The sequence below is a fragment of the Psychrobacter sp. TB15 genome (assembly GCF_000511655.1).
Lineage (GTDB): Bacteria > Pseudomonadota > Gammaproteobacteria > Pseudomonadales > Moraxellaceae > Psychrobacter > Psychrobacter submarinus.
This window is the reverse complement of sequence record NZ_AYXN01000008.1, coordinates 1-57671: the sequence shown is the minus strand read 5'-3', so window position 1 is coordinate 57671 and position 57671 is coordinate 1. Positions and strand designations below refer to the sequence as shown.

At 44.8% G+C, this 57671-nt stretch carries 51 protein-coding genes; 25 read left to right on the top strand and 26 right to left on the bottom strand.

Annotation, left to right across the window (positions count from 1 at the left end; genetic code table 11):
- Nucleotides 1–37 precede the first annotated feature (37 nt).
- Nucleotides 38–892 (bottom strand): hypothetical protein, encoded by an 855-nt coding sequence (locus W234_RS0101400; protein WP_025644033.1) that lies wholly within the window; start codon nucleotides 890–892, stop codon nucleotides 38–40.
- A gap of 517 nt (nucleotides 893–1409) precedes the next feature.
- Between W234_RS0101400 and W234_RS0101395 the strand changes: the two genes are divergently transcribed.
- The 3 genes from W234_RS0101395 to W234_RS0101385 are packed head-to-tail and all read left to right on the top strand — an operon-like array spanning nucleotide 1410 to nucleotide 3771.
- Nucleotides 1410–2243 carry an amino acid ABC transporter substrate-binding protein gene (locus tag W234_RS0101395; RefSeq protein ID WP_025644031.1) on the top strand — a complete coding sequence of 278 codons (834 nt, stop codon included), beginning with the start codon at nucleotides 1410–1412 and terminating at the stop codon, nucleotides 2241–2243.
- Nucleotides 2243–2980, top strand: coding sequence for an amino acid ABC transporter permease (locus tag W234_RS0101390; RefSeq protein ID WP_025644029.1), 738 nt, complete (start codon nucleotides 2243–2245; stop codon nucleotides 2978–2980). The genes W234_RS0101395 and W234_RS0101390 overlap by 1 nt, the downstream gene beginning before the upstream one ends.
- Before the next feature lie 47 nt (nucleotides 2981–3027).
- Nucleotides 3028–3771: an amino acid ABC transporter ATP-binding protein gene (locus W234_RS0101385; RefSeq protein ID WP_025644028.1), complete on the top strand. Its 744-nt coding sequence runs from the start codon at nucleotides 3028–3030 to the stop codon at nucleotides 3769–3771.
- A 426-nt stretch (nucleotides 3772–4197) separates the two neighbouring features.
- Here the strand turns inward: W234_RS0101385 and W234_RS0101380 are convergent, their stop codons facing one another.
- The 8 genes from W234_RS0101380 to uraD all read right to left on the bottom strand — a co-directional run bounded on the left by W234_RS0101380 (nucleotide 4198) and on the right by uraD (nucleotide 10645).
- Nucleotides 4198–5016 carry an EamA family transporter gene (locus W234_RS0101380; protein WP_025644026.1) on the bottom strand — a complete coding sequence of 273 codons (819 nt, stop codon included), beginning with the start codon at nucleotides 5014–5016 and terminating at the stop codon, nucleotides 4198–4200.
- Between the two features lie 188 nt (nucleotides 5017–5204).
- Nucleotides 5205–5771, bottom strand: coding sequence for an ureidoglycolate lyase (locus tag W234_RS0101375; protein WP_025644024.1), 567 nt, complete (start codon nucleotides 5769–5771; stop codon nucleotides 5205–5207).
- A gap of 137 nt (nucleotides 5772–5908) precedes the next feature.
- Nucleotides 5909–6742 (bottom strand): bifunctional allantoicase/(S)-ureidoglycine aminohydrolase, encoded by an 834-nt coding sequence (locus W234_RS0101365; protein WP_025644022.1) that lies wholly within the window; start codon nucleotides 6740–6742, stop codon nucleotides 5909–5911.
- Nucleotides 6743–6827: 85 nt separating this feature from the next.
- A complete protein-coding gene (gene puuE, locus W234_RS0101360; RefSeq protein WP_025644020.1) occupies nucleotides 6828–7820 on the bottom strand; it encodes an allantoinase PuuE in 993 nt (330 codons plus the stop codon).
- Between the two features lie 73 nt (nucleotides 7821–7893).
- Nucleotides 7894–8277 (bottom strand): cytosine permease, encoded by a 384-nt coding sequence (locus tag W234_RS0101355; protein ID WP_025644019.1) that lies wholly within the window; start codon nucleotides 8275–8277, stop codon nucleotides 7894–7896.
- A gap of 64 nt (nucleotides 8278–8341) precedes the next feature.
- Complete coding sequence (locus W234_RS0101350) at nucleotides 8342–9637, bottom strand: urate hydroxylase PuuD (protein WP_025644017.1); 1296 nt, start codon at nucleotides 9635–9637, stop codon at nucleotides 8342–8344.
- Nucleotides 9638–9694: 57 nt separating this feature from the next.
- Nucleotides 9695–10063 (bottom strand): hydroxyisourate hydrolase, encoded by a 369-nt coding sequence (gene uraH / locus W234_RS0101345; protein ID WP_025644015.1) that lies wholly within the window; start codon nucleotides 10061–10063, stop codon nucleotides 9695–9697.
- 66 nt (nucleotides 10064–10129) lie between these two features.
- A complete protein-coding gene (uraD, locus tag W234_RS0101340; RefSeq protein WP_025644013.1) occupies nucleotides 10130–10645 on the bottom strand; it encodes a 2-oxo-4-hydroxy-4-carboxy-5-ureidoimidazoline decarboxylase in 516 nt (171 codons plus the stop codon).
- 309 nt (nucleotides 10646–10954) lie between these two features.
- On the opposite strand from uraD, the gene W234_RS0101335 reads away from it, so the two are divergent.
- Nucleotides 10955–11614 (top strand): TetR/AcrR family transcriptional regulator, encoded by a 660-nt coding sequence (locus W234_RS0101335; protein ID WP_025644012.1) that lies wholly within the window; start codon nucleotides 10955–10957, stop codon nucleotides 11612–11614.
- A gap of 207 nt (nucleotides 11615–11821) precedes the next feature.
- On the opposite strand, the gene W234_RS0101330 is transcribed toward W234_RS0101335, so the two are convergent.
- Complete coding sequence (locus W234_RS0101330) at nucleotides 11822–13237, bottom strand: uracil-xanthine permease family protein (RefSeq protein WP_025644009.1); 1416 nt, start codon at nucleotides 13235–13237, stop codon at nucleotides 11822–11824.
- Between the two features lie 485 nt (nucleotides 13238–13722).
- Between W234_RS0101330 and W234_RS0101325 the strand changes: the two genes are divergently transcribed.
- Complete coding sequence (locus W234_RS0101325) at nucleotides 13723–15780, top strand: TonB-dependent receptor domain-containing protein (protein ID WP_025644007.1); 2058 nt, start codon at nucleotides 13723–13725, stop codon at nucleotides 15778–15780.
- Nucleotides 15781–16037: 257 nt separating this feature from the next.
- Nucleotides 16038–16793, top strand: a complete 756-nt coding sequence (locus W234_RS0101320; protein ID WP_025644005.1) for a siderophore-interacting protein — start codon at nucleotides 16038–16040, stop codon at nucleotides 16791–16793.
- A gap of 26 nt (nucleotides 16794–16819) precedes the next feature.
- On the opposite strand, the gene W234_RS0101315 is transcribed toward W234_RS0101320, so the two are convergent.
- From W234_RS0101315 to W234_RS0101300, 4 genes are all read right to left on the bottom strand, one after another.
- Nucleotides 16820–17587: an ABC transporter ATP-binding protein gene (locus W234_RS0101315; RefSeq protein WP_025644003.1), complete on the bottom strand. Its 768-nt coding sequence runs from the start codon at nucleotides 17585–17587 to the stop codon at nucleotides 16820–16822.
- Between the two features lie 40 nt (nucleotides 17588–17627).
- Nucleotides 17628–18524, bottom strand: a complete 897-nt coding sequence (locus W234_RS0101310; RefSeq protein WP_051397506.1) for an iron chelate uptake ABC transporter family permease subunit — start codon at nucleotides 18522–18524, stop codon at nucleotides 17628–17630.
- 333 nt (nucleotides 18525–18857) lie between these two features.
- A complete protein-coding gene (locus tag W234_RS0101305; protein WP_025644000.1) occupies nucleotides 18858–19967 on the bottom strand; it encodes an ABC transporter permease in 1110 nt (369 codons plus the stop codon).
- Between the two features lie 95 nt (nucleotides 19968–20062).
- Nucleotides 20063–21100: a siderophore ABC transporter substrate-binding protein gene (locus W234_RS0101300; protein WP_025643998.1), complete on the bottom strand. Its 1038-nt coding sequence runs from the start codon at nucleotides 21098–21100 to the stop codon at nucleotides 20063–20065.
- 552 nt (nucleotides 21101–21652) lie between these two features.
- Here W234_RS0101300 and W234_RS14715 point away from each other — a divergent pair.
- Nucleotides 21653–22003 carry an IS630 transposase-related protein gene (locus W234_RS14715; RefSeq protein WP_025643996.1) on the top strand — a complete coding sequence of 117 codons (351 nt, stop codon included), beginning with the start codon at nucleotides 21653–21655 and terminating at the stop codon, nucleotides 22001–22003.
- Complete coding sequence (locus tag W234_RS14710; RefSeq protein WP_227501958.1) at nucleotides 21978–22496, top strand: IS630 family transposase; 519 nt, start codon at nucleotides 21978–21980, stop codon at nucleotides 22494–22496. The genes W234_RS14715 and W234_RS14710 overlap by 26 nt, the downstream gene beginning before the upstream one ends.
- Nucleotides 22497–22592: 96 nt before the next feature.
- On the opposite strand, the gene W234_RS0101285 is transcribed toward W234_RS14710, so the two are convergent.
- Nucleotides 22593–23135, bottom strand: a complete 543-nt coding sequence (locus W234_RS0101285) for a DUF2799 domain-containing protein (RefSeq protein ID WP_227501957.1) — start codon at nucleotides 23133–23135, stop codon at nucleotides 22593–22595.
- 296 nt (nucleotides 23136–23431) lie between these two features.
- On the opposite strand from W234_RS0101285, the gene W234_RS0101280 reads away from it, so the two are divergent.
- Together W234_RS0101280 and topA are read left to right on the top strand one after the other, a co-directional pair.
- Nucleotides 23432–24085, top strand: a complete 654-nt coding sequence (locus tag W234_RS0101280; protein WP_025643989.1) for a hypothetical protein — start codon at nucleotides 23432–23434, stop codon at nucleotides 24083–24085.
- 290 nt (nucleotides 24086–24375) lie between these two features.
- Nucleotides 24376–27150 carry a type I DNA topoisomerase gene (gene topA / locus W234_RS0101275; protein WP_025643987.1) on the top strand — a complete coding sequence of 925 codons (2775 nt, stop codon included), beginning with the start codon at nucleotides 24376–24378 and terminating at the stop codon, nucleotides 27148–27150.
- A 223-nt stretch (nucleotides 27151–27373) separates the two neighbouring features.
- On the opposite strand, the gene W234_RS0101270 is transcribed toward topA, so the two are convergent.
- The 5 genes from W234_RS0101270 to lon all read right to left on the bottom strand — a co-directional run bounded on the left by W234_RS0101270 (nucleotide 27374) and on the right by lon (nucleotide 32751).
- Nucleotides 27374–28213 carry an IS3 family transposase gene (locus W234_RS0101270; protein ID WP_037058602.1) on the bottom strand — a complete coding sequence of 280 codons (840 nt, stop codon included), beginning with the start codon at nucleotides 28211–28213 and terminating at the stop codon, nucleotides 27374–27376.
- Nucleotides 28201–28719, bottom strand: coding sequence for a helix-turn-helix domain-containing protein (locus W234_RS0101265; RefSeq protein ID WP_025643983.1), 519 nt, complete (start codon nucleotides 28717–28719; stop codon nucleotides 28201–28203). Before W234_RS0101265 ends, W234_RS0101270 begins: the two co-directional genes overlap by 13 nt.
- Before the next feature lie 101 nt (nucleotides 28720–28820).
- Entirely contained in the window at nucleotides 28821–29378 is a 558-nt protein-coding gene (locus tag W234_RS0101260) for a superoxide dismutase family protein (RefSeq protein WP_025643981.1), read from the bottom strand.
- Nucleotides 29379–29551: 173 nt separating this feature from the next.
- A complete protein-coding gene (locus tag W234_RS0101255; protein ID WP_025643979.1) occupies nucleotides 29552–30133 on the bottom strand; it encodes an META domain-containing protein in 582 nt (193 codons plus the stop codon).
- A gap of 242 nt (nucleotides 30134–30375) precedes the next feature.
- Nucleotides 30376–32751 (bottom strand): endopeptidase La, encoded by a 2376-nt coding sequence (gene lon, locus W234_RS0101250; RefSeq protein WP_413771567.1) that lies wholly within the window; start codon nucleotides 32749–32751, stop codon nucleotides 30376–30378.
- 477 nt (nucleotides 32752–33228) lie between these two features.
- On the opposite strand from lon, the gene W234_RS0101245 reads away from it, so the two are divergent.
- Entirely contained in the window at nucleotides 33229–34602 is a 1374-nt protein-coding gene (locus W234_RS0101245) for a Na+/H+ antiporter family protein (protein ID WP_025643975.1), read from the top strand.
- 119 nt (nucleotides 34603–34721) lie between these two features.
- Here the strand turns inward: W234_RS0101245 and W234_RS13575 are convergent, their stop codons facing one another.
- On the bottom strand, nucleotides 34722–35591 hold the full coding sequence (locus W234_RS13575) for a 5-formyltetrahydrofolate cyclo-ligase (RefSeq protein ID WP_025643973.1): 870 nt from the start codon (nucleotides 35589–35591) through the stop codon (nucleotides 34722–34724).
- A gap of 227 nt (nucleotides 35592–35818) precedes the next feature.
- On the opposite strand from W234_RS13575, the gene fumC reads away from it, so the two are divergent.
- The 3 genes from fumC (at nucleotide 35819) to W234_RS0101225 (ending at nucleotide 38612) form a co-directional block, all read left to right on the top strand.
- On the top strand, nucleotides 35819–37219 hold the full coding sequence (gene fumC / locus W234_RS0101235) for a class II fumarate hydratase (RefSeq protein ID WP_025643971.1): 1401 nt from the start codon (nucleotides 35819–35821) through the stop codon (nucleotides 37217–37219).
- Between the two features lie 307 nt (nucleotides 37220–37526).
- The gene (locus W234_RS0101230) at nucleotides 37527–38126 is read left to right on the top strand and encodes a hypothetical protein (RefSeq protein ID WP_025643969.1); all 600 of its coding nucleotides are present in this window, start codon (nucleotides 37527–37529) and stop codon (nucleotides 38124–38126) included.
- A 138-nt stretch (nucleotides 38127–38264) separates the two neighbouring features.
- Nucleotides 38265–38612, top strand: coding sequence for a hypothetical protein (locus W234_RS0101225; protein WP_025643967.1), 348 nt, complete (start codon nucleotides 38265–38267; stop codon nucleotides 38610–38612).
- Nucleotides 38613–38841: 229 nt separating this feature from the next.
- Here W234_RS0101225 and W234_RS0101220 read toward each other — a convergent pair whose 3' ends face one another.
- From W234_RS0101220 to W234_RS0101200, 4 genes are all read right to left on the bottom strand, one after another.
- A complete protein-coding gene (locus W234_RS0101220; protein WP_025643966.1) occupies nucleotides 38842–39657 on the bottom strand; it encodes a MipA/OmpV family protein in 816 nt (271 codons plus the stop codon).
- A gap of 134 nt (nucleotides 39658–39791) precedes the next feature.
- A complete protein-coding gene (locus W234_RS13570) occupies nucleotides 39792–40814 on the bottom strand; it encodes a rhomboid family intramembrane serine protease (protein WP_037058600.1) in 1023 nt (340 codons plus the stop codon).
- Nucleotides 40815–41260: 446 nt separating this feature from the next.
- The gene (locus W234_RS0101205) at nucleotides 41261–42469 is read right to left on the bottom strand and encodes an alpha-hydroxy acid oxidase (protein WP_025643964.1); all 1209 of its coding nucleotides are present in this window, start codon (nucleotides 42467–42469) and stop codon (nucleotides 41261–41263) included.
- 47 nt (nucleotides 42470–42516) lie between these two features.
- Nucleotides 42517–42879 (bottom strand): glutaredoxin family protein, encoded by a 363-nt coding sequence (locus W234_RS0101200; protein ID WP_227501956.1) that lies wholly within the window; start codon nucleotides 42877–42879, stop codon nucleotides 42517–42519.
- A gap of 296 nt (nucleotides 42880–43175) precedes the next feature.
- Here W234_RS0101200 and mtgA point away from each other — a divergent pair, with 296 nt between their 5' ends.
- The 6 genes from mtgA (at nucleotide 43176) to W234_RS0101170 (ending at nucleotide 47830) form a co-directional block, all read left to right on the top strand.
- Nucleotides 43176–43862, top strand: coding sequence for a monofunctional biosynthetic peptidoglycan transglycosylase (mtgA, locus tag W234_RS0101195; RefSeq protein WP_025643960.1), 687 nt, complete (start codon nucleotides 43176–43178; stop codon nucleotides 43860–43862).
- A 123-nt stretch (nucleotides 43863–43985) separates the two neighbouring features.
- Nucleotides 43986–46229, top strand: coding sequence for a polyphosphate kinase 1 (gene ppk1 / locus W234_RS0101190; protein WP_025643953.1), 2244 nt, complete (start codon nucleotides 43986–43988; stop codon nucleotides 46227–46229).
- 178 nt (nucleotides 46230–46407) lie between these two features.
- Nucleotides 46408–46578, top strand: coding sequence for a hypothetical protein (locus W234_RS14620; protein WP_198013370.1), 171 nt, complete (start codon nucleotides 46408–46410; stop codon nucleotides 46576–46578).
- A 53-nt stretch (nucleotides 46579–46631) separates the two neighbouring features.
- Nucleotides 46632–46928, top strand: coding sequence for a hypothetical protein (locus W234_RS0101180; RefSeq protein ID WP_025643951.1), 297 nt, complete (start codon nucleotides 46632–46634; stop codon nucleotides 46926–46928).
- Between the two features lie 99 nt (nucleotides 46929–47027).
- Nucleotides 47028–47516: a hypothetical protein gene (locus W234_RS0101175; protein ID WP_025643949.1), complete on the top strand. Its 489-nt coding sequence runs from the start codon at nucleotides 47028–47030 to the stop codon at nucleotides 47514–47516.
- 128 nt (nucleotides 47517–47644) lie between these two features.
- Nucleotides 47645–47830, top strand: a complete 186-nt coding sequence (locus W234_RS0101170) for a hypothetical protein (protein ID WP_025643947.1) — start codon at nucleotides 47645–47647, stop codon at nucleotides 47828–47830.
- A 322-nt stretch (nucleotides 47831–48152) separates the two neighbouring features.
- On the opposite strand, the gene W234_RS0101165 is transcribed toward W234_RS0101170, so the two are convergent.
- Entirely contained in the window at nucleotides 48153–48851 is a 699-nt protein-coding gene (locus tag W234_RS0101165; RefSeq protein WP_025643945.1) for a tRNA-(ms[2]io[6]A)-hydroxylase, read from the bottom strand.
- A gap of 403 nt (nucleotides 48852–49254) precedes the next feature.
- On the opposite strand from W234_RS0101165, the gene W234_RS0101160 reads away from it, so the two are divergent.
- The 5 genes from W234_RS0101160 to W234_RS0101140 all read left to right on the top strand — a co-directional run bounded on the left by W234_RS0101160 (nucleotide 49255) and on the right by W234_RS0101140 (nucleotide 57654).
- A complete protein-coding gene (locus tag W234_RS0101160; RefSeq protein ID WP_025643943.1) occupies nucleotides 49255–51459 on the top strand; it encodes a malate synthase G in 2205 nt (734 codons plus the stop codon).
- A gap of 601 nt (nucleotides 51460–52060) precedes the next feature.
- Nucleotides 52061–53173, top strand: a complete 1113-nt coding sequence (locus W234_RS0101155) for a porin (protein WP_025643941.1) — start codon at nucleotides 52061–52063, stop codon at nucleotides 53171–53173.
- 301 nt (nucleotides 53174–53474) lie between these two features.
- Nucleotides 53475–54512 (top strand): porin, encoded by a 1038-nt coding sequence (locus tag W234_RS0101150; RefSeq protein ID WP_025643939.1) that lies wholly within the window; start codon nucleotides 53475–53477, stop codon nucleotides 54510–54512.
- 230 nt (nucleotides 54513–54742) lie between these two features.
- Complete coding sequence (locus W234_RS0101145; RefSeq protein ID WP_025643937.1) at nucleotides 54743–56377, top strand: CTP synthase; 1635 nt, start codon at nucleotides 54743–54745, stop codon at nucleotides 56375–56377.
- A gap of 182 nt (nucleotides 56378–56559) precedes the next feature.
- A complete protein-coding gene (locus W234_RS0101140) occupies nucleotides 56560–57654 on the top strand; it encodes an RNA-guided endonuclease InsQ/TnpB family protein (RefSeq protein ID WP_025643888.1) in 1095 nt (364 codons plus the stop codon).
- Nucleotides 57655–57671 lie beyond the last annotated feature (17 nt).

Here is a 57671-nt window from a genome sequence, read left to right as displayed (position 1 = left end):
GAGTTTGGGTTTATTGAATTTATCATTTAAATAAACGCTAATACTGACGGATAATTTTCACCCCAACAGGCGGCGTAGCGAGCTCTTGACGCTCAAAAGCCCAATTATGACCTTCCCAAAAGTGCGCCGTCTTGTCGTCGTCATTAAAGCCAAGCAGCAGTATCTCTAAAGGCGCGATTGTTTTTTGTAGATGATTTATACTCTGCAGGCGCGGCACTGCCTTGCGAGCCGCTAATAGCAATCGATACAACAAAAACCCAGAGGTCGGCGCTGAAGAATGGATGTCAGCAAAGCTCGGATAGTCAGCGACCACCGGATGCTGCTCGGATAGTACGCGGCAATACTCCGTGCTATCAAAGATAGCCTTTAAGTCGTTCGTCATACTCAAGACTCGCTTGTCGCTGATAGGATCATCGTTCGGTTTAGGGTCATCAGCAGGGGTAGGGAACTGATAACTGATATTACTAAGAAAAATACCCAAAGTGGCCTGCTGCGCTATCTGCTCGATTGCGATTAAGTTATTGCTTCTCGGCGGCAAGCCAAAATGCAATTGACTATCGCCAATCTGCCTAAAAAATAATAGCTTAGGTAAGGTTTTGGCAAGTGCATGAGTGGCAAAGAAGTCAGCATGAATGAAGTCATTGAACAGGACTAAGATATCGGTAGGCTTCAGAGTTTGCTCTAACGTTTCGATAGTGATTGAGGGGTTGTTAGCCATAATGACCAAGCGTTTTTGGCTTAAAAGTGCTTTTTGTATCGTTGCAGGTAAGCTTTCATACGCAAGCGCCGAGATGTCCGTATTATTGCTATTATTCAAAAGCAGCTCAGAGTTGTTGTTAGCGTTATAGCTGCTAGGACTAGCATAAGATAAATCTGATAAGGCAGTTTTCATAGCGGGCTTAATTCTTAGAAGGTTAAGGAAAGATATAGAGGGAAAGAAAGTGAGTATTTTGAGTAAAGTTATGCAAGTATTTTTATCCGACTACTTATGGAAACATCAATAATAACAGTCCTAAAATGGGCGCGTTATTATAGCATTTACAAGTAGCAAGCAGCAGCCAGCTACATGTTACATCACTGTTGAGACGTGATAAATTCTATGAGCCTAATAACGATGACACGGTAGCAGCGTTTTTTTTATCAGCCCCAAATCTAGGAAGCCTCAATCACTGATTGGGGCTTTTTATATATGGCAAACTCAAAAATATAAAACTTTCTTGCCCCATCCTCACTAGCTACTCTTGCAATTTTGCTGTGCAACCTCAACCTTCTGACCTCTGCTCACTATTTTTGTACGTTTTTTTTTGCCCTATGATTACCGAGTCAAGTTAAACTAGTGGTAAATAACCGCACTGATAATAATAACTTTTAATTTGTAACTTATTTAATCTGTAACTTAAGGATATCCTATGAAACGCCGTGCCCTATTAACTTTAGCAGCTAGCACTGTATTGCTAGCGGCCTGTAGCCAATCTACAACTGATGAGACAGCTAGCAATGCTGATAGTACTACTGAGGGTGGCTCAGAACTGCTACAGCGTATCAATAATGGCGGCACGATCAATGTCGGCACTGAAGGTACTTATCCGCCGTTTACCTACCATGACCAAAGCGGTGAACTGACCGGCTACGACGTGGAAGTCACCCGTGCGGTCGCTGATAAGCTCGGCGTCGATGTTGAGTTTAAAGAAACCCAGTGGGATGCAATGCTAGCAGGTCTCGACTCGAAGCGTTTTGATATGGTGGCCAACCAAGTTAGTCTCACTACCCCTGAGCGCCAAGCAAAGTATGACCTCGCGCAGCCTTATAGCTGGTCTGGCGCTGTGGTACTAGCGCCCACCGATGACAATCGTTATGGCTCGTGGGATAACCTAAAAGGTCTACGTAGCGCCCAGTCGTTAAGCAGTAACTATGGTGAGTTGGCCGAACGCTATCAAGCCGAAATCGTCCCTGTCGATGGTATGGCGCAAGCGATTCAGTTGGTCAAGCAAGACCGCGCTGACTTTACCATGAATGACAATTTGGCCGTACTTGATTATCTAAAAAAATTCCCAGATAGTGGCCTTGAGATCAAACTGGTTGCCCCGGCCGACGAGCAGCGCGGTTCAGGTTTGGTACTATTAAAAGGCAATGACGCTGTCGTGACGAAGTTAAATGAAGCCATGAGCGAGCTGCATGCCGACGGCACGCTGACCAAGCTTAGCGAAGAATTCTTTGGTGCTGATATAAGTCAACAAAAATAATGCTAGCGTCTCTTACTTCAGCGTTAACAGATTTATTGGCACTACTGCCCTTTATGAGTCCTGATCGGGCGCAGATCGTCATCGATTCGTTTTGGCCGATGCTCAAAGGCGGTATCTATTACTCAATACCGCTGGCTTTGATTTCGTTTGCCATCGGTATGATGATTGCGCTGGTCGTGGCGCTGATTCGTATCGTGCCACGTACCGGCTGGCTGCATGAGATTGTCTACCGTCTGGCTCGTATTTATGTCTCGGCGATTCGCGGGACACCGATGCTGGTGCAGTTGTTTATTATCTTTTATGGCCTGCCAAGCGTCGGCGTCAAGCTCGACCCGTTTCCTTCAGCGATTATTGCCTTTTCGCTCAATATCGGTGCTTATGCCTCAGAGACGGTACGTGCCTCGATTTTGTCGATTCCAAAAGGTCAGTGGGAAGCAGGCTCGACGGTCGGTTTGACGTATCTGCAGACCTTTCGCCACGTGATTTTGCCGCAAGCGCTTAGAGTATCCGTGCCGCCCTTGTCTAATACCTTTATTAGTTTAGTCAAAGACACCTCGCTAGCTTCTTTAGTGCTGGTCACTGAGCTCTTTAAACAAGCGCAGATCATCACCGCCCGCAACTATGAGTTTATGCTGGTCTATACTGAAGCGGCCTTTATTTATTGGGCCATTTGTCTGTTCTTGACCTTTATCCAAGGCAAGCTTGAGACGCGTCTTGATCGCTATGTGGCAAAATAGCTTAACCATTAACTGCTAGCTTTTCATTTGTAAACGGAAACGTCTTTATGATTCAAATCACGAACATCCACAAAGCTTTTGGTACCAATCAAGTGCTAAAGGGCATAGATTTGAGCATTGATAAAGGTAAGGTGGTGGTGATATTAGGGCCATCAGGATCAGGCAAAACTACTTTTTTACGCTGTATTAATGCGCTGGAGATTCCTGACCAAGGGGTGATCGCTTTTGATGATAATAGCTTAAGTGTAGATTTTAGCGCTAAGCCAAATAAAAAAAAGCTATTGGCCCTGCAGCGTAAGTCGGGCATGGTGTTTCAGTCTTACAATTTATTTCCACACAAGACGGCGCTACAGAACTTAATGCTTGGGCCGACCGTAGTGCAAGGCGTCTCAAAAGCTGACGCGCAGGCGCAAGCGCTAGCACTACTCAACAAGGTGGGGCTTGCGGACAAAGCCGATCTGTATCCGTTTCAGCTATCAGGTGGTCAGCAGCAGCGCATCGGCATTGCCCGCGCTTTGGCCATTGAGCCGTCGCTGTTGCTATTTGATGAGCCGACCTCAGCGCTTGATCCGGAGTTGGTACAAGATGTGCTTGAGACCATGAAGCAGCTGGCAAGTGAGGGCTGGACGATGGTTGTGGTCACACATGAAATCAGCTTTGCGCGCGATGTCGCCGATCATGTGGTATTAATTGAGGATGGCCATGTGGTTGAGGAGGGCAGCGCTCAGCAGATGTTTGAGCTATCCACTCACCCGCGTACGCAAGCGTTTTTGCAGCGTATTGAACAATAATAGATTTACAGCCATTCAAATCATCTATCAAATCTTATAGCATCAACCTTTAATTTTAAGCGAAATAAAGCTCCAACTGTGGTGTCATGGTTGGGGCTTTTTTGATAACGATTAGGGCGTGTTGAACATTCACAAATGCGCACTGCTGATCGCTACTAGTTAATCAAAGCTGTGTTCTAGTCGTCGTTAAAATTGCAGATAATGCTTATTGCATTGGCTAGCTGATTTTATTTAAACAGTCGCAACGACTAGGGCGATTTTAGCATCAGCCCTCACGACAACAACGGGGACAGGACTATTTTTTGCTGCTTTATTGATAAAAATAGACGCTTAGAACGACTAAACTTACCATTTTTATCTGCAAATCGCCTAAAAAATAGTCTCTGTCAGTGCCATGGTCGAATGTTCAACACGCCCTAATAAATACTAGACTTTTTGCCGTCGTCGCAGCCACCGTGGCACTCGAGTAGTAGTACCGTTAAGTAGCGCATTAAATAGCGCGGCGAGTAAGATAAGCATGACGCCTAAATACTGAACAAGGCTAAGCGACTGGTTCAATAGTAATATTGCTAAAGCAATAGCGGTCAGCGGCTCAAAAATAGTAAACACTGAAGCGCGAGAAGCGGGTAGTTTTTCTAGCGCTTTCATATATAAGGCAAACGGCACGACCGTACCAATCAGTGCGAGCCCTAATGCGTAGCCTAAGCTCAATACAGGCAAGCTCAATAACTTGCTATAAGTATGATAAGTCTCAGGTAATAATAACAGTACGCTGGCGCTAATCACGATAGAGGTAAAAAACACTAAGGGAGCCGGATGCGCGTAGTGCATAGCGCGTTTGCCAAGCACACCATATAACGAATAACACACCCCTGCTAATAGTCCTAACCCTATGCCCCAGTTGACTTGCGCGCCAGCACCAACATAGGACACAGCAAAGAAGTAACATAGCGACATACCCAGTACGCCAATCAGCGATTGCAATGCCAAGCCGCCCCATTGTTTGGCGCTAAGCTTGAGCAGCTGCGGGTATAGTTTGGGCAGCATAAAAAGAACAATTAACGACGCGGTCACGATACGCAAGATAGTCACCTGCCAGCCACTAAAGCCTAATTGGTTCAGATAGGTTGAGAATATCCCAAGCGTACCCCAGCAGACTGCAGCGGTGATAATTTGGATCGTACCTAACCACTGTCCTGATCCTCGTATCGATCCTTGCTCTGTCAGTAAATTGCTCTGTGTCATACCTTAGTCTCTTAAACACTAATACAAATTTGGGTAGATGACGTTTATCAGATAACGCTATAAAGGGATGCCTTACATATAAAAAGACAACCCTGTAAGGGCTGTCTTATCTAGACGCGCACGGACTGTATCTAGCTTTATGGTAACTAAATGAAGTAGGTATAAAGCTAATCGTTCAGTACCGACATCTAAACCTGTTCTTGCTCTACTCGTTGCGCTTTAGGGTCAGGTTGCTCGTTTTCGATCTCAATCGTGACGCCCCAATCATCAATATTTAACTCATGGCAGTTATTGCCAGGGCCGTTGATGCGATCGACGACTAAGAAGTCGCAATCAGCACCTAGCGCTAGTAGTGGGTGGTGCCAGACATTTCTATCGTATTGCACTCCTTGATGCGACTTGGCATAAAACACGGTCAAATCATCAGCTGATTTTGGCGGCTCGCCTGCAGGGGCCACGACTACGACGTAGTCTCGGCCATTCATGGAAAAGAAGGCTTGCGTGCCAAAAGGATGATATTCCATCACGGATAACCTGATAGGGTGGTCGCGCTTTTTGGCCCGAAAAATACTTAGGCCAACTTCACCGCCATCTAGCGCTACTTTGGTAATAGCGTGATGACGACAAGCATAACCTTGGTTGATATGATAACAATTATCAGGCGTTTGTTGCTCATCATCATAAGGTTCAATCACCGTGCCATAGGGAGCAAATTCAGCTTTAGTTAAAGGTTTTGCAACGATCGTAGTACTCATGACTTTGCCTTACTTTTATTATGACTACCTGCAAATTCCTTACAAATTTGCAGGCGACTTAATACGCCATTTAAGTGCAAATGGCGTATTAGAATGAATGCTGGTATTTGATACTATCTACTATTCCAGATGACCTATTATTCTGGACGAATAAAAGGCATATGTCTATTCACATCTTTATAGAGTAAGTATCTAAAGGGACCAGGGCCGCCAGCGTAGCAAGACTGCGGGCAAAACGCACGTAGCCACATAAAATCACCGGCCTCAACTTCGACCCACTCAGCATTTAAGTGGTAGACCGCTTTGCCTTCTAGCACGTATAAGCCGTGTTCCATTACATGCGTTTCATCAAATGGAATCACGCCGCCTGGCTCAAAAGTAACGATGTTTACATGCATATCGTGGCGCATATCAGACTGCTCAGTGAACCGCGTGGTTTTCCAGACGCCATTGGTATCTGGCATGGCGATCGCTTCGACCTCATGGTCACTGGTAACAAAAGCTTCAGGAACATCGATGCCTTCTACATACTGATAGGCTTTACGGATCCAGTGGAACTTGACGTGGGTGTCGCTATTGTTTTTCAGCGTCCATTTGCAGCCAGGAGGTAAAAACGCATAACCACCGGCCTCCATATGATGCGTCTCTCCCTCGATAGTCACGTCCATCTCACCTTCAACGACGAATAATACGGCTTCGGCTTTCGCATCGAGCTCAGGCTTGTCAGAGCCGCCATTGGGTGCGACTTCGACGATATATTGTGAAAAGGTTTCTGAAAAACCGCTTAACGGACGAGCAATCACCCACATACGCATACCTTCCCAAAAGGGCAGGTAACTAATCACGATGTCAGTGAGGACACGTTTAGGGATAATAGCATAAGCTTCAGTGAAGACAGCGCGATCGGATAGCAGCTGGGTTTGCGGCGGTAAGCCGCCAGTTGGTGCATAATACGTGCTTTTTGTTGACATAGTTAAGAGTCCTTAGTCATTAGGGGCCGTGATAAATTTGAGTCTAAGACCATGATGATATCTATTCCGATGATATCGATCATAGTTACATCCAGTCTGCGGTATTATCCTTAGTCGCTGGATGGTTGTCGTACCAGTGTTTAGCGATCTCATCGCGGCGACAGACCCAAACGTCAGGCTTATTGGTAATATATTGCAAGAATTTTTTGAGTGCGACAATACGCCCAGCGCGGCCTATGATACGGCAATGCAGGCCAATGGTCAGCATTTTGGGCGTGTTTTTGCCGTTTTTATCCCCTTCCTCATACAGCGTGTCAAAGCTGTCTTTGAGATACTGATAAAAAGGCTCAGCATTGGTGAATCCAGGGCTGGATGAGAAACGCATATCGTTAGTCTCAAGCGTATAAGGAATAACCAGATGCGGCTTACGTAATATTTTATCGCCATCTTCGCACTTGACATTTAGCCAATAAGGCAGCTCATCAGCGTAGGAGTCAGAATCATAACTATAACCGCCTTGCTCGACGACCAGCTCACGAGTATTGGGACTATCACGTCCGGTGTACCAGCCTATAGGCTGCTTGCCGAGCATACGCTCAAAGATCTCAGTAGCACGGCGCACATGCTCACGCTCGATTTCGCGGTACATATACTGGTAAGTGATCCAGCGCAGGCCGTGGCTAGCAACTTCGTGGCCATCTTCTAGTACACGTTCAATGATATGCGGGGTTTTTTCTGCGGCCGCAGCACAAGTGAATGTCGTGATGGGCAGGCCATACTCTTTAAAGACATCCAAGACGCGCCAAACGCCGACGCGGCTACCGTATTCAAACGCCGATTCGATAGACTGATGACGATTGTTAAACGAAGGCGTGCCCAATATATCAGATAAAAACCGCTCTGATTCGCTATCACCGTGGATGATACTATTTTCTGCACCCTCTTCAATATTCAAGACGAACTGAACAGCGATTCTAGCGCCGCCAGGCCAGTTGGCTTTAGGGGGAGTATCAGCATAGCCTTTTAGATCACGCGGATAAGCGGAGTGATCAAAGTCGCTGGTGATTTTTTGCGTCATAATGTTTTTCCTTCTATTCATACTGTTTGCTAACCATCTAGCTATTTATTAGCGCCTTAACAGTACACAGTGCTTATTTGTGCGTTAAAGTTTTATTGAGCTCAATGCCATATTTGCGCATGAGAAGCCAGTAAATTAACCCGCCGATTGCTGCGCCTAATAAGAAGCCGTAACCTTCGAATTTTGCCAAATTAGGTACGAGTACTGTCGCGACAGAAAACAAAGCGCCGATAGCAAAGGCGATAAGACCACGGATATTCCAGCCTTTGGTATAATAATAAGCGCCCGTTGGCTGCGCAGAAAACAAGTCATTCATGTTGATGTTTTGACGTCTAATAATGTAGTAATCGATGACCAAAATTCCAAAGAATGGCGCAATGATAGCGCCCACGACGTTGACAAAACCGACGATACCAATTTTACTGATGACTGATAACCAAAGCGCGCCGACGGTCAAGCGAATTATTCAATATTGTATATTGGCCTACCTTTGCCGTCTTATTTTAACCGCTTAAAGCATTCTATAGCCCAGCGGCATACGCCACAATTTGAGCGCGCTCCTCATCGGTTAATTGAGTGATATTGCCTAATGGCATATAGCCGGTTTGTACCGCAGTGACCACTTTAGCTTGATGAGTTTTCATATCTTCAGGGGTTTGCAATATAATGCCAGCAGGCGGCGCGTTAAAGCCTTGCTGCGTCGGCTGCGCCATGTGACAAGTTGCGCATTTTTCTTGTACCACACTCATAACCGCATCGTTAGCTGAGACAGTTACGGCTTCCCCAGTGCTATCAGCCGCAGCTATTGCTGGATTAGTTGCGTCAGTAGGTGTCGGCGTCTCAGGGGCAGCTTCTACAGGAACCGCAGACTGTACGGGTGGTACAGGAAGCGGCTCAATAGGTGCAGGGCGCATCCAAATAATCAATAAAACAGTCAATAAAGCTGGAATCCATAGGAATTTGGGCTGCGTATTGCCCAGATGCTTTTGGTTAAAATAGTGACGTACGAGCGCAGTAATGACCCCGACAAACACTAGCACTAACCAGCCATGCGCGTGTGAGTACATCATCGGATAGTGGTTACTAATCATGGTAAAGATAAGCGGCAGGGTAAAATAATTATTCATCAAAGAGCGGTTCTTGGCCATAAGTGCCAAGTCTGCGACTTCTTTACCCGGCTTTTCGCCTCTACGTACGCAGTCCACTAGCGCGCGCTGAGCGGGCATAATCCCAAAAAACACGTTACCCGCCATAATCGTACCTAAAATAGCACCGACATGGATAAAAGAGGCGCGATCACTAAACAGCTGGTATGAGCCCCAAGTTGCAAGCACTAGCAGGATAAAGATAGTAGAGCTAAACACTAACGCATTCTTGCCGATGCGGCTACGGACGATAACCTCATAGACAAAGTAGCTACCGAACAAGAAGAGTAAGCTGGTCGAGATAGCGCCAACATGACTACCAAAAGCGACTTTGCTGGGGTCAATCAGATAGGCGGTCGCATTGGCGTAGTAGACAATCGCCATCATCGCCGCACCAGTTAGCCAAGTGGTATAAGCTTCCCACTTGAACCAATGCAGCGTCTTTGGCATCTCTTCAGGTTCGAGCTTATATTTAGCGATTTCATAAAACCCGCCACCGTGTACCGCCCACAAGTCGCCAGAGATACCTTTATCGGCTTTCCACTGCGGCGGCTTACGTAAGCTCAGATCGAGCCAAACAAAATAAAAGGACGCACCAATCCATGCTACGCCGGCGATAACGTGAAACCAGCGAAAAAATAAAGCGACCCAATCAAGAAGATATGCACCCATGCGACTACTGTCCTTTTATACGATGTCTTAAATACTGCGTTTGATACGAAAAATAAATTACGAGCCGCGATAAGTGCTGTAACCGTGAGCACTTAGTAATAGGGGCACATGATAGTGACTGTCGTCACTGACCACAAAGTCGATGATGACTTGTGGATAAAAAGCCGTTAGTTCTTGAGTGTCAAAATAGGCTTGCGTATCAAAGGTAAGGGTATAGCGACCCGTACTCAGCTCACGATCAGCTGCGCTCACGGCCTCATCAAACTGCCAGCTATCTGGGCTTACGCGGCCATCACTATTGGTAGTGCCATGAGCCAAAAGCGTGGCGTTTGAATGGTTATCAACTCGGCGTAGAGCAACTGCGATATCGGCGGCAGGTCTGCCCAAATGAGTGTCTAAGATATGCGAGGAAAGAGAAGCTGACATAATAAATCCTTTGATGTTTTTGGTATTTTCAGTGTTTTAAAAGTACGGTTAGTTGAGCTAAACGGCTTATTCAAATAATTTGTTTAAACGCAAGCGCGTGATTTTATTTTGTTCTGTCGCGGCGTTGACAAGCTCAGTGGCGCGCTCATTCGGCAAACGCGCTAATAGTAAGTCGAGCATTTGCTTAGCGCTTTTGCCTGTGGCAAAGACGATAAAGATAAAGCCAAACTTATCAAGATAGGCTTGATTGCCTTGTGCTAGAGCTTCAAGAACCTCATCATCTGCTTCATTCGCGCCTGATTGTTCATGAGCAGCGCTATCTGCAGTATTGCGGTACTTTTCTTTGAGCGTGGCGACATTACCGATTTGCGGATGGCCGTCAAGCGCCTCTAACAAGTCCGACTCTTGCTGTTGCACTTTGCTCCATACCGTATCGCTATGAGCGATCAGAGCCTCTAGCGTCTCGAATGGTCGAGCGCTTGCTACGTTATGCGCCCAGCGAGAGCTGGTACAGCAAGTAAGTAGTGCGGAGGTGGCTTGGTCTTGGTCAAAGTCGTTGAATTGCGCTAAGGTTAAACTCACGATGAAGTCCTTTTCTTGTAGGGTGGAAGCCTCATAGCCTTTCAAATCATAGCGTATCAAAAATAAGGACATGCCTTAGGTGTTTGGCAGTCTATTGGTATGCTAAAGTGATATCGCTGAGAGTGATAATAAAAGTGTAAATAAGTCGCCAAATGGTTTATATTGGCTATTCTGCTTAAAGCTGACCAAATGGTCAACTACTTTATACAATATATCATAATTTATCGCATTTAGTACTCAATAATTTAAGCGTTATCAGCATTACTTAACCACTAAGCTGTCATTATTTGCTTTTTATAGGATACATTTATGACTTTTACCACCGATGATTTGAGCACTTTAGATAATGACACTCACCGCAGTCAGCAAGACATTCGCGCTCATAATCAAGCCGTCATTCTCAAGGCTGCTGAAGAGGAGTTTGTGCTAAAAAGTTTCCGCGGCGCTACGATGCAGGGCATTGCCGATCGTGCCGGACTCCCCAAAGCCAATGTACATTATTATTTTAAGAATAAAAAAAACCTCTATGAAAAAGTACTGCGCGCCATTATTGAGGAGTGGAACGAGGGTCTTGTAACAATGACGGTAGATAGCGACCCAAAAACCGTCATTGAGAAGTTTGTCAGAACTAAGCTGCACCAAGCTTTTGCTCATCCCAATCGCCATAAGCTTTTCGCTCTTGAAGTCATCGGCGGCGCTCCGCATTTGCATGATTTTATGTCGTATACGATGCAAGACTGGGCGCTTGATAAGGTGGAGGTGATGAAAACTTGGCATCAGCAAGGCAAGATAGGTATCAAAGATCCGCTTCAATTGCTTATTCTGATTTGGGCGACCACCCAGCGTTATGCTGAATTTGAAACTGAGATTGTTGGTTTGTTGCAAAAACAGGCGTATGAAGAGAACGATGAAGCGCGAGCAGCCGAGTTTTTGATACCGTTTATCTTACGCGGCTGTGGACTTGAGTAATTAGCGCTCCAGCGGTATAGCAATGCAATAATGCTAAGCCAGTGAGGTACTCAATGCTATCACTTCGTTGTTAGATTCATCAATACAAAACCGCCATAAAATAATCTTATGGCGGTTTTTGTACTTTTTATTCTAACAATCTGCCTTAGTAATAATCTATCCTAGCGATAGTCTATGACGACATTATCACTACCATCACTTTTATCACTAGGGTGCATGACTGCCTGTCTTTAAGCCATCATCTATATGCTGATCAGCCGTATCAAATTCAGCACCATAGCTCTTAGGCAAGATAGTATCCAATAAGATAGCAACCACACCAGACATCGTTACCGCTGAGCCAAAGATATTGCGGAACATCTGCGGCATTTGTGCAAACACATCAGGGACAAAGGCGACGCCCAAACCCAGACCCAGTGAGGTGGCGATAATTAATACATTACGATGAGTGAAGTTGACTGTCGCTAGAATACGAATACCTGCAGTCGCTACGGTCGCAAACATCAGTAGCGTCACCCCGCCAACGACTGGCTTTGGCAGCTGAGTAAAAATAGCACCAAGAAAGGGAAACAGACCCATAACAAATAAAATGCCTGCTACAAAAAAACCGACATAACGGCTGGCGATACCGGTCATCTGAATGACCCCGTTATTTTGGCTAAAAGTCGTCACAGGAAAGCTATTAAATACCCCAGCGATGGCGGAGTTGACACCATCGCCTAATACTCCGCCCTTGATACGTTTTTCGTATAGCGGGCCTTTGATCGGTTCACCTGAGATCATCGAAGTTGCAGTGAGATCTCCTGAGGTCTCGATACTGGTAATGATGTACATAAAGGCGATTGGAATAAAGGCCTGCCAGTCAAAACCAAAACCGAACTTGAACGGAACAGGCACGGTAAAGAGAGGGGCTTCAGCGACCAACGAGAAGTCGATACGGCCCATAAACATAGCGACAGCCAAACCCAGCATCAGTCCAATGAAAATAGCGCTTGAGCGAATGACTTTATTATTGACGATACTGATCAGTACGACGCTGACCAAGACCCCGCCGCCAAGCATAAGGTTAGGAATGCTACCAAAATCTTCTGCACCCACTCCGCCTGCTAGATCAGTCAGACCTACCTTAGTCAGTGACAGACCAATGGTCACAATAACGCAGCCGGTCACAATCGGACTCATAAGCGACTTGAGCTTAGTGATGAACTGACTCAAAAATATCTCGACAAAAGCACCAAGAAAGGTCACCCCGAAGATAACTGAGAGAATCTCCTCAGGACTACCGCCGCGGTTTTTGACCACAAACCCTGCTGCTAGTACTGCGGCTAAGAAGCCAAAACTAGTGCCTTGTAGCGCCATAAGTCCAGAACCGACGGGACCGACTTTGCGTGTCTGGATGAAGGTGGCGACGCCAGATACCATCAGTGCCATACTAATCAGGTAGGGGATGTGCTCCCCTAGACCTAAAGCACCGCCGATGATTAACGAGGGCGTAATCACCCCAACAAAGGCGGCTAGTACATGCTGTACTGCGCCCAAAAATGCTTTTCCCGCGGCAGGGCGATCGTGCAGTCCATACAGTAAGTCTGGATTTCCTTGCGTCTGTACAGTCGTTTCACTCATGATAACTTCCTTTTATATGACCTTTGCAGTCCTTTGGAACAAAGAGTAGTACTTGTCCATATGCTAATAAACAAGAATAATTGTTTAGTTACTCTATCGAACGTTAACGATATAACCTGACCATTTAGTCAGCTATCTGTAGGATATAGTGAAAGGGTTCATTATTGCAACGCTTTTTTAGCCTAAAAGTGGCAATTACTAACAATAAAAGCTGCTAGTAAACTTAGTGACGAGCTTATTTCTATATCAAAGCTTTAATTCATTGTTGCCAAATTATAAATACTTCGCTATTATACTTTCCGAAATGTTAATGATAATAATTATCGTTAATATTATCATATAGGGTAGTGGATGGTTATAGCAGTTGAGCTGCGAATGAGATACATCATTCGTTAACAGCCGATCAAAAATGCGGCTTTACTGTTTTATACATCGTTCACTAACTTTTGGGCATAGATTTGGCAGTTAAATTAAGTGAGTATTTTATGGGCGTAGTAACGTTTTCAAGTCGATTATCGGTTTTATCTATAGGGGTAGCCACAGCGCTATTTTCACAAATGGCTAATGCTGCAGAGGCGATGCCTAGCACGACGCTACAAACGATTACGGTAACGGCAAACACCTCAGTACGTGAAAATGTACAAGAAGACTCAGTCTATATCGACAACTATACGCCCGCAGCGCAGGCAAGCCACTTAAGTGATTTTTTGGATGTGATACCTGGAGTCGAGGTCGGTGGTACTTCAACGGTGAATCAGCGTATCAGAGTGCGTGGTCTTGACGATACCAATCTTAAAGTCACCGTCGATGGCGCGCGTCAAGAGGGTGCCCTCTTTTATCATATGGGCGATGTCACTCTTGATCCTGACTTGCTAAAACAAGCTGAGGTAGCGGTCGGTAATAACTCAGTCACGCTGGGTAACGATGCCTTAGGCGGCGCGGTCGCGTTTGAAACGGTCGATGCTGCAGATTTATTAAAGCCCGGTCAAAAGATCGGCGCAAAACTAAAGGCAGGTTATGCCAGTAATAATGATGAGCTACTTACGTCAGCGACTGTGTATGGTGCGCCAACAGACAATATTGACCTATTGGCTTATTATGGCAAGCGCGATACCGACTCTGGCGAAGATGGCGACGGCCGTGAGCTTTATGAGGACAGTGAGAGCGAAAACATCTTATTAAAAGCAGGCGCGTATATTGGTGACGACCATCATGTCGGTGCAAGCTTTAGCCGTACCGAAAAAGAAGGTGTTTTCCCTTATCGACCAGATTTTCCAAGTCTTCCTAACAGTCGTGGTCCTGATGTCATCCCACAAGAAATAAAGCGCGATACTTATACGCTCGATCATAACTTTAATCCAGCAAACTCACTCATTGACGTTGATACCACCGTTTATCAAACAGAAACGCAGATTCTGCGTGATTCTGAAGACGTAGGCAACTTTGATTTTGATGCAAAAGTAAAAACCACAGGTGTTAAGATTGAAAATACCAGTGTTATTGACACAAATAACGGTCGTCATAAGCTAATCGTAGGCGCCGAGCACTACGAAAAAGAGTCAGAGATGGCACGTGATGGTTCTGCAACTGCGAATGATGATGCCAATAACACCTCAGTCTATCTAGAAGACCAATGGCAAATGGGCAAACTGACGCTGACACCAGGTGTACGCTACGACCGCTATGAGTCTCCTGAATTTGTGGCGGGTGGTTCTACTTACGACAATGTGGTTGGCGCGCTAGCAGCCAGCTACGAGGTTGCGCCGCGTACGCAAGTGTTTGCCAGCTACACAGAGCTGTTTAATGGCCCAGATTTAGGCCCAACTGTCTTTAACAGCAATGGCGAGGGTATTTATGTCAATGATGATCTCAAGCCAGAAGAAGGCTATAACTCTGAGGTAGGTGTGACCACCACGCTACGCGATCTAACCATTGCTGATGATGCGCTACAATTGAGTGCAAAATACTTTAGATCTAATATCGAGAACTATCAGCAGTTTATGCGTACAGGTAGTCGCCCTGGTAGATTTGGGATTGACTGTGAGACCGGCGCGATAGGCGGTGACTGTCAAGGTATGTTCAACAGTGATGAAGACTATAAAATAGATGGTGTTGAGCTGGCTGCTAACTACACTACTCGTGACTTTGGTATGGGGCTGAGCTACTCACGTGCTCGTAGCGAAGGCGATAAGACAGGCAATAGTATCCCATCAGTAAGTGGCAGTGGTGCTGACTCAGGCGATCGCTACATGGTGAACTTAGATTATGCAGCTAATGATATGGTTGATTTAGGCTGGCGCAGTACTTATGTAGCATCTATTACTGATAATCAAGGTGAGACTAAGCCAAGCTATGATGTGCACGATATCTATATGAATTATGCGCCCCGTCAGCTCGAGAATGTCAAAGCCACCGTTGGGGTTTATAACTTATTTGATGAGACTTATGCCAGTCACGCATCGCGCTTAAATACGGCTGATGCTACGGCTACAGATTTTGAGATGGGTCGTAATATCAAAACCTCTTTGACCTATCAATTCTAAAAGTCGTTAACTCTAAAATCTATCAGCTCTGACTGCATAATCGTAGTGTGACTGATGAAAAATAAAAAGCCAGCTGTCTGACGAGGAGAGCTGGCTTTTCTTATCGTAATTTTAGACCTCACCAAGATGGTTGTATGACTGTGCTACTGGTATAAATTTTCTTTGCGTGCTGCTTACACAGAGGCTGCACAAAATTCATCCCAGTAGCATGGTATCGTTTTTAAAGTGGGTTAACTAGACAGCTAAAAGGATAAAAAATGACCAAACCTAATCCAAGAGTATTAGAAGTAAAAGGCATCAAAGATATCACCCCAAACATGCGCCGCATTACACTTGGTGGAGCGGGCATGCAAGACTTCCCAGCAGATCAAGAAAGCGCCTATATCAAACTGATGTTTGCAGGGGAGGCAGGAAAAAAGCCCATCATGCGCACTTATACCATTATCCAGCAACGTGACGATGAAATCGATGTTGACTTTGTCTTACATGGTCTCAACCACAAAGGCGCTGAAGGTCCTGCCTCACATTGGGCCAAAACCACACAAGCCGGTGATACCATTCTGATTGGGGGACCAGGCCCCAAAAAGCTTATCAATCACGAAGCGGATTGGTTTTTATTGGCGGGAGACATGACCGCGCTGCCCGCCATCACGGTAAACTTAGCACAGCTGCCCGAGGATGCCGAGGGCTATGCCGTCATCGAGGTGCTGAGTGAGGATGATATCCAGCCGCTACAAAAGCCGAAGAATATAACGCTTGAGTGGGTAATCAATGCCGAAGCAAGCAGCAGTCATTACCCCATTCTTGAGCGTATTAAGACGCTAGGCTGGCCGGCTGGTGAAGTGGCAGTGTGGGCGGCGTGCGAGTTCAATAGTATGCGAGCGCTGCGTCAGTACTTCAAACAAAAAGAAGTGGCTAAGAGTCATCTTTATATCTCTAGCTACTGGAAACTTGACAGCAATGAAGATGAGCATAAAATCGTCAAACGCGAAGATGCTGCATTAGGGTTATAAGGTGACGTAGCTACAGTCTTGCTTAACTATAACTGTAACAATGTATCGACAATCACTGGCCGACCTTGATGGTTAAGTACCGTCACATCGACGTTATATAAGTCTTTCATGGTATCTTTAGTGATGACATCGACAGGCTGCCCAACCGCCATCACTTGGCCAGTTTTCATCATGACCACAGTATCGGCAAACTGCGCGGCTTGGTTGATATCATGTAGGACGATGACTACGGTTTTTTGCTGACTGCAGCTAAGCTCGCGCAGCTCACGCATCAGACGCCCTGCATGGTACATATCCAGATTGTTTAGCGGCTCATCGAGCAGTAGATACGGCGTGTCTTGGCAGACAATCATCGCAATCAGCACGCGTTGCCGCTGACCACCAGAGAGCGTCGATAAAAAACGCTCGGCTAAGTGCTCAAGCTCAAAACGCGCGATCACTTCTTGTACTTTTTGCTTATCCTGTGCGCTTGGCTGTCCTTGATGATACGGGTAGCGGCCAAACATCAGCAGCTCATGCACGCGCAGGCGACCTTGCACTTGGTTGTCTTGCCCAAGCATCGCCACCGTCTTAGCCAAAGTGCGCGCAGGGCAGCTGACAATATCATGCTCACCAAACATCACCTTCCCAGACTGTAGCGGTTGTAGCCTCGCCATGACCGAAAATAAGGTGGATTTGCCCGCGCCATTGGGGCCGATTAGGGCAATCACTTGGGCGCTTGGTAAGGACAAGCTGATGTCATGCAGGATTTGTTGTTTGCCGATATGGTGGGAGATATTATCGAGTTTAATCATAATAATTCTTATTTTTTATATAGGTTAATACGACATGTCATCAACGCCGCTGGGTCATAAATAACAGTAGCAAAAACACCAAGCCGCCCGCCAGTTCAATCACCACGGATAACACTCCCGCCATACCCAATACTTGCTCAAACAGCGTCTGACCGAGGACCAAACAAATCATCGCCACCAAACTGACCAATATCAAACGCTCGCTATGATACATATGCCGTGCGATGCGATTGGTCAAAGCGCAGACCAGCAAGCCAAAAAAAGTCACCGGCCCGACCAGTGCCGTGGCGGTGGCGACCAATACCGCAATGACCGTCAATAGCCCAAATGCGAGGCGTTGATAATTAATGCCCAAATTAATCGCTTGCGCCTTACCGAGCATTAAGACATCGCATTGATAGCGCCAGCGCCAAATACACAGCGCGCTAATGGTGCAAATAATGAAGCTAATCCCCAATAGCTGCGGGTTGACGGTATTAAACTGCGCGTAACTGGCCGACTGTACCACGACAAAATCATCGGGGTTAATCAGGCGCGCAATTAGTGCTGATAAGCTGCGAAACAACACCCCAAAGATAACGCCCACTAGTATCAGCCGCGTCAAATCCTGACTGCTTTTTGAAAACAGCACTCGAAACAATAATAACGACGCGCCAAACATCAGGACAATCTCAAGGGTGAATTTGGCAATAGGATTGATGCTGGTAAAGCTCATTGCCCCCAAAAAGAACACTAGTAAGCTTTGGAGCAGCACATACAGCGAGTCAAAGCCCAGTAGAGAAGGGGTCAAAATAGGATTGTGTGTTAAGGTTTGAAAGAGCAGAGTCGATACGCCAATCGCATAGCCGACCACCATGAGCGCCAGCAGTTTTTTACCTCGTAGTGGTAGGGCAAAATCCCAATGACCATTGACATTGAGCGTCAAAAATAGCGTCATCGAGACCAGTAAAATAACTGCCGCTACGGCGCGCGGATATTGAGTGCTAGTTTGCCAAACTTGCAATAACGCGCGCGCTAATAATGAGCTATCGGCTTGAGAATCAGCTTTGTTATCAGTGTCTTTGATAGTTGATGAGGAAGGGGAGAGCATACGCTATAGTCGATCCTAAATAAAACTGAAACATTTTTGTCATGTGTTGTTGGTATGAATTTTACGCAGCCTCTGGAGTGACAAAGTCGCACAGCAAGCAAGAAAAATTTATACCAACGGCACTACACCGTTTTCGAAGTGTCTTAACTATAACCTTATAAAATAAAAGGAGAGAGAGCATTAAGACTCGCTAGGCGTACGTAATAACAACCATAAAAATACCACCGTGCCCACCACACCAAACACCGTTGCTACGGGCACCTCAAACGGATAACGAATAGAGCGGCCAATGATATCGCACAAGAGTACCGCTGAGGCACCAAGCAGCGCTACTGCAGGCAGACTTCGCCGCAGCTTGTCGCCCATAATACGGCTAACAATGTTGGGCACCACTAAGCCAATAAAGGGAATCATCCCGACTGTGACCACCACAACCGCGCTCATAATCGCTACCATCGCAACACCAAGCCAAGTGACTTGGCGTTTGTTAATGCCTAAGTTGAGCGCGATATTGTCTCCTAAGCCGACGATAGTGAGCTTATCAGCGATAATGTAAGCGATGATACATAACGCGCCCGTCAGCCATAACAGCTCGTAGCGCCCTGCTAGCACCCCAGAAAAATCACCAAATTGCCAAACACTGAGCATCTGCAGGGTTTCGGTTTGATAAGCAATAAAAGTCGTCACCGCCTCGATGATCCCGCCAAAGACGATACCGATGAGTGGAATCATCAAATAATCCGTCGGCGGTATGCGGCGGATAAGGAGCATAAATAACATCATGCCAAACACAGCTGAGACAGTGGCGACACTCATCTTGACAATAAGGGCGCTGGCTGGAAACAGCAAGCTGACCATGAGCAGCCCTAATGCCGCGCTTTGGGTCGCGCCCACCATAGAAGGCTCAACAAAACGGTTTTTTAGCACTACTTGAATGATCATCCCTGCTACCGCCATAGCGATACCAGTGAGAATGATAGCGATAGTACGCGGCAACCGGCTGACCAGCATCAGCGAGCTGTCGGCATTGGCATTATGATTGACAAGGCTTTGTAAGACCCCGGACCAAGAAAAATCCGCCACCCCAATCGATAAGCTGATCAAAACCAATAGCCCCATCAGCACTAAGCTACCCGTATTGATCAGCCACGGCGGTATCGCAGCGCGGCGCGGCTTAGCGCGAGTACCATAACTACTAGAGTGACGCCAGCTTGCAGCCCCTATAGAGGAGACGTCAGCAGAGGAGACGTCAGCGGTTTTTCCATGGGCACGAGGTGAAAATAAGGACATAACGGCTACAAGCTTAATAATAAATGATGAAACAGCTATAAAGTCTGAGCCATAGCTGCAACTTTAGACCAATATAATATAGCGCTTATCAACGCTTAGTTGGCTTTAGTAAAAGCGTCTTTGATCGTGGTTAGATCCTGCATCCATTGGTGGTAGCCGCCGAAAGCAAGATAGGAGTCTGGGCTCAGATAAACCACTTGGTCTTTTTGCCACGCGGTGGTTTGGGCGACCAGCGGATTGTCTAAGACTGCTTTGGCACCCACGCTGTCTTCACCGATAGCGGCGCTACGATCGACGACGAATAGCCAATCAGGGTTGGTCTTTTGTAGATATTCAAAAGAGATCGGCTGACCATGAGGACCGTCTTTGATTTGATCGTCAGCGATCGGCACATTGACGACATTATGAATAAAGCCATAGCGTGAGTCAGCGCCATAGACAGACATTTTATTGCCATTGACCATCACCACCAGACCGGTGCCACTGTCTTTGGTGACCGCTTTGGTCTCTGTGATTAGGCTGTCGATATCGTTTTGTAATTTGGCTGCTTGATCGCTTTTACCAAACAGCGCGCCAAGATCATGCAAACGCTGTTTACTCGACTCATAGATATTAGCCGTATCGATAGTCATATCTAAGGTTGGCGCGATGTTTGCGAGCTCATCGTATTTTTCCGCCATACGCGAACCGACCAAGATAGCTTGTGGCTGCATGGCGTTTAGGGCCTCAAGATCAGGCTCAAATACGGTACCCACCTGTTCAGGATCAGGCTGAGTCTCTGAATGCAAGTTGTCTAAAGGTAGGTCACTTGGCACCCCAGCGACAGCGACATCAAGCGCTGCCAAGTCTTGCAGCAATGTCATGTCATAGACTACAAGCGGCGCGGGATTAATCGGTAGGCTGACATCGCCTCGTACGGTATCTACTTCGATAGTTTTGACTGAGACTGCGTCATTATCTGCGACGTTGGAGGCCGCGTCAGCGGTGTGGTTTTCGACTTTGGTATCATCAGTTTCACTAGTGTTAGAGGAGCAGCCTGTCAAACTGATACTGACCAGTAGCGCGGCCGTCACAGTCGCTAGCAGTGGACGTTTAAATATAGAAGTTTGAGCAGTAATATTATTATTAGACATAAAAGACTCGGAATATCGTGATAGTTAAGATGCAGCTTATAGGACTATAAAAGTGATCAGCCAATAGAAAATAAAAAAGAGCCCGCCTGACGCCAATAAAAAAGCGCTAGAGCACTGCTCGTTAATCAAGAACCAAATAGAATGCCCTTGATTTAATAGGTTAATGACTGGACGTTTTGCAATTAACTGCTAAGAAGTATGAATAGACGCTCATGATAAAGTAACTCAGAAATTTTATCAATGATAATGATTGTCATTTGTATCATAGTTTATATCTATGACTATGCAGTGGCAATTTGAGTGAAGTGCTGAACGTCGGTAATTGCAGATAGATAAAGACCGGGCTTTATACAAGGCAGTCGCTCGGATAACAACAGCGAGTTCTTGAATCACATAGAGGAGAGTTTTCTTTGCAGATAACTCGTGGACAAACCACTCAATCAGTAGCCATTAAAAAAACAGGCTACCGATATAGACCAATAAGCTTAGTATAGTTAACCTTAAATAAAACCGATACAATATTCATAACTCATTCATTTAATGAAATAAACGATGACCTATTCAATCGACTTTCGCAAGCAAGTACTGCGTAGCATTAAAGACGGCATGACCATTCGAGAAGCCGCTGTTTTTTACCAGCTTAGCACAAGCTCGATCCACAGCTGGCAGCAGAGCTTAGTTCCTAAAACTACCAGAAATAAAGCACCGACTAAAATATCAAATGAAGCCTTATTGAAAGATGTTGAGCAGCATCCAGACGATTATATGTATGAGCGAGCACGGCGTTTAGGCTGTAGTAAATCAGGTATAGAAGCTGCATTAAAACGGTTGAGTATCACTCAAAAAAAAGACCTTAGAGCATCCAAAAGCATGTCCGATAAAAAGAGCGATATATCTAAGTAAGCTTGATCGCTTTACACAGCAAGGCTATCCCATTGTCTATATGGATGAAAGCGGCTTTGAGCACGAGACCATTCGTTCTCATGGCTATGCACCGGTTGGTAAACCTTGTATCGATAGCTACAATTGGCAAGCAAAAAAGCGTACGAATGTTATCGGTGCTCTGTATGAAAAGATGCTGTTTGCCATAGATTACTTCGAGCAGAACATTAACAGCACCATATTCTATGACTGGTGCAAATACACACTAATTCCAAGTCTCAAAACTAAATGCGTGATTGTGATGGATAATGCTCGGTTTCATAAAAACAAACGTATTCAAAAACTACTGAACAGGCACGGCCATCGTATTTTATGGCTGCCACCCTACAGTCCTGATCTGAATCCTATTGAGAAAAAATGGGCACAGGCTAAGTTTCTGCGCCAAGGGTGGATGCAGAATAATCTACCTAAACTGTTTTACGATATGGGTTGTTCCAGTTTTATTGTGGATTGACTATAGTAGAAATATCACTAGTATAAGAATAAAGAATATGAGAATAATAAGGGTGATCTCCAACCGTACTTATTGAGGTTTTGTGCTCTGTCTTTTTTACCACCCATAGCCAAAGGGTGTATAAAAAGGACTGTAACCAAAACGGCCTCCATAGCCAAACGGATAAGGCGAGCGCAGATAGTCCAAATCACGCTGACGGATATAGTAATAGCGTCCTTGCGCATAAGCCTCTTCTAGCTTCTCTATTCCTTCAAGCGGACAGACGGGCTGCCAATCATAGCCCTCACGGCCAAGCTTATACGCATTAAGCTCAGTACAGTAGTTTTTTAGGCCTTGCTGGCGACCTTGCTCCCATAGTACTCGATTGGGCGTAGCGCCAATCACGCTTGCACATTGATTGGCATATTGACCAAAGTAAGCGCCTGAGCGTCCACGTAAGCCGTCGGCGTAGCCTACTTCTTGCCAGTTACTGGTTTGGCACTGCTGCGGGGTAAGGCTTTGCGTAGTGGCACAGCCAGATAAGGTTAAAGCCGCCGCAGTGATGAGAGAGACAGCAGCACTAGCTTTGCCAAGTGTCTTCACTGATAACAAAGGCGCCGACGACGAAGCTGACTGGCATTTTGTTAGATAAGGCATCATAAACTTTCTCACTTGAACGGGTCATAATATAGGTTATGATAGCAGCTTTTATTATACTAGCTATCGAAATTGTGTTAGAGATAGGTGTGTTTTTATGAACTAAGTTTATGATTTTTAAAGCATAATATGATTGAAGTCATCTCAATGAGCTAAGCAATATTAGTAGCCTATAGATAGCTAAGCTTGATTTTTTAACTTTCGTACTTATTATGAGTAGCACTTATTATTGTCAGGCGTCGCAAGTAACGGTCGCCTGTACTATCTTCAACAGTCCCTAATCAAAAAAGGCAGAATTTATGGGAATATGGATTGCTATCCTTATTGTACTTTTTGTATTAGGGAGTATGATGGCGCTCAAGCCTAACGGTATCGATCAGCGTTTGGATAAACTACGCATGACTGCGCGGCGCTTACAGCTCAACCCAAAGCTTGTGACTTGTCCTGAATGGCTTCCCGGCCGCGATGAGGAGTATGGCCGCGGTATGATGGGGCAGTATTGTTTGGTACTAGACAATGTGCAGCTGCCGCATACACGCTATCGAGTGATAGACGGGCAGTGGCGTCCCGATAGTCGTTTCGTTGATGAGAGTGTTGATGCGGTCGCGCTTAATATTCCAAGCGCTATTCGTAATCATGCTGGCAGTCAAAACAACACTATCAAAAAGACGGATTTTGGCTTAGATAAGACGCCCTTAGATCTACCTGTGGGCATTGAACCTTTTGTTAAGGGCCTATGGACTAAGGCCAATAGCATCATTATATATTGGGAAGATGTCTCCTACGTGCGGCCTATGACTAATCCAAGCTACCGCGCCCAAATGATCGAAGAGGACTTACTCGCTCTAAAATCGAAGCTTGAAGAGTGGGCAGAGCAGATAAAAAAGCCAGCATCTCGTACTAATAGTGCGGATCATGATATAAGCATTACGGCTGATAATTATACTCATTAACAGCACACTCATAGCAAACTAACTGTTTTTGATAGTGCAAATGACTGTCCAAAAAACAGTCAGTTTATTAAGCGCTTTATTTAATAAGTTGACATTTTAACGCTTAGCAGTGTAACTTCCTTATAGGCTTGATCTTATTTTATTAATATTTACCAGTTATTTTACATTTTATAACTATTTTTTTATAACCGTTTTGTAGGCAGCGCTTAAGATAATTTCATTTGTAGGTATAAAAAGCTTGGCTGCCAATTCCTATTTTATTTTTACCCTTTATTATGGTGTCGTCAAATATGGCAAAAACCACAACAAAAAAAACAACGAAGTCTGCTGCTAGCGAAACCAAACCTAGCAGAGCCGCCGCAAAGACTAGCGCTACCAAAACGACGAAAGCGAAGGCTACTAAAGCAGCTAGTGCCAAGGCTACTAAAACGACCACTGCCAGTGCAGGCTCTAAAGGCAAGTCGCTGGTGATTGTCGAGTCACCAGCCAAAGCCAAAACGATTAATAAGTACTTGGGCTCAGACTTTGTGGTGCGCTCGAGTATTGGTCATGTGCGTGACCTTCCTGTAGGCGCTAGCAAAGGCACCAAAAAAGCTGCTGCTAATAAAGATGAGAGCCTATCTAAAGAAGAAAAGGCGCAGCAAGCGCTTGTCCGCCGTATGGGTATCGATCCAGAGCACGATTGGGCGGCGGTCTATGAAGTACTGCCTAATAAAACTAAAGTGATTAAAGAGCTAAAATCTCTAGCCAAAGACGCTGACAAAATCTATCTGGCAACGGATATGGATAGAGAGGGGGAGGCCATCGCTTGGCACCTCAAAGAAGTCATCGGCGGCGCGGATAATAAATACGAGCGCGTGGTGTTTAACGAGATTACCAAAAACGCCATTCAAAATGCCTTTAAGCAGCCCTCCAAACTCGATATCGATCGCGTCAATGCTCAGCAAGCCAGACGTTTTTTGGATCGCGTCGTCGGCTTTATGGTCTCGCCAATTCTTTGGCAAAAAGTCGCTCGCGGTCTATCCGCAGGACGCGTACAGTCCGTGGCGATGCGCTTAGTCGTGGAGCGTGAGCATGAAATTCGCGCTTTTATCCCCGAAGAGTATTGGCAGATTCATGCCGATACGCACGTTGCTGACGATAAAAAAACCAGCAAAAAAGAGGGCGATGAAAATGGCATACGCTTAGAAGCGACTAAACAAAACGACAAAACGCTAAAGCTTGTCAATAAAGAGCAGACGGATAAAGTTCTACAAGTCCTCAAAGACAACGACTTTATCGTTAAACAGCGTGAAGAAAAACCCACTCAGTCGCGTCCTAGCGCACCCTTTATCACCTCAACTTTGCAGCAAGCAGCCAGTACGCGTCTAGGGTTTTCGGTCAAAAAGACCATGATCTTAGCGCAGCGCTTATATGAAGCCGGTCATATTACTTATATGCGTACCGATTCGACTTTTTTGTCGGGTGATGCTTTAGCAGGGGCGCGCGGCTTTATCGAAGACAGCTATGGGCAAAAGTACGTACCCGAAAAGCCAAACTTCTACGGTAACAAACAAAACGCGCAAGAGGCGCACGAAGCGATTCGTCCCTCGAATGTCAACATGAAATCGACGCAATTAAAAGGCGTTGAGCGTGATGCTATTCGTCTATATGAGCTGATTTGGCGGCAGTTTGTGGCTTGTCAGATGACGCCTGCTAAGTATCTATCAGTCAATCTTTTGGTAGAGGCGGGTAATGTCGAGCTAAAAGCGCGCGGCCGTACGATGACTTTTGATGGCTATACTCGTGTTATGCCGCCGGCCAAAACTGATGATACGCTGCTCCCTGATGTCAAAAAAGGCGATAAGCTCACTCTAAATAAGCTCGATCCGAGCCAACACTTTACCAAGCCGCCACCGCGCTATACTGAGGCAAGTCTGGTCAAAGAGCTTGAGAAAAAAGGTATCGGTCGTCCCTCGACTTATGCTTCTATCATCTCGACCATTCAAGATCGCGGCTATGTCAAGCTTGAGAATAAGCGTCTATTCGCCGAAAAGATGGGCGATATCGTCACCGATAGATTGACCGACAGTTTCCCTGACTTGATGGATTATACCTTTACTGCGGCGCTCGAGGACAAGCTTGATCATGTTGCTGAAGGCGATAGCGACTGGAAAGATGTACTAGATAACTTCTATGTGGATTTTAAGCATAAAGTCGAGCATGCCAAAGACAAAGACGGTATGCGTCCAAACGATCCCACCGATGTGCCCGATGTGCACTGCGATATATGTGATCGCCCCATGCAATTACGTACCGGCTCTACAGGTGTATTCTTAGGCTGCACGGGTTATAACTTACCGCCAAAAGAGCGCTGTAAAGGCACTAAGAACCTCATGCCAGTTGAAGCGTTTGCCAGTCTTGACGATGGCGACACAGATGATGAGGCCGCTGAAGTCAAAGACTTGATGGAGAAAAAACGCTGCCCGAAATGTGGTACTGCGATGAATGGCTATATCGTCGATGGCGGTCTCAAGTTGCACGTTTGCGGTAATAACCCAGACTGCGATGGCTATATTTTAGAAGAAGGTAAGTTTGAAGTACCTGGCTCTGATGCGCCAACCATTGACTGCAACAAGTGTGATGGGCAGATGGAGCTTAAGACTGGACGCTTCGGGCCTTACTTTGCTTGTCAAAACTGCGACAACACCCGTAAAGTATTAAAGACTGGCGAGCCTGCGCCGCCGCGTATGGATCCTATTCATCTGCCGGATCTTAAGTCCACTAAGCACGATGATTATTTTATCTTGCGTGAGGGGGCAGCTGGTATGTTCTTAGCTGCGTCTAAGTTCCCTAAAGTACGCGAGACACGTGCGCCGAAACTCGCTGAGCTGCGTCCTATTCAAGATAAAATGGACGATAAGTTCCAGTATTTATTTGAAGGGCCCGATGAAGATCCAGATGGTAACCCGACTATTTTGCGCTGGTCGCGTAAGAAAAAAGAGCAATACATCGGCTCTGAGAAAAACGGCAAGGCCACGCGTTGGGGCGTCTACTGGCGTAAAGGCGAGTGGGTAGAAGAATAGTAATATAGCCAGTTTGAAGTAAAACGGTTATAAACTGGGGCGCTACTGGTATAAATTGTGCTTGCGTGCTGTTATCACAGATGCTGCGCAAAATTCATCCCAGCAGCGCCGTGTCATTTTTAAAAGGTATCGATTATATCTTTTGTTCACTCTAATAGTTATTAAACGCCATAAAAAAACCTCTTAGCCAGTGAACTGACCCCCAAATGTTGGACGGTTTAGTTTATACCAAGGACTGAGTTCTGTACTGTACAGGACTCAGTCCTTTTAGTTTGAGTTGAATACGCTCATTATTGTAATAATGAATATACTCATGAATCTGTTGTTCTAACTGCTCAATCGATTTTGGTTTCTCAATATAGATCGTCTCACACTTAAGTGTACCAAAGAACCCCTCCATCAGTGCATTATCCAAGCAGTTGCCTTTTCTGCTCATGCTTTGCTTAATACCATGCTGTTTAAGCGCCTTACTAAACGGTCTCATCTGATAATGCCAGCCTTGATCTGAATGCAGCATTAAACGGTTGTTCTGGTGCGTATCTATCTTATCTAACGCCTTATCTAGCATCTTGCTCACTAAGTCATAAGTTGGGCGCTTTGAGAGCGTATAGCTGATGATCTCATTGTTATAACAATCGAGTATCGGTGATAAATACAGCTTATGATCACCTACCTTAAACTCAGTAATATCGGTCAGCCAGCGTGTGCTTGGTCTATCTGCATGAAACTGACGCTTTAAATAATTCTTTGCAATTTTGCCTTGTACGCCTTTATAAGAGCGATACCTTTGTCGTCGAATCCGTGCGCTTAAGTTTAGATGGCGCATAAGCTTAGCGATGAGCTTGTGGTTATGATGACTGCCTAACTGCTTTAGCGCTGCCGTTATCCTGCGATAGCCGTACCTGCCTTTATGCTGGTGATATAGTGTGGCAATACGCTGTTTTAAGTCAGCATGCTTATCTTTATCACCAAGCTTTGCTCTATGATAGTAAAAGACGCTTTTAGGCATCTTAACGATGTCTAGCAAAGCTGATAAAGGATAGTCTTGCCTTAGTCCTTCGATGAGCCTTGCTTTTTGCCTGCTTGTTCCTCCGCTTTGAGCAAGGCATCGAGCTTTTTTAGGTAGGCGTTCTCCGCACGTAGGTATTCATTCTCACGCTTCAATTCTGCTAAGCTTTTTTCATCATCTGGTTTGTCTGTGATAAAGGGTTTACTCATGGTAGCTCTACCTTTGCGTTTAGATGTTAGTCCAGACATACCTTGTAGCCGATACGCTTTGTGCCAGTGGCTAATAAGCGCCGGTGAGCTGATGTTATACCTTAACGCAACTTCCAATTGACTTAAGCCTTGGCTAAGCATCGTTGTAAGCACTTTGTGTTTAAACTCGCGACTATAGTAGGCTTTGCTGGTCTTTGGCTTTATAGCATCAATACCACCGCTTTGATATTGCTTAACCCATTTGATAACTATCTTATTATCTAGGTTAAATTCCTCAGCTGTAGCACGACCAGTATGTCCTTGCATATAGTATGCGATGACTTGAAGCTTAAAGTCTAGATTATAACGCATAAAAATACCCCATAAGTTGTGTCCAACTTATGGGGGTCGGTTCACCAGCTAAGAGGTTTTTGTTATTCATAATATAAAGTCTTATATTAGCAAGTCTTATCTTAGACAGTACCGATAATACCACAAGCTACGCGTGCACCTGAGTCACCTGAAGGCTGACTCGTATAATCATCAACGCCGCCATGAACGATAAAGGCTAAGCGATTGACACTGTATTTACCCGTTTTTGTAGCTGCTATCTTTTTACTGACGTAGTTTATTGTGGCTACGCCATCTTCGTTAGCGGTTAAGTTTGGCAAGTCACCCGCGTGACCATTCATGTCGTCTGGGTTTGAGTGCGGGTTATTGTCAGGATTGAAATGTCCACCTGCCGCTTTACCCATGTTGGCACAACTACCAGTCTCATGAATGTGTAATGATACAGTCTTACCTGGCTGCAAGTTCATCAGCTTACCATAGACTTGTACGCCGCTCTCTACTGGACGCAAGTAGACTTGACCTATTTCGCGATTGCTTGCATCGGTAGTTTTAATCACCGACTGCAGCGTAGGCTGATCGATAGGATTACCCGTTTGCAGCTGACCTTCGACGGTTTGACAACCGGTTACCGCTAGAGCTGAACCACATAATAGGGCACTACTAAGCATTAACTTATTCATTATTCTCTCCCACTGTAATTATTTTATTTTTTGAATTTGGTACAACATGCGTTGATGTCAAAAACAGTATAGCGAGAGAGTATCGACAACTATTGGGCAAAAGCGCAACAATCGGTTAATAAATGTAAGTTATTCGCGTAGAGTTTTAATAAGCCAATAACTTTGTATTTAATCTATTTATTGATAAGGGCGCTGTTTTTCCAAATTAAAGTCTCACCGGTCGCCATTTGTTGGGTGAGTAAATAATAAGGTAAGCTTGGATTGTCGATATTGCTATTTGCAAGCTGCGTTAAGGTAAGCTGACTACGGCTCAATTGCTCAAGCGCTCTTATTTTGTCTTCTGCCGCCTCGCGTTTAGGGCCGCAGCCCATCATGGTTTGTGGCCCTGAGCCGATCAGTAGAATATGGTCAGGCGTTAAAGTATAAGGGCCACCGACACCATTACAGTCAGAGCTAAAGCCGACGTGATACTCATCATTAAACCTATAACCAAAATTAGCCACTACTGGAAAGCCGGGACGACTGAGCTCTGTAATTATTTGGTTGTCGCTATCAGTTGCGCTGACCAGTCGCCATCGATAACGCCCCAATAACTCGTAAGTAATAGGCAGATCTGTAATAGGTTCAGTGCCTTTTGGCGCTTTTGTGATTGTAGGAGCAGGAGCCTTATTGAGGGTTTGACAGCCGATTAAACCTAATATAGCAAATACCACGATTAAAATTGTAACCTGCAATTTTTTTATGAGATGCGTCATCAACTTTATCCTTAAGTTTTTTTGTTCAGAGGTCTACTTTATTCACGTGACTTTTTTTGTCGTTCTGCCAAATAAGCGTTCCGCTCGTTTTTTTAAAACCATTACGGCTGATCAAACAAACATTTGCCTAAAATATAGCACAGCTTTGAGCTGAATTAATTTATGGGAATACGCATGACACAAAAAAGCCGCTTACTCTAAAGTAAACGGCTCTCGTTAAGTAGAACTTTGATAGTTGTCGCTTAGCTATGCAATGACTTCTTTGAAGTAGTATCCACTGTCACTTTAGCAGGCTTTAGCGGTGTTGGCATACTGACTAAGGCCGCTTTAAGTACTTCATCAATCGTTGCTACCGGCTGAATGGTTAGACCTTCCTTAACGTTATCAGGAATATCCGCCAAATCGCGCTCATTAGTCGCTGGGATCAGCACATGCTTGATACCACCGCGATGCGCCGCTAATAACTTCTCTTTGAGGCCACCGATACGCAGGATTTTACCACGTAGGGTAATCTCACCCGTCATCGCAATATCCGGACGGATAGCGATACCGGTGATGGCTGAGACTAATGCCGTCGTCAACGCGCCGCCAGCTGAAGGCCCATCTTTTGGCGTTGCACCCTCTGGCATATGCACGTGAACGTCAGTAGTTTTAAAGGTCTCATAATCGATACCTAAGCTATCACCGCGTGCTCGTACCACGCTCATCGCGGCACGAATCGACTCTTTCATCACGTCACCGAGAGAGCCGGTAAAGGCCAGTTCGCCTTTGCCCTTCATCGCTACCGCTTCGATAGTGAGGAGCTCACCGCCAACTTGCGTCCAAGCAAGGCCAGTGACCCGGCCGATCTCAGCGTCTTTTTCAGCTAAACCATAGTCATACTGATGCACGCCAAGGTAGTCATTGATATTGCTATCATCGACAACCACTAGCTCACGTTCATCTTTTTTCGGAGCACGCGCGCCATGATTCTCAACCGAGCCGCGAACCACTTTACGGCAGATCTTATTGACTTCACGCTCTAGGTTACGCACACCCGCCTCTCGCGTATAGCTACGCACGATACTATGCAGCGCCGCTTCGACAATTTCAATCTCACCGTCCTTTAGACCGTTTTGCTTAATCGCTTTTGGCACAAGATACTTCTGGGCGATATTGACCTTTTCTTCTTCGGTATAGCCCGGCAGACGAATGACTTCCATACGGTCTAAGAGCGCAGGCGGGATATCCATACTGTTGGCTGTACAGATAAACATCACTTGTGAGAGATCCAAGTCCATATCTAGGTAATGATCGTTGAAGCTATCATTCTGTGAGGGATCGAGCACTTCAAGCAAGGCTGAAGCTGGATCACCACGGAAGTCTTGCGCCATCTTATCGACTTCATCTAATAAGAATAGCGGGTTTTTGACTTCTACTTTCGCCAGTGACTGTACGATTTTACCCGGCATCGCACCGATATAAGTGCGGCGATGACCGCGGATTTCCGCTTCATCACGCACGCCGCCAAGTGCCATACGTACGAACTTACGACCGGTTGCCCGCGCGATAGATTCACCCAATGACGTTTTACCGACACCCGGAGGACCTACCAGACACAGAATCGGACCACGAAGCTTTTTCACTCGCGACTGCACGGCGAGGTATTCTAAGATGCGATCTTTTACATCTTGCAAGCCATAGTGATCTTCATCGAGGACGTTTTTGGCTTTTTCTAAATTGATCGATACTTTGCTCGTGGCATTCCACGGCGTGTCTAATATCCACTCAATGTAGTTACGCACCACTGAAGATTCACTAGATGCAGGCGGCATCATTTTTAGCTTCTTCAGCTCTTGCTCCGCTTTTTTGCGCACGTCTTCTGGCAGATCTGCCTCTTCTAAGCGCTGTTCAAGCTCGCTGACATCGTCCTCACCATCGAACGCGCCGTCATTCATCTCTGACAGCTCGTTCTTTATGGCTTTCATCTTCTCGTTTAAGAAGTACTCGCGCTGATTGTCTTCCATTTGCTGACGCACGGCATCTTGAATATCTTGTTCGATATTCTGCTCAGCGCTTTGCTTAACAAGATACTCGGTTAAAGTATTGATATGCGCTTTGAGATCGTCCTTTTCTAAGAACGATTGCTTCACATCCAAATCCATCGAAACCCGAGTAGAGATAAAATAGATGAGCTCTAATAAGTCATCGATACGCTTGGCCACGCGAGTCAGCTCTCGTGCGTTACGCAGACGTGCTTCAGCATAAGCTTCAAACAAGCCAGTCAGCGCTTTGATAGTGTTTTTTTGTTGGCTATCGTCGAGCTTAACCTCAAGATCAGCGCGCTCAAAAGTTGCCATCAAGACGTCGTCTTGGCTGTCTGCATGGTTTTCTATAGCATCGACGCGGGCACGATATTGGCCTTCGATCAGCACCTTGATGCAGTTTTCATCGCTATCATGCGGCATCGTGCTGACGATGCGGCAAACCGTACCATACTGATAGAGGTTATCTTGGTCGATATCTTCGGTCAGCGAGTCTTTTTGTGCGACGACGAGTACTTTATCGCCATATTCTGCTTGCGCAAGCTCCACTGCTTTGACCGACGGCGTGCGACCTACAAATAGGGCGATTTGCATGTGCGGATAGACGACCACATCGCGTAGTGCCAAGAGTGGCAAATGATTGTCTGAGCCATTATCGGCAGTGTTTTTATCAACATTTTGTTCATCAGTATCAGGCGTTGCTGCTGACACATCGATGTCGATATTGTCTTTATCAATATTATAGTCAGTCATATATTCATTCCTTATTCACTAAACTTGTTCAGTCAAGTTAGTGTTTCATGATAGATAAATGGTGTTCTTAGATTAAATTACAAGGCTTATCCTTTAATGCACTACAAATAAGGGCAAGGAAGATGATGACGCGACTTTTGGCTTTAAGACGTGCTTTTAACTCTATTCTGAGCTTTGTCTAGGTATCAGGCTATCGGGTTTTGCGCATAGGCTTTATCGTTAGAATCAGGTAAAATAGCGCCCGTCTTATAGACAGGTTAATTTTGAATTTTTTGATGAGACGACAAGTAATATTGAGGCTAAATAGGGGCAAAGAGTATGACCATTAATGCGGTGCTACTAGCGGTAGTGATTATGCTTGGGCTGTCACTGGCGCGAGTCCATGTGGTACTCAGTTTGCTCATCGGTGCTATAGCGGGCGGCTTGCTCGCCGGTTTAGGTATCACTGCAACTTTAGAAGCCTTTCAAGAAGGTATCCAAAACGGGGCAGGTATTGCCCTCTCTTATGCATTATTAGGTGCTTTTGCGGTAGCGATTGCGCATTCAGGATTGCCGCAGTCTTTGGCAGGGGCAGTCATTAAGCGTATTGATGCGGGCGGTACCAGTCTCATGATTAAGTACACGCTATTTGCAGGCCTAGTGATGATGAGCTGTTTTAGCCAAAACCTCATTCCCATTCACATTGCCTTTATACCGCTGCTCGTGCCGCCGCTATTGCTCGCCTTTAATCGTATGCAGATAGATCGCCGACTTATTGCTTGTCTGATTACCTTTGGCCTTGTCACCACTTATATGTTTATCCCGTATGGCTTTGGTGATATTTATCTCAACCAAATTATGCTCAAAAACGTCGGTGAAGCCGGTATCGATATTAGCGATATCTCCGTCACTAAGGCGATGGCGATTCCGGCACTGGGTATGTTTCTTGGCCTTTTGACTGCGGTGTTTATCAGCTATCGTAAGCCGCGTCAGTATCAGCAATTAACGATAGATAAAGACGCTCGCGATGCTGTAATCGATAAAGAGTCCACTAGCGACGACTTGAGTCAAACTGCCACACGTGTGCCCATGCAAGGCAAACTTAAAACGCTTATCGCGCTAGCGGCTATTGTTACCGCTTTTGTGGTGCAGCTGTATACCGACTCGCTGCTCTTAGGCTCGATGTTTGGTTTTGCGGTATTTATGGCGACGGGTGTGGTCAAATGGCGTGAAGCCGATAGCGTGTTTAACGACGGTATCAAGCTGATGGCGATGATTGGCTTTATTATGATTACCGCGCAAGGTTTTGCAGAAGTGATGAAAGCGACAGGGGAGATTGCGCCGCTGATTGATGGTGCGACTAACCTGTTTGCAGGAAATAAAGCGATCGCTGCCTTTGTCATGCTAGGGATTGGCTTAGTAGTGACCATGGGTATTGGCTCGTCGTTTTCTACTATTCCGATTGTGGCGGCTATCTATGTACCGCTATGTATATCACTAGGATTTTCACCACTAGCAACCGTCGCTATTATTGGTACGGCTGGCGCGTTAGGTGATGCTGGCTCGCCCGCGTCCGACTCGACGCTTGGGCCAACGTCTGGTCTAAACGTTGATGGTCAACATGACCATATCAGAGATAGCGTGGTGCCAACATTTATTCATTACAATATACCGCTACTGGCGTTTGGCTGGATTGCGGCGATGGTGCTTTAATTCATAATCTAAACTTTGGCAATAGATATAAAAAAGGCGAGTGATTTGATAATCATTCGCCTTTTTTGATTTTTTATAAAGGTTTAATTTACATTTTTCAGTCTGCTGTTCGATGTAAGTCATTTTTCACTGTTATTATCACCCTCATCAAAATCCCCAATCTCACCAGTTAAACTAGCCAAAAACTCGTCACTCTGCGCTAGCAGCTCATTTAAACGCGCCTCATTAATAACGCTTGATAGCTCATCAGAACTAAAGTTTTGTTCTTGACTGTAATAAAGCATTTCCCTAGCGTCATCATTACCTAGTGTTTGTAAGTAGCTATCAACCGTATCGGCGCTAGAGGTTTCTAGTTCAGACTCATCAATATGAGTGGGTTTAAACCACATTAAGCCACTTGGCGTAATCAAACCGTCTAACGGCACATCCCATGGTTGACGCGCTAATTGTTCAACCACTTGAAATTCATAACACCAGCCAATTTTTAATGGTTTCTTGACCCCTGAGCGATAGCTTTTGCCAAGCGTCGTATCATAAAAACCACCACCCATGCCCATACGATTGCCTTGTTTATCTACCGCTACCAGTGGACAGATGATGACGTCCAGTTCTGTTGCCCATAATAAATGCCGATGTCGGTTTTGCGGCATCCCTAAACGATGAATATAGGTCGGTACGTTGATAAGTTTTGAGTGATAAATGGGCACAAAGCGCAAGCGTTTATCGTCGTCTCCTTTATTGTCACGACCGAGCGAGCCGACCACTGGCAGATATGCCCGGTAGCCTGAGCGCTGACACCAGTCCAATAGTGGCTGAGTAGGAAGCTCACCAAAGCCATCATAATATAAGCCAATACGCGCACGCGGAGGCAAGCGTTGTTGCAATTTAACCAAGTGCAAACTTGCCATGCGTGCGTATTGTCTGCGCTCACCATCTGTTAGTTGGCGGCGCAGGCGAGTAAACTGACGTCTAGGTGGATTGGTTATCATAATAGTATTTACAGTATTGGTTAAAAAGATATGTGGCGATCAATCACTTTTACTTAGTATCTATTTGTTCAGTGTCTAGTAAGTATAAATACTCGCATCGGCTTGGAGAAATTTATGATAAGCCATGCTATCATAACCTCACTTTACAGCCTATTTTCCTTATGTGCAGCTTTAGTTGCACTTTTTATGATAAACCATTTATTAACTATTAATAAAAGAGGATCGTTATGTCACAAAATCAGGCCACCCGTACCGAAAAAGACACCATGGGCAATGTCGAAGTCCCAGCAGACGCTTATTGGGGCGCGCAAACCCAGCGTAGCCGTGAGAACTTCAAGATTGGCGGTGAGACCTTGCCGCGTCCGATGATTGAAGCGATGGCATTAGTCAAAAAGGCCGCTGCGATTACTAATGCTAGTCTAGAGCGTATTGAAGGCGATAAGCGTGATCTCATCGTACAAGCCGCTGATGAAGTCATCAACGGCGGTCTTACCGATCAGTTTCCATTAGTGGTATGGCAGACCGGTTCTGGTACGCAGTCAAACATGAACATGAACGAAGTGCTTGCTAACCGTGCCAATGAAATCGCAGGCTCTGAGCGTGGCACTTACGCACCGATTCATCCTAACGATCACGTCAATCACGCTCAGTCTACTAATGACAGCTTCCCAACGGCGATTCGTGTCGCTGCTGCGCGTCAGATCAATAGCCTACTTATCCCAGCGGTCAAAGCGCTACGTGATACCTTAGATAAAAAGTCCAAAGAGTTCGATAGTATCGTCAAAATCGGTCGTACGCATTTACAAGACGCTACACCTTTGACCTTAGGTCAAGAGTTCAGCGGTTATGTCAGCCAACTTGACCATGCATTGACTCGCATCGACAACGCACTACAAGGCTTATATGAGTTACCACTCGGCGGCACTGCAGTAGGTACGGGTCTAAACGCCCACCCTGATTATGCGGTAAAATCAGCGGAGCAATTGGCTGAGCTAACAGGCTTGCCATTTGTCACATCCCCAAATAAATTTGAAGCACTAGCGGCGCGTGATGCCGAAGTCTTTGCGTCTGGCGCACTCAAAACCCTAGCAGGTAGCTTAAACAAAATCGCTAACGACGTACGTTGGCTCGCTTCAGGTCCTCGTTGTGGTCTTGGCGAATTGACGATTCCAGAGAACGAGCCAGGCTCTTCTATCATGCCAGGTAAAGTGAACCCAACTCAATCAGAAGCAATGACTATGGTTGTGGCGCAAATCATGGGTAACGATACGACTATCAGCATGGCGGGCGCGTCAGGTAACTTTGAGCTCAACGTTTATAAGCCCGTGATTGCCTTTAACTTACTACAGTCCATCCAATTATTAGGCGATGCGTGCAATAGCTTTAATGACAACTGTGCGGTTGGTATCGAGCCTGTTAAAGAAAAAATCGATGACTTCTTGCATAATTCGCTCATGCTTGTGACCGCATTGAACCGTCATGTCGGTTATGAAAATGCCGCGAAAATCGCTAAGACCGCGTATAAAGAAAACAAAACGCTGAAGCAAGTCGCCGTTGAGCTTGATCTAATGAGTGAAGCGCAGTTCGATGAGTGGGTAACCCCCGCTGATATGGTGCATCCTAAGTAAGCAGTAGACCAAATAATGACCTGCTACGGCGTTAGACTCGCTTAATGTACGATAAGTACCATTTGCACTCGTCTTTCTAGTAGCAGCGTCATATTTGTGCCACTGAGAACCTAGAAATAAAAAGACCTTGTCATGTGGCAAGGTCTTTTTTTGCTGTCACCTTGGCTAAATAGTTATGATGTATAAAGATTATAAATTATACACTCTCTGATATTTTGAATCAGCACAGATTAATTTAAAATTATATATTGCATCAAAATTGAATCTGTTGTATATTTTAATTACTTTCAGTAAGAGGTAAATTGTTATGTCAGATATAAAGAGCATGATTCGCGCTTCGAAAAAAGCGAAAAGTGATTTAGTAGCGACCACAGTGAGAATTCCGAAAGAACTCCAACTCGTGATTGAAGATCTTGCAGAATATCTGTCAGTTTCAAAGCAAGATGTTATGCTTAAACTAATCGAGGAAGGAGTCAAGGTTGCGGAGGAAGCGATTACAGAAGGTGGAATCACCGATGAAAATTCAGCAGACTTCTATGTTTTAAATACTAATAAAAAACATGATTTGAACGATCATAGAGAGATGTTGAGTGAAGGTGTAGCAGCAGCTTTTTACGATCCATGGAAGTTCAATATTAATAAAATAAAGAAAAACGATACAGTATTTTTATATGAAAATGGCGTAGGTATCGTAGCCTATGGAAAAGGCTCAGGCGAGACTCTTAAGAAAGACCACTATGGCGATAAAGATGCATGTCATTATCAGAATCTAGTAGACTTCGTTGTGTTAGAAACACCATTACCAGCATCTAAAATTAAAAACATTCTAGATCGTAACATTGTTTTTCTTCGTACAATGTCTGGTATATCTGATGGTCAAAAAATCTTAGATGAAATTGCTATATAAGATAATTATTAAATGTCTCATTGATAGGCACATTAGTGTTTAAACTGCTTATAGTTAGCTCATAGGTTGGGTGTTGTAAGTTTCACACAATTTACAGGCTACTAACTCTATATTTTTAACCAAAACTAAGGATTTATTATGTTTGTAGATGATGGTCATAGAATACACGACGTCTATCAAATTACTGAAGAGCAGAAAGGCAAAATAAAGGCTTTCCTGCAAGGTGGTGTTTATTGCTGGTGTAAGAATAGAAAAGATGAATGGTTTTCGTTAAGAGATTTGATGGGTGGTGATAATTTTCATTGGCAAGGAACGCCTTTGATTGAACTGTATGAAAAGCATAAAGATAAAGAAGACTCTATAAAATCAGCTGGCATAGATGCAGGTTGGCTATTAAAAGCAGTAATAAATGAAGATCAAAGAATATTCGAAACTAAAAAAAGCGGTTTAATAAACCATTACCGTTGGATTGACAGCAATATTTAAGATTAGAAAGAATGATTATATATAGTCAATCAATATTAAAAGTGGTACAAGGCAGACGAGTGCAAGTACTACAGTAGTAGGCTAAACGAGTCTAACGCTGTAACACTTTAATAGTGGTTCGACTATATTAAGAAAGTGTAGTTATATTACAGTATGTCTTCTAACTTAAAAAAAAGACCTTACCATATTACACAGTAAGATCTTTTTGTTATCAAATATTCAATCTTAATTAAAACTTATAAAGCAAACCAAGCGTCGTCGTAGCATCAGTACGCGAGTCGACCATAGGGCTATCGTATTGCTCATTAGGCAGGTAGCTTAAGCTTTGATTAAAAAAACCTGCCCAGCGCTCGTTGAAATCGTAGTTAGCGCTAACGTTAATATAAGGGTTTAAGCTTGAATTTGATTTATAAGCGGTGACGCCTGTCTCCGCTGACTCTTCTTCACTGACGCCATAGTAGTATTCATTGTAGGCCGCATCATGGTACTCAAAGCCGATGCTTGGATAGACCGTCAGCTTGTTTCTAGTAATTTTGGCAAGGTAGGTTAAACGACCCGTATTGCCGCCACTTTCGTCCAACACATCGGTCGCAAACTGACCACGAAACGCACCGATAGGCGTGCGACGCTGGTAGCTAATACCTGCTTCTGCGGATAGTTTGCGCTCATCGAGACCTTGCAGGGCACCATTAGCATCATCAGGATCAAACGAATTCCCTGCGAGCTGCGCGTAAGCAGAGAGCTGATTGACACCATCATTGATCAAATACGCACCCGCTTGAGCACCGCGCGCATAGATCCTATTATTGTCATAAAACACGCCCGGTAACACACGCATTTCAGTGCTGTCTTCGAGATCATAGGCGGATTTTACCGCCATGGCATTGACCCCAACGCTCAATTCGGCGTCTTTGTCAGTCGGTAGGTTTTTATTAAGAAAAGGGATGGCACTAGACATGCTAGACACACTGAGTAATGCCGTAGCGGTTAATGTGCTCAGCATGGCTCGCGTAGAGAAGTGAGGTTGCGCTGCAAGTTTTGACATAATTGGGTCTCGTAAGTGAGTATAAATAACGGGGTAGTAAGGTCAGGTAAAAAACGAGCAAAAAGCGAATAATTAGTCTAAATAACTCGGCTGTTATTGGTAGTTATTTAGCAATGATAGATAAGTATGAGCATTTACTCAATGGCTTTTAGCACTTGTAGGATTTGCTGATGAATATCTTGCCACCACCACAAGAAACCAATGACAATAACGAGCATGACTAGCCAAGGCAGTAGTCGCCAGATCAGGCTCACGTCAACAGACTCTGGCGCAAATTTCTTGGGATCAATATAAGTGGGGTAGCTATTAATATAGCCACCACTTTGGTCGAAATCGGCAGTATCCGCGGTGTTGTTTAAGTCTACAGGGGTTTGGCTATTATTATCAGCAAATATATTGGTAAGCGGCGGATTATCGCGCTGATTATCGCGTAAGCTCGTTTGATAGCTTGGCTGATGATTGCTTGCATAGCTCGCTTGAACCGCGTTTTGATAAGCTTGCTGAGCTTGCGCCATAGCTGCTTGCTGTGCCAGCTCTCGCTTACGATAAGCGAGAGCAATAGGCAAGGCGATAAGCAAGCCAGTAATCGCGCCGCCGATATGTCCGGCGTTATCGATACCCGGCACTGCAAAGCCGTAGACTAAGTTGATGCCCATGATGATGACTAAGCTTTTTAGATTGAGCACCATGCCATTGACTGACATCTTAAAAAATGCCGCGACGAGTAAAGCCGCACCGATGCCCATAATTCCGCCAGACGCGCCAGCCGACAGTCCAGGCTGACCGCTACCGTCTATGATCGCTTGCCAAGTCACATAGTTATTGAGGACGTTACCGCCGACCACTGCGAGCAAGAATAGCGCCAAGAATTTAACGGAGCCAAACATCGGCTCAGCGATTTGACCAAAAAAATACATCGCAAAGCTATTAAATAATAAATGCATCAAGCCAATATGCAAAAAGCCGCTAGTGACTAAGCGCCAAGGGTCATCGCCCATGGTATAGGGTAGAGCGTTTGCGCCCCAATTCAATAACTGCTCAGTAGAAGGGTTATTGGCATCGACACCTGTGAGCAGTTGTATGATAAATAGCCCAATAAAACTGATAAGTAATACAGTGGTGATAGGCGCGGTGGCGAATAGCTGCTTAATAGTCATAAATGCCGTTATTTATTAACAGTAGGGCGTGTTGAACATTCGCAAATAGGCACTGCTGATCGCTAAAATTGTTCCAGACAAGGCACAAAGCGACGATAATGCAGATGCCTTAGCGAGATTTGTAACGCAGTATGGGGCAATTTTAGCATCAGCCCTCACGACAACAACAGGGACAGGACTCTTTTTTGCCGCTTCATCGTTAAAAATAAGCGCTTAGAATGACTAAACTTATTATTTTTAACATCGAATCGCCTAAAAAATAGTCGCTGTCAGTGCCATGGTCGAATGTTCAACACGCCCTAATTAAAGAGTAGCAGTATAAAGGTTTGCGTGGCTACAACAAACAATCCGTATGTCTATAGCCATCTTAAATACTCAAGAGTTTAAGCTACGCTTTGCTTTGTATAGCTTTGAACTTAGTATAGCTTTGAACCTACAAAATAATACTACCAGCGCATCGGCGCAAGATAAGGTAAAGCGGATTTGAGCTGCTCATAAGTACCATTGACTAAGATGTCGTCAGTGACTTTATTGATATCAGTATGACCACAGAACGCCATGCTGACATCGCACTCTTTGTAGATTAGCTCCAATGCGCGGCGCACGCCGTCTTCACCATAAGCGCCCAGTCCATACAGAAACGCACGTCCGATCATCGTACCATTTGCGCCTAATGCTATTGCTTTAAGCACATCTTGCCCTGATCTGATACCACTATCGAGCCAAATCTCAATCTGGCTATTCTCAGCTCTCACCGCTTGCACGATATCGCTTAGCGCGGCGATAGAGGAGGGTGCGCCATCGAGCTGACGACCGCCATGGTTAGAGACGACTAGAGCATCAGCGCCACTACGCGCAGCTAATATTGCATCTTCAGGCTCCATGATACCTTTGATAATTAGCTTGCCACCCCATTGATCCTTGATACGCGCCACATCATCCCAGCTCAGGCCAGGATCGAATTGCTCCGCCGTCCACGACGATAAGGAGGAAAGATCCTCAACGTTTTTGGCATGACCGACGATATTACCAAAGGTTCGTCTTTTGGTGCCGAGCATATTTAAGCACCATTCAGGCTTTGTCATCAGATTAAGTATATTAGCTAACGTAGGCTTCGGCGGTGCAGAAAGACCGTTTTTGATATCTTTATGACGCTGGCCGAGCACTTGTAGATCGGCGGTTAATATCAGCGCTGAGCAGTTGGCGTCTTTTGCGCGTCGTATCAAATTGGCCATAAACTCTTGATCACGCATCACATACAGCTGAAACCAAAACGGCGCATTAGTATTCTGTGCGACATCTTCTATTGAGCAAATACTCATAGTCGACAGCGAAAACGGTACGCCAAACTTCTCAGCGGCGCGCGCAGCATGAATCTCACCATCCGCCCACATCATACCCGTGAAGCCAGTAGGTGCAATGGCGACAGGCATGTTGACTTTTTCACCGATCATTGTGGTTGCCAGTGAGCGATTTTCCATATCGACGAGTACGCGTTGACGCAGCTTAATACGATCAAAATCGGTTTCGTTATTCCGATAGGTGGTTTGCGTCCACGAGCCTGAATCGACATAATCATAAAACATACGCGGCACTTTACGCTCAGCAACGCGGCGCAGATCTTCGATTTCGGTGATTTTAGTTAAGTCTTTCATGGCAGTTCCTTATGCTGACAAACGTTATGAGATGTTGATTAGGGTATTTAGACTAGCAGTTGCTGCAAATCCAGCACTGAAAAAGGATAGTTCAAGCGCTGGGTTGGCGTGAGTACCACCGGAATAGTGGTAGCAAAGTGCATCATTAACGGCTCATTGAAATCGCTGATGTCTATGTAATGATAATTGATAGGCTGTACCGCGGCTAACTGATTCATTAGACTCTCAGCGACATCACACAAATGACAGCCTGTGGTACCGAGCAGCCATGTTTGCTGATGGATATCATCATGAGCAAGCTTAGGTGACGCGGCTATTATGCTTCTTCTGAGCGCTGCGATGGTTTCGTGATTAGCGCCATTATCTGTTTGATGATTTGGTAGGTTGTCATTAGGCATAGTTATACTCATCCTTGATCCATCTTTACAATTATCATATCTTTATAAGCACCGTATACTTTGGGTCTTACTTTAAGCTTGCTTACGCCTTTAATGTTATAAGATAGAGGATAATCATATCATATCATAGAGAAATCCTATCTATAATAATAGTAGCCGTGACAGCGATTGTGAGATTGGGTAAGATAGCTTGCTCGCCGACAGTTTAGATTGCAGCAGCAAACGAATATTTTGAATGATCATTTTGAGCTTTTTAGTTTTGCTACATTTTATAACGCTTCATCCTTACTTATTTGGATATATTGCGCATGACAAGTTTTGCTAGTTTTTTTAAACGCTTATTAGGAGCAATTATACTGATAATCGTTGCTTTTCATATCCTAGTTGCAGCATTGCTACTGGTGTGGAAGAGCCAGCCTATTAACAATAGTATGTTTATGCTGACCCATCGTCTGACCGGCGGCGAGGTCACCCAAGAGTGGGTAGAATATGATCAAATCGCCAAGTCCGCCAAGCAAGCCGCTATTGCTAGTGAAGACTCGACTTTCAGTCAGCATAATGGCTTCGACATTAAAGGCATAAAAGAGGCGCAAAAGAAAAATGAAGCGTCAGGAAAAACGACAGCTGGCGGCTCAACCATCACTCAGCAATTAGCCAAAAATCTATTTTTGACCTCACACCGCTCTTACGTACGTAAAGCGGAGGAAGCGATTATCACGGTGATGATTGAGATGATTTGGGATAAGCCGCGCATTCTGACCGCTTATCTAAACGTCGCTGAGTTCGGTAATGGAATCTATGGTATCGAAGCCGCCGCTCGGCACTATTATGGTAAAACTGCCGCCGATCTCAACCGTGATGAGTCAGCACTGCTCATTAGTATGCTGACTAACCCCAAGTATTATCAAGACAATCAGGGCAATAAGCGGCTGCGTAATAAACAGCGTATTATCAAAAAGCGGATGAACAATGCGGTGTTGCCACAAGCTGCATAGCCACTATTCAAGTCTTAATAGCTCCAAGCACGAGGCTATAACATAAGGTTGTAGTACAAGGCTAATTTTTGACACTAATGTGAGTGCGCTGTCGTATTTTTAATCACAATAAGGAGTAGTGAGATGGCTGATAATCCCAACAAGGCAAAAATCACCGATAATGGCACTGATAAAAATCAAGGTGCGTCACTCAGCCATGAGCGCTTAAACAGCCATGAGCGCTTAAACAGCCACGAGCGCTTAACTAATAGTAGCCTTACCCAAATCGACTGGCAGCGTTTTGACGATGGCAGCTACTCATCGAGCAGTTACATTCATCGGGATCTATCTTTATTGCAGTTCAATCTGCGCGTCTTAGCACAAGCAGCCAGCCCTCGTCATCCGCTTCTTGAGCGGCTGTTCTTTTTGATTATATTTTCTTCAAATATGGACGAGTTTTTTGAGATTCGCGTGGCAGGCATCATGCAAAAGCTCAATATAGGCGATGTGCCTAGTAGCCCGCATGGGATGCGCCCAAGTGAAGTGCTTAAAGAGATATCAGCGGTGGCGCACGAGGCTATCGATGAGCAGTATCGTATTTTAAACCAAGATATCTTGCCAGCGCTTGCCAAAGAAGATATTCGCTACTTGCGCCGTGATGAGCTAAATGCCGAGCAGTCGGCGTGGATGAAGCGTTACTTTATCGAGCAAGTCTCGCCAGTGCTGACGCCAATTAGTATTGATCCGGCGCACCCGTTCCCGCGCCTGGTCAATAAGAGCCTGAATTTTATCGCCACTTTAGAGGGCAAGGATGCTTTTGGCCGCGATATCAATTTAGCGATTGTACCGGCGCCGCGTAGCCTGCCGCGGGTGATTCGTCTGCCTAATGAGCTGACGGGCGGCAAAGAGCATCACATCATGCTCTCAGCGGTAATCCATGAGCATGTGGGTGAGCTCTTCCCCGGCATGAATGTCACTGGCTGCCATCAGTTCCGTCTGACTCGAAACGCTGATTTGGACTTAGCGGATGATGTCGACGATATTGCCAAAGCACTAGAGGGCGAGCTTGAAAACCGCCGTTTTGGTGACAAAGTACGCCTTGAGGTTACCACCGACTGCCCAACGCCTATCAGCGATTATCTGCTTGAAGAGTTTGAGCTGCATGATAACCAGCTATACCGAGTCAACGGCCCAGTCAACTTAACGCGGCTGTTATTTGACTTTAATATTCCCAAACTGCGTTATCAGTCCTTTACCCATATCGTCCCTAAGCCGTTCCGCCGTGAGTTCGATAAGCTCGATCGTTCCACGAGTATGTTTGGCGCGATGCGTAAAGGCGATGTGCTCGTCCATCATCCTTTTCATGCCTTCTCGCCGATTGTCAATCTGCTATGGCAAGCAGCAAGCGATCCAAAAGTGCTGGCGATTAAGCAAACCTTGTACCGCTCAGGCACCAACTCTGAGATTGTCCAAGCGCTAGCGGCCGCCGCGCGTAATGGCAAGGAAGTGACAGCGGTGATTGAGCTGCGCGCGCGTTTCGATGAAGCCTCTAATATCGCAGTTGCAAACTTCTTACAAGAGGCAGGCGCGGTCGTCGTCTACGGTATCGTCGGCTACAAGACCCATGCCAAGCTGATGCTTATCGTGCGCCGCGAAGACGACCGCATTCGCCGTTATGTGCATCTTGGTACGGGTAACTATCATGCTGCCAACGCCAAAGTCTATACCGATTATGGGCTGTTCACCGCTGATGATGATATCTCAGAAGATGTGCACAAAATCTTCCAAGAGCTAACGGGGATGGGGAAGCCTGCCACCCTCAAAAAGCTGCTACACGCGCCTTTTACCTTGCACGATAACTTGATGAGCTTCATTGACGATGAGATCGCTCATGCCAAAGCCGGTAAGCGCGCGCATATGATTATCAAAGTCAATGCCTTAACCGAGCGGCGACTGATTGCCAAGCTCTACGACGCCTCGCAAGCTGGAGTCAAGATTGAGCTTATTCTGCGCTCAATCTGCTGTCTGCGCCCGCAAGTCAAAGGGCTGTCTGAAAATATCACCGTGCGCTCTGTCGTCGGACGCTTCTTGGAGCATACACGCATCTATTATTTCCATAATGGCGGCGATGAGCGCATGTATTTAGGCAGTGCTGATTGGATGGATCGTAACCTGTTCCACCGTGTTGAAGTGGCCTTTCCTATTGAAGATAAAAAACTATTCGCGCAAATCTATCAAGACGGTCTGCAAAATTACCTAAAAGATAATGTACAAGCTTGGACGTTAGCAGGGGACGGGCGTTGGCAGCAGTTGAGTCCAGTTAATGACGCCTTGCCACACGTTGCGCAAAATCATTTACTCAGTGTCATTAACCACGTCGATGAATAAACAATAATCATCGTATTCTACTATTAGAGGTTACAAACTGTCTTGTAACCTCACATTTATTCACATATTGATACGGCAGTGCACTAGCGTATGGTTTATGCTTTTTTCTATACTTGAAAGTACAGTAATCAAAAGTACAACTTATCTATCATCTAATTATAAGAATAGGAATAATACTATGAGTAACGCTAGTGATAATAAATCTGATGTTCAGCAAGCTGCTAATACAGCCAATGCCGACAAAATCGAAAAAAACTTACAACAAGATAATGATTCAAAAAAGCCTGAAGACTTAGCAGAAAACGAAAAGACACCCTTTATAGATGAACAAACCCGTACTGACAAATAGTGCGCCGCTAAAAAAGCAAAAGATCATCAGAACAATCAATAGAGGGATATATTATGGTTAATAAATCGACAATTACGGACAATAAAACACGAACTCGTGTGGATGATATGAGGCCGAATGATGAAGAGGTCGTGCCAATTGACGATCCGGCAGATGCCAAACGGGAGAATCCAACCAATAGCTATGAAGGCCGCAAGCATGAGCCAAAGATAGATGGCCCTGAACAAGTCTCTCAAGAGACTGACGAGGTCTATGCTGACCCGCGTCGAGAAGAGAATCTTCCAGCAGGTGGTAAGAATGTCGCTGATCTTAATGCGCACGATCTAAGTCAAGACAATAACCAAATTTAATTTATACTCGCTTGTCTTATATAGATAGCTGTATAGAAGGTTTTTACCTTACTTATTTAAACGACGTCCACATCTATAATTACAACAAAGGATGAAACCATGCAAACTAAAGATCCAGCTTTAACTAAGACACCTATTAGTAGCCATGACGCTATAAGTGAAATGGTCGAAAATACAAATGGCAACAAAGATCCTAAATATTCTGAGCGCGAGCAGCGCCACATTGATGAGACAGTGAGTGCTAGTGACAGAGTAGATGGCGTTGCTACTGTTAGAGATGATGCTAATGTGCCTCATGAAGGTTCCGTAGAAAACCACGAGGATATTGAGCGCAATACCACTGTTAATAAAGGTACAGATACCTTCGAAGACGACATTGTAGACTCAGAGCATGTCAATGACGGTGATAACCCAGCGCGTCAACCGGATCGCCGTGACCAACAAGGCAGTAGCCCCTTTGATGGTAATGTTAACGACCAAACTGTAAAAAGCGCAGAGCCTAAGAGCGAAGAGATCAATGATTTAAACCGTTACGCCAGTATCGACAACGCGCAAACGCGTATTTTAAATCCTGATGAAAAAGATTAAATCTCGCATCAGTAAGATTTGAGCATATTCTTAAGTTGAGCAGTTAAGTAATTAAATGGCTCATTTATTTGAATTGAGGATATGCTCTAGCACTAGGGTTTAAAATAAATGATTGAAAAGGATTATTCATGAAAAATAATAGAGAAGACTATAAGTTAAAAGACGCGGATGACAATGAAGGTATCGTGCCCGATGATGCGCTACAAAAGGTAAATCCAGCTGCTGCTGAGCAAGCCTCAGACGATCATGATCCGCATAATATTGCCAAAGATCATAAGCAACACGATACTAGCATTACTGAAACCAAAGATTAGTAAGTAAAACTAGAAACAGAAGTATAAATAATTACTGAAAAAGCAGCGCCTTACTGTCTCCTAAAAGACAGTAAGGCGCTGCTTTTTTTATGGGGAATCAATCAGTGGCATTAAGCCATGTACTAGGGCGTATCCCTAATTCAAGCGTTTATGACTAAATGGGCTAAAAATGGCTAAATCTTTGGCAAACGGTGTCAAATAGCTGGTCAATATCTTGATATTACCTGCGCTATTTTCCTTGTTTGCCTGCGATTTATCTCATTTTTATCACCATTTTTGAAATAGGGACACGCCCTAGAATTATTGTTAGCTAAACCATGAATTAAACAGGTACGCCGCTATGAAAGCGTAGCTCATTATCAGGACTGGTAATAAGCTCAGCTTCTACCGCTCTAAAAAAAGCCACACGTTCATCGATATTCTCAGCCGCTAGCGACTGCGCTAACTGTAGATAATCTTCAAAATGACGACTCTCTGATTTTAGTAAATAACGGTAGTATTTAGCCAAGCGCTCATCATCTATTACATTGCTTAGTGCCGCAAAACGCTCACATGAGCGCGCTTCTATAAAAGCGCCAATGATGAGTACATCAACCATAGCTGCAGGCTCAAAAGTGCGCTTGTGTTTTAGCAAGCCTTTGGCATAACGGCCTGCGCCTAGATGTTGCCACGCTTGACCACGCTCTTTCATAATCCCTAATACTTGCTCGTAGTGCAGCATCTCTTCCCGGACTAATTGAGCAAGCTTGCATTGTAAGTCATGGGAGAATTCATAGCGAAACATCAGATTCTTTGCGGTTCCCGCCGCTTTTTTTTCGCAGTTCGCATGGTCTTGGATAATGATGGGTAAGTTATTGACCGCCGCATTTATCCAATCCCGTGTCGTTCGCCCTGCCAAAAACGTATAAATCGCTGATAGATCGACATTTGAAGGTGAAGTCTGAGCTAAAGTTTGACCGACAGCAGCCCGTTCATTTGGTTTTTTATTTTCGCTTATTGCTTTGATTTTGATATCAGTCATAGTCTAATCAGGTAAAGTGGACAATTTGGTAAATTTTATCATTGAGCGCTTTGCTCAGCCGAAATGATTACTTACAGTTTAATCATACTCGTAAGTCATCAGTACCCTAGCGCTTCCTTGTACGAGTTAAACAAGCCGTGGTAAAGGCTATCATATTTATACAAGGCGACTATTTATCTACTAAATAGCGCGTTCTTGTTAATTTCTTGATTTGATAGTAGGATAATCTTTGATTTTAGAATCATTATGTCATAGATTATTTTAGCATGAGCCTATCATTCATATAAGAACATTGATTATAAGACTTCTAAATGCTTGTTCGCTATAAAGGTATAACGATAATCTCAGTTAAGCACCCTTTATTGCTCAAGCGCCTCCCTAAACTTATTACAAGGATATCATTATGAGTCAGGATTTAAACGCCAATCGCATCCAAAAAGGCAGCCTTGCTATCGATAAGCAGATGTATGACTTTATCGAAAACGAAGTACTGCCAAAAGTAGGCGTCGATTCAGAGAGCTACTGGTCAGGGTTTGAAAAGGTAGTCAAAGAGTTCACTCCGCGTAATAAAGCCCTGCTTGCGACTCGTGATGAGATGCAAAAGCAGATTGATCAATGGCATCTAGATAACCCTACTAATAGCGGCGAAGTCGACTTTGCAAAGTATAAGCAATTCTTACAAGAGATTGGCTACTTATTGCCAGAAGGCGAGGACTTTCAAGTCTCAACTGAGAATGTCGATGAAGAAATCGCTCATATCGCAGGGCCACAGTTAGTCGTACCGGTGCGTAACGCTCGCTATGCTTTGAACGCGACTAACGCTCGTTGGGGTAGCTTGTACGATGCGCTTTATGGTACAGATGTTATCAGTGATGAGAACGGTCAAGAGGCTAAAGGCGGCTATAATCCTACTCGCGGCGCCGCTGTCGTGGCTTATGCCAAGCAATTCTTAGATGAAAACTTTGCGCTTGCATCCGGCTCTTACACTGAGGTTACTGGTTTTGAAGTGGTCGATGGTAAGCTACAAATCACTCAAGGCGATAATAGCACTGAGCTTAAAGATGCAGAGCAATTTGCAGGTTACATGGGAGAGGCAAGCAGTCCAACAGCGGTGCTACTCAAGAACAATAATCTGCACGCCGAGATTCAAATCGATAAAGACAGCCCAATCGGTAAAGACGATGCAGCAGGTATCAAAGATGTGCTACTCGAATCGGCTATCACTGCCATTCAAGATGGCGAAGACTCTATCGCCGCAGTCGATGCTGAAGAAAAAGTCGAAGTGTACCGTAACTGGTTTGGCCTAATGAACGGCGATCTGCAAGAGACTTTTGAGAAAGGCGGTAAGACTCGCACTCGTCAGCAAAACCCAGACCGCGTTTATACTGCGCCAGATGGTAGCGAGCTAGTCCTGCCAGGCCGCGCTTTGCTACTACTACGTAACGTCGGACACTTAATGCAAAACCCAGCTATCTTGGTTGATTTGGGCGAGGGGCAAGAAGAGATCTTTGAGGGCATTATGGACGCTCTAGTGACGCCATTACTGAGCCTAAATGACCTAAAAGGCAAGACTAAGCTGTCAAACTCACGCAAAGGCTCTATGTATATCGTTAAGCCAAAAATGCACGGCCCTGATGAAGTGAAGATGGCCAATGACTTATTTAATGCCTCTGAGGACTTATTAGGTCTTGAGCGTAATACCTTAAAGATCGGTATCATGGACGAAGAGCGCCGCATGACGGTCAATCTAAAGAACGCTATTCGTCAAGCTAAAGAGCGCGTCATCTTCATTAATACCGGCTTCTTGGATCGTACCGGCGATGAGATGCACACCAGTATGAATGCAGGGCCATTCGTACGTAAAGGCGAGATGAAGTCGCAAGCATGGCAGCCAGCTTACGAGCAGTGGAACGTCGATGTCGGTCTTGAGGTAGGTCTGCAAGGCCGCGCTCAGATCGGTAAAGGCATGTGGGCTAAGCCTGATGAGATGAAAGAGATGATGGAGACCAAGGCAGCGCATCCGCAGTCAGGCGCTAGCACGGCTTGGGTACCGTCACCAACGGGTGCAACCTTACATGCCATGCATTATCATCAAGTCAACGTAAAAGACGTACAAGACAAGCTAAAATCGCGTAGCCGCGCTGATGTCGATGATATCTTGACCATTCCTTTGACCAGTGAGGCCAATTGGAGCGAAGAAGAGAAGCGCCAAGAGCTTGAGAACAACGCTCAAGGCATCTTGGGCTATGTCGTGCGCTGGGTGAACCAAGGTGTTGGTTGCTCAAAGGTGCCAGATATCAATGACGTTGGCCTAATGGAAGATCGTGCGACTCTACGTATCTCAAGCCAGCACATCACCAACTGGCTACATCATAATGTAGTAAGCGAAGAGCAAGTCATGGAAACCATGAAGCGTATGGCAAAAGTCGTCGATGAGCAAAACGCGGGCGATCCTAGTTACCAAAATATGGCACCTGATTTCGATAACTCTTATGCGTTCCAAGCGGCTTGTGATCTAGTATTTAAAGGTCGCGAGCAGCCTAGTGGTTACACTGAGCCACTACTGCATCAAGCGCGCCGTGATCTAAAAGCTAGCAGCGCTTGCTAAGTAAGCGGCTCAAAGCTGTCATATAAGGTTTTAGTCTATTATCTTATATGACGCGTTATTAGCCCTCCTATTCGCTCTAGAAGACGGATAGGGGTGTTATACCTATAATTATAAATTGCTAGTACAAGCACTCCTATTAAGACGATAGGGGTGCTTTTTTATGGTTAACATATCTCTTAAGACACGGCTTTGAGCTACCTTCTAATCCTTATGAAAGACTAACTAGGATCAAGAAGTTTATTTCCGTGAATAGTGAAATAAAAAGTGAAAGAATTAGGACTAAATGTCAAAAAAAATGTTGCAAATTATGTCAAAGTTGTTATGCTTGTACTCGAAGTATGAGTTTGGTAACGGATGTTACGCAGTAGGACGCATAAGACTTAAGTTTACATGGTAGTTACATTACAAGTTACGTAAATGCTTTCTATATGTAAGTTAGGGTTTTTTCATATTACGGTAATAAAACTTCGCCATACTTGTTTCTGACTAATCTCGGTAGCCAGTTACACATTATATCTTTGAGGATTTGTGACGATACCATTTTGGGCACCGGCTAATAATAGCTCGCTCATTACTAAAATTGTAAAGTGGAGATACCCCCATGAAAAAACTACTTTTAGCTACAGCCGTTGCTGCTCTATCTGTATCTGCAGCACAGGCAGCACCTACCGTTTATGGTAAAGTATTCGTTACTACTGATTACGTTAATGCTGAAATTGATGGTCAGAATATGGATAATAATAACAGAATTAATGAAGACAACGGTTCATTACAAGTTAATTCTAAGCTTTCACGTTTAGGCTTCAGAGGCTCTGAAGCGATAACGGCCAACACTGACGTAATTTACCAATTAGAGTACGGCGTTCAAGTTGATGATAGTGGTAGCGATAACATTGGCTTCAAAAGTCGTGATACTTATTTAGGTTTAAAAAATAAAGACTTCGGTGAATTCCGCTTTGGTCGTAACTACACAGTCATTGACTATATCAATAACGTATCAGTTAATGAAGGTTATTGGGATAATCTTGGCTCTAGTACTCTGAACAACAACGACAGCTTTGCTAATATTTTGACCCCGACCGTTGGTAACCGTATCAATAATTCAATCGTTTGGAAAGCGCCTAAATACAATGACCTACCATTAGCGCTTGCGCTGATGTATGGTGCTGATGAAGACTTTATATCTGATAGCAATGATCGTGACGCAGGCTATGGTGCCTCATTGATGTTTGATCCAGGTACAGGCATTACCGCTGGTATTGCTTATGAGCAAGACATGAGTGTTAGTGGTGATATTATCCGTGGCAGTGCTAGCGTCGATTTAGGTAAATATATCGCAGCTCCTGTAAAGTTAGGCGTTCTATATCAAGAAGCTGACTATGCCGGTACTACTACTGCAACAGAGGACGGTTTAGTGGTGAGTGCTGAAATGGGTCTTTCGAATTTTGCCCGTCCAGCCTCTGTTTATATTCAGTATGACAAAACCGACAATATCAGTGGTCTTGAGAATAATGACTCAAATCAAGTCGTTGTAGGTGGCAAATATGCGTTTAAAAATAATATGATCGCTCATGCCTATGCTGGTCTAAATTCAGCGGAATTAAACAATGGTCGTTTTGGTTCGAGAGACGAAGACGGCAATGTTAATGAAATCGACTTACGTGGTGATATTGATGTACTCGCTATCGGTGGCGGTCTAGAATACTTATTCTAATCTAAACATTAGAAACGTATTATAAAAAACTCATCCTTCGGGGTGAGTTTTTTTGTTTTGTAATCAATACTGTGTCTTGAACAACAGCGTGTCTTAAATAACAGAATCCGTAAAATTAATAATAACATTTGTGTAAATTTTGGTTTTTTCACCTTACTGTAATATTTGGTTGGTAAAGTTGTGTCTAAGTAATGCTTCTAGCTCATATATATAAATGTTCTATAGGGTAGTCACCCTGCCATTATATATATCGGCCAATCTTAGCCAATTTATCACTCAAATCGTAAAGTGGAGATACCCCATGAAAAAACTACTTTTAGCGACAGCAATCGCCGCCCTATCTGTATCTGCAGCCAACGCCGCCCCAACTGTTTATGGTAAAGCATTCTTAGCAGCTGACTATGTTAACGCTGAATTCGATGGCCCTGCTGGCAACATGTATGATGAAGACACAATAGAAATCAATTCTCATTCTTCACGTATCGGTTTTAAAGGCTCTGAAGCCATTACTGCCAATACTGATGTGATTTACCAACTAGAGTATGGCACAAGCATTGATGGTGATAGCAATGGCTTTAAAAACCGCGATACATTCCTAGGTGTAAACAACAAGCAATTTGGTGAGTTCCGTGTTGGTAAAAACCAATCATCATTAGATCGTATCAATAACGTTGCTACTGCTGATGGCGGCTACTGGAATTACCTAGGTAGTAAAGCTAGTAAAGATAATATGGTAGAAAGTGGTCGTATTGATAACTCAATGATCTGGACTGCTCCTAAGTATCAAGGTCTTCCATTACAGTTGTCAGCAATGTATGCTGCTGATGAAGATGACAATAGTGGTGATGGTTTTGGTGTTGCTGCTATGTTTGACCAAGGTACTGGCTTCACCGCTGGTGTTGCTTATGATAAAGACTTAAACCTTGGTAATGGTGGCTATAATCAAACTGGTGATATTATCCGTGGTACTGCTACTGTAGATTTGTCTAAGTTTGCTGCTGTTCCAGTAATATTAGGTGCTTTATACCAAGTAGCTGACTTTGATTTTGCTGATAGCGAAAAAGAGAAAGGTTTTGTTCTAAGCGCGGCTATGGGTTTACAGAATTTTGCTAAACCAGCTACTGTTTACGCTCAGTATAACAACACTTCAAACCTACGTGGTTTTGATGGTATAGATTCTGATCAAATCGTTGTTGGTGGCAAATACTTCTACCAACCAAATATGATCGTGCATGCATATGCGGGTCAAAATGATAGTGATCGTGATGTTAGATTTGACGGCGTTCGTGGCGATACTAAAACACTAGCTATCGGTACTGGTCTAGAATACAAATTCTAATCTAAACATTAGAAAACGTATTATAAAAAACTCATCCTTCGGGGTGAGTTTTTTTGTTGTGACCTTTTTAAAGCCGCAGTGGGTTATAATAGCTACGTATTTACGATGATTACGCACTTATGACAATTAAGCGTTAAAAACTGAGTGTTTTAAAGAGTTTGCGCTTTTGCCCTATATTTTGTAGCGTATTTTTAGTAAAATCCTTCTTTACCAATTACCGACAGAGTACTATGACCAAGTTTATATTTGTGACCGGTGGGGTAGTGTCCTCACTAGGAAAAGGTATTACCGCAGCCTCTCTTGCCGCAGTCCTTGAAGCACGTGGCGTGAGCGTGACGATGACCAAAATGGATCCGTATATCAACGTCGATCCAGGTACGATGAGTCCGTTCCAGCATGGCGAAGTGTTCGTCACCGAAGATGGCGCTGAGACCGATTTGGACTTGGGCTATTATGAGCGCTTCTTACGCCACTCTAAGATGAGTAAGAGCAACAACTTTACCAGTGGCCGTATCTATCAGAACGTTTTGAATAAAGAGCGCCGCGGTGAATATTTGGGCGGTACGGTACAGGTGATTCCGCATATCACTGATGAAATCAAAAGTAAAATCCTTGCCAGTGGCCAAGGCTACGACATCGCTATTATCGAAATTGGCGGTACGGTCGGTGATATCGAGTCACTTCCCTTTATGGAAGCGGTACGCCAAATGCAAGTAGAGCTAGGTCGCAATCGCGCCATGCTGATGCACTTAACGCTGGTGCCTTATATCGCCAGTGCGGGCGAAACCAAAACCAAGCCTACTCAGCATTCAGTAAAAGAGCTACGTTCTATCGGTCTGCAGCCAGATATCTTGATCTGCCGCTCTGACCACCATATCTCACAAGACAATCGCCGTAAGATTGCACTATTTACCAACGTCGAAGAGCGTGCGGTGATCATGTGTGAAGATGCGCAAAGTATTTATCAAATACCGCGTACCTTGCATGAGCAAGATCTTGATGATTTAATCTGTGAGCGCTTTGGTCTTGATGTACCAGAAGCAGATCTTAGCGATTGGGACAAAGTGGTCGAAGCACAGCTCAACCCAGAGTCGACAGTCACTGTCGCTATGGTTGGCAAATATGTCGAGCTACCTGATGCTTATAAGTCTATCAACGAAGCGTTATTGCACGCTGGCTTTACCCATCAGGTGTCTGTCGACATCGACTATATTGATGCTGAACGTCTAGAAACAGATGACAGCCTGTTTGCGCGCTTAAAGCAAGCCGATGCTATCTTGGTTCCAGGTGGTTTTGGTGAGCGTGGCACAGTCGGTAAGCTAAAAGCCGTCACCTATGCGCGTGAAAACAACGTACCGTACTTGGGTATTTGCTTAGGTATGCAGCTGGCAGTCATTGAATATGCCCGTAACGTGCTAAAAATCGATGCCAATTCATCTGAATTTGACCGCAAAAGCGCGGAGCCTATCATTGGTCTGATTACCGAATGGTTGGATGAGCGCGGCGAGCTACAGATTCGTAGCGATGATTCAGATCTTGGCGGCACCATGCGCCTTGGCGCGCAGCAAGCAGAGTTGGTTGCGGGCAGCAAGCTGAGCCAAATTTATGGCGCAACACGTATCAGCGAGCGTCATCGTCATCGTTATGAAATGAACAACCGCTATATTGAGCCGCTTGAGCAAAATGGTATGAAAATCTCAGGCTACTCTGCCAAGCAGCATTTGGTTGAGTCAGTCGAGATCAGTGAGCATCCTTGGTTTATCGCGGTACAGTTCCACCCAGAATTTACTAGCTCGCCACGCGGTGGCCACCCGCTGTTTAATAGCTTTGTGAATGCTGCGAATAAATATAGCAGTGCAAAGTAGCGGTAAGTAGACTTCGTACACTGTATGAGCTTGAATAAAAGATCAATCTTCGGATTGGTCTTTTTTTATCACCAACGCTGTAAAACCATGTCCTTCTAGGGCATGGATGTAAGGCGTCAACCGTTGTCACCTAAGATGACATCTACCTTGTCAACTCTGCTTATTGAGATCATAATCATTCTATGAAAACGCTCAAACTACGCACCAAAGACAAACATGCCAAGCAGCTCAATATCTTAGCTGGTGCGGTCAACTTTGTCTGGAATTACGTCAATGAGCTTAGTTTTAAACATCTTAAGCGCACAGGCAAATTCTTTTCAGCCTATGACTTGGCCACGTACACCAAAGGGGCTAGTGAATACCTAAATCTGCACAGTCAAACCTTGCAAGCGATCAGTGAGGTTCACGCTAAATCCCGTAAACAGTTTAAAAAAGCCAAACTCAACTGGCGTACTAATAATCCAAAAGCCAAGAGAAGAAGCTTGGGCTGGATTCCGTTTAAAAAGACTGCCATTAAGCACTTAGCAACCCGTCAATCAGGCAAGAAAAGCCTTAAGTCCACTATCCAACTAAGCCTCGCTAAGGGTAAAAAACTCACAATAGATCTATGGGACAGCTATAATCTAGCCCTGTACAGCATCAATACTCTGGAGCTAGTGCAAGACAATCGCGGCCACTGGTATGCCTGTATCACCGTTAAAGACTTTCCTAAGGTTAAAGGTGGTGATGGTAAGGTTGGTGTTGATTTAGGGTGTAAGGATGCTGCTACCAGCAGCCAAGGCGACAAGCTAACCATTAAGCAAACCCAGAAATGGGCTAAAAAACTTACCATTGCTCAAAGAGCAAACCATAAAAAGCGCGTAAAAGCCATTCACGCCAAGATAAAAAACACTCGTCAAGACTTAATTCACAAGTTTACCACCAGTCTGATTAAGGACAACGCCTTGATAGTGGTCGGTAAACTTCAATCAAGCTCATTTACTTCAAGCAAACTAGCTAAGTCTGTCTATGACGCAGGATGGTTTGAGATGAAGCGACAACTGGATTATAAATGCAAGTATGCAGGTTGTCACTATATCGAAGTTAATGAAAGTTACACCACCCAGACTTGTTCGTGTTGCGGCTCACGCCAAAACAGTCCGAAAGGTAGAGCAGATCTTGGAATAAGAGAATGGATATGCGAGTGCGGTGTCACTCATGACCGCGATATTAACGCGGCCAAAAACATTCTTGCGGTCGGGCTTGACCGTCTTGTAGAAGGAATCCCCTCCGTTTAGGGAGGGGAGGAAGTCAA

Excerpts from the sequence above, each read along its gene's own strand:
- W234_RS0101330 (WP_025644009.1), bottom strand. The coding sequence starts at position 13,237 with ATGAGTGAAACGACTGTACAGACGCAAGGAAATCCAGACTTACTGTAT.
- W234_RS0101395 (WP_025644031.1), top strand. The coding sequence starts at position 1,410 with ATGAAACGCCGTGCCCTATTAACTTTAGCAGCTAGCACTGTATTGCTA.
- W234_RS0101255 (WP_025643979.1), bottom strand. The coding sequence starts at position 30,133 with ATGACGCATCTCATAAAAAAATTGCAGGTTACAATTTTAATCGTGGTA.
- W234_RS0101165 (WP_025643945.1), bottom strand. The coding sequence starts at position 48,851 with ATGACTGATATCAAAATCAAAGCAATAAGCGAAAATAAAAAACCAAAT.
- W234_RS0101180 (WP_025643951.1), top strand. The coding sequence starts at position 46,632 with ATGGTTAATAAATCGACAATTACGGACAATAAAACACGAACTCGTGTG.
- W234_RS0101265 (WP_025643983.1), bottom strand. The coding sequence starts at position 28,719 with ATGCGTTATAATCTAGACTTTAAGCTTCAAGTCATCGCATACTATATG.
- W234_RS0101385 (WP_025644028.1), top strand. The coding sequence starts at position 3,028 with ATGATTCAAATCACGAACATCCACAAAGCTTTTGGTACCAATCAAGTG.
- W234_RS0101200 (WP_227501956.1), bottom strand. The coding sequence starts at position 42,879 with ATGAGTATAACTATGCCTAATGACAACCTACCAAATCATCAAACAGAT.
- W234_RS0101175 (WP_025643949.1), top strand. The coding sequence starts at position 47,028 with ATGCAAACTAAAGATCCAGCTTTAACTAAGACACCTATTAGTAGCCAT.
- W234_RS0101145 (WP_025643937.1), top strand. The coding sequence starts at position 54,743 with ATGACCAAGTTTATATTTGTGACCGGTGGGGTAGTGTCCTCACTAGGA.
- W234_RS0101285 (WP_227501957.1), bottom strand. The coding sequence starts at position 23,135 with ATGATGCCTTATCTAACAAAATGCCAGTCAGCTTCGTCGTCGGCGCCT.
- W234_RS0101380 (WP_025644026.1), bottom strand. The coding sequence starts at position 5,016 with ATGACACAGAGCAATTTACTGACAGAGCAAGGATCGATACGAGGATCA.
- W234_RS0101310 (WP_051397506.1), bottom strand. The coding sequence starts at position 18,524 with ATGACGCTATTTTTGACGCTCAATGTCAATGGTCATTGGGATTTTGCC.
- W234_RS14715 (WP_025643996.1), top strand. The coding sequence starts at position 21,653 with ATGACCTATTCAATCGACTTTCGCAAGCAAGTACTGCGTAGCATTAAA.
- W234_RS0101315 (WP_025644003.1), bottom strand. The coding sequence starts at position 17,587 with ATGATTAAACTCGATAATATCTCCCACCATATCGGCAAACAACAAATC.
- W234_RS0101150 (WP_025643939.1), top strand. The coding sequence starts at position 53,475 with ATGAAAAAACTACTTTTAGCGACAGCAATCGCCGCCCTATCTGTATCT.
- W234_RS0101230 (WP_025643969.1), top strand. The coding sequence starts at position 37,527 with ATGTCAGATATAAAGAGCATGATTCGCGCTTCGAAAAAAGCGAAAAGT.
- W234_RS0101280 (WP_025643989.1), top strand. The coding sequence starts at position 23,432 with ATGGGAATATGGATTGCTATCCTTATTGTACTTTTTGTATTAGGGAGT.
- topA (WP_025643987.1), top strand. The coding sequence starts at position 24,376 with ATGGCAAAAACCACAACAAAAAAAACAACGAAGTCTGCTGCTAGCGAA.
- uraH (WP_025644015.1), bottom strand. The coding sequence starts at position 10,063 with ATGTCAGCTTCTCTTTCCTCGCATATCTTAGACACTCATTTGGGCAGA.
- W234_RS0101205 (WP_025643964.1), bottom strand. The coding sequence starts at position 42,469 with ATGAAAGACTTAACTAAAATCACCGAAATCGAAGATCTGCGCCGCGTT.
- W234_RS0101325 (WP_025644007.1), top strand. The coding sequence starts at position 13,723 with ATGGGCGTAGTAACGTTTTCAAGTCGATTATCGGTTTTATCTATAGGG.
- lon (WP_413771567.1), bottom strand. The coding sequence starts at position 32,751 with ATGCAAATCGCCCTATTTGTAGGTCGCACGCCGTCGGTCAAAGCAGTG.
- puuE (WP_025644020.1), bottom strand. The coding sequence starts at position 7,820 with ATGACGCAAAAAATCACCAGCGACTTTGATCACTCCGCTTATCCGCGT.
- W234_RS0101365 (WP_025644022.1), bottom strand. The coding sequence starts at position 6,742 with ATGTCAACAAAAAGCACGTATTATGCACCAACTGGCGGCTTACCGCCG.
- W234_RS0101390 (WP_025644029.1), top strand. The coding sequence starts at position 2,243 with ATGCTAGCGTCTCTTACTTCAGCGTTAACAGATTTATTGGCACTACTG.
- ppk1 (WP_025643953.1), top strand. The coding sequence starts at position 43,986 with ATGGCTGATAATCCCAACAAGGCAAAAATCACCGATAATGGCACTGAT.
- W234_RS0101225 (WP_025643967.1), top strand. The coding sequence starts at position 38,265 with ATGTTTGTAGATGATGGTCATAGAATACACGACGTCTATCAAATTACT.
- fumC (WP_025643971.1), top strand. The coding sequence starts at position 35,819 with ATGTCACAAAATCAGGCCACCCGTACCGAAAAAGACACCATGGGCAAT.
- W234_RS0101140 (WP_025643888.1), top strand. The coding sequence starts at position 56,560 with ATGAAAACGCTCAAACTACGCACCAAAGACAAACATGCCAAGCAGCTC.
- W234_RS0101160 (WP_025643943.1), top strand. The coding sequence starts at position 49,255 with ATGAGTCAGGATTTAAACGCCAATCGCATCCAAAAAGGCAGCCTTGCT.
- W234_RS0101320 (WP_025644005.1), top strand. The coding sequence starts at position 16,038 with ATGACCAAACCTAATCCAAGAGTATTAGAAGTAAAAGGCATCAAAGAT.
- mtgA (WP_025643960.1), top strand. The coding sequence starts at position 43,176 with ATGACAAGTTTTGCTAGTTTTTTTAAACGCTTATTAGGAGCAATTATA.
- W234_RS0101300 (WP_025643998.1), bottom strand. The coding sequence starts at position 21,100 with ATGTCTAATAATAATATTACTGCTCAAACTTCTATATTTAAACGTCCA.
- W234_RS0101155 (WP_025643941.1), top strand. The coding sequence starts at position 52,061 with ATGAAAAAACTACTTTTAGCTACAGCCGTTGCTGCTCTATCTGTATCT.
- W234_RS13570 (WP_037058600.1), bottom strand. The coding sequence starts at position 40,814 with ATGACTATTAAGCAGCTATTCGCCACCGCGCCTATCACCACTGTATTA.
- W234_RS0101170 (WP_025643947.1), top strand. The coding sequence starts at position 47,645 with ATGAAAAATAATAGAGAAGACTATAAGTTAAAAGACGCGGATGACAAT.
- W234_RS14620 (WP_198013370.1), top strand. The coding sequence starts at position 46,408 with ATGAGTAACGCTAGTGATAATAAATCTGATGTTCAGCAAGCTGCTAAT.
- W234_RS0101335 (WP_025644012.1), top strand. The coding sequence starts at position 10,955 with ATGACTTTTACCACCGATGATTTGAGCACTTTAGATAATGACACTCAC.
- W234_RS0101400 (WP_025644033.1), bottom strand. The coding sequence starts at position 892 with ATGAAAACTGCCTTATCAGATTTATCTTATGCTAGTCCTAGCAGCTAT.
- W234_RS0101305 (WP_025644000.1), bottom strand. The coding sequence starts at position 19,967 with ATGTCCTTATTTTCACCTCGTGCCCATGGAAAAACCGCTGACGTCTCC.
- W234_RS0101220 (WP_025643966.1), bottom strand. The coding sequence starts at position 39,657 with ATGTCAAAACTTGCAGCGCAACCTCACTTCTCTACGCGAGCCATGCTG.
- W234_RS0101245 (WP_025643975.1), top strand. The coding sequence starts at position 33,229 with ATGACCATTAATGCGGTGCTACTAGCGGTAGTGATTATGCTTGGGCTG.
- W234_RS0101350 (WP_025644017.1), bottom strand. The coding sequence starts at position 9,637 with ATGGGTGCATATCTTCTTGATTGGGTCGCTTTATTTTTTCGCTGGTTT.
- W234_RS0101260 (WP_025643981.1), bottom strand. The coding sequence starts at position 29,378 with ATGAATAAGTTAATGCTTAGTAGTGCCCTATTATGTGGTTCAGCTCTA.
- W234_RS13575 (WP_025643973.1), bottom strand. The coding sequence starts at position 35,591 with ATGATAACCAATCCACCTAGACGTCAGTTTACTCGCCTGCGCCGCCAA.
- W234_RS0101375 (WP_025644024.1), bottom strand. The coding sequence starts at position 5,771 with ATGAGTACTACGATCGTTGCAAAACCTTTAACTAAAGCTGAATTTGCT.